Consider the following 57671-nt stretch of genomic DNA (forward strand, 5'->3'; position numbering starts at 1 on the left):
GCCCCCGGTCGTGCCAGACGAACGTCACGTCGGACAGGGCGATCACGTGACCGCCCGCCCGGATCGACTCGGAGGTCACCTGCACCGCGTCGTCCCGGTAATAGAGGGTCATCACTAAGCCTAACCACCGCCAGGCAACCTTCGCCTCGCTCGGACCTTGGCACTTGGCCTTCTTCGCAGAGGATCGGCCCTTGCTCACAGAGGATTCGACGGAGGCCGTCCGGCGGGTAGAGGTGACGTCGCGGCGGTCCTTTGGAGCTGAACCGTCTGCGATATCACGCGTCGCGTCGCGTTGCGGCGTTGCGGCGTTGCGGCGTTGCGGCCTTGCGGCCTTGCGGCCTTGCGGCCTTGCGGCCTTGCGGCCTTGCGGCCTTGCGGCCTTGCGGCACCGCAGGCTCCCCGGTCTGATTCGTTTGCGATATCAGCTCCATAGGCACTGCAGGAACGCTGCGCCCGCTGTGTCCGCGTCCGCTGTGTCTGCGTCCGCTGTGTCCGGCTGGCGAGCGCGGTCCCTGCGTGACGGCCGGCCCCGGTCAGGTCGGGACGTGAAGCGGAACCAGGGGCTAGCGGCGCGTGACGGGGTGGGCCGGCTGGCTGTGCTCTACCGCGCGCTGCACCGCCCGGTAGATCTGCCCGAAGCGCAGCGCGTCACCCGTGCGCAGCAGCCGCACCGGCTGACCCCGCCAACGGGCCCAGATCTCCAGTTGGCGGCTGCCCCGGGCGTACGAGCGGTCCAGGTGTTCGAAGAGGAAGTCGGCGACCGGCCCGACGGCCAACCCGACCAGCACCGACGCGCCGACGATCGCGATCGTCACGGTGGGTGAGCGGTGCAGCCAGACGGCTACGGCGATGCCGAGCACCGCCGCGACCAGCGGGCCGGCGAGCGCGGCGCCGATCGCACCCCGTCCCACCAGCACTCGCCAGGAACGGGTGCCCCGGCGGTGCCAGATCATGGTGATGTCGGCCAGCTTGTAGCTGCGACCGTCGACACTGACGGTGGTGGAGGTGACCTGCACCGACCTGTCGTCGTAATACGTGATCATGGCTGGACTCCCGCCCACGGGGCTGACACCACACTACTTACCCAAACGAGCCGGGTCGTAAGGTTGGCACGCGACTTCGACGAGGAAGTGAGGGCAGCGTGGGCGAGTTCGTTCGGCTGGAGACCACTGACGGCATCGGCACGATCCGGCTGGAGAGGCCGCCGATGAACGCGCTCAACACCCAGGTGCAGGAGGAGTTGCGCGCCGCCGCCACGGCGGCCACCGCCGATCCCGAGGTCCGCGCCGTCATCGTGTACGGCGGGGAGAAGGTCTTCGCCGCCGGCGCCGACATCAAGCAGATGGCCGAGATGTCCTACGTGGACATGGCCGACCGGGCGGCGAACCTGTCCAGCGCGCTCGGCGCGATCGCCCGGATCCCCAAGCCGGTGGTCGCCGCGATCACCGGTTACGCCCTCGGTGGCGGCTGTGAGCTGGCGTTGGCCTGTGACTGGCGGGTGGTCGCCGAGGACGCCAAGCTCGGCCAGCCGGAGATCAAGCTGGGCATCATCCCAGGTGCAGGCGGCACCCAGCGGCTGGCCCGCCTGGTCGGCCCGGCCCGCGCCAAGGACCTGATCATGTCGGGGCGGATGGTGGACGCCCAGGAGGCGCTGCGCATCGGCCTGGCCGACCGGGTCGCCCCGGCCGCCGAGGTGTACGACACGGCCGTCGCGTTGATCACTCCGTACCTGACCGGGCCGGTGCAGGCGCTGCGCGCGGCGAAGCTGGCGGTCGACGGCGGCCTGGACATGGACCTGAACTCGGGCCTGGCCTGGGAGAGTCAGCTCTTCGCGGCGTTGTTCGCCACCGACGACCGGCGCGAGGGCATGGCGGCCTTCGTCGAGAAGCGCAAGCCGGGCTTCACCGGCCGCTGATCCGTCGCTTCCCGGCCCGGTGGCCCTGACCTCGGCAACGTCCACTGGTCGGGGCCACGGTCGCACTGCCAAGTGACTGGCCGGTAACCTGTGATCCCGGCCACGGACGATGGGAGCGACATGACGGAGCGGATCGAGGGTCACGGCGGCGAGTTGGCGCTCGCGGCACTACGCGCGCACGGCGTACGGGAGATGTTCACGCTGTCCGGTGGGCATGTCTTCCCGCTCTACGACGCCGCGTACAAGACCGACTTCCCGATCTACGACGTCCGGCACGAGCAGTCCGCGGTCTTCGCCGCCGAGGCGGTGGCCAAGCTCCAGCGCCGCCCCGGCCTCGCCGTGCTCACCGCCGGGCCCGGTGTCACAAACGGCATCTCCGGCATGACCAGCGCGTTCTTCAACGCCTCGCCGGTGCTGGTGCTCGGCGGCCGCGCGCCCGCGTTCCGCTGGGGCTCGGGCAGCCTCCAGGAGATGGACCACCTGCCGCTGGTCAGTCCGGTCACCAAGCACGCCGAGACGGTGTTCAGCACCGACGACATCCCGCGGGCGGTGGGTGCGGCGCTGAACGCTGCGCTCACCCCGCACCGCGGCCCGGCCTTCCTCGACTTTCCGCTGGAGACGGTCTTCTCGGTCGCGGAGGCCGATCTGCCGACCGTGACGGGTGTCGACCCGATCGCGCCGGACCCGGAGGAGGTCGGCCGCGCGGCGATGCTCATCGCCGGGGCGCAGCGGCCGGTCATCATCGCCGGCTCCGACGTGTACGCGGGCGACGCGGTCGCCGCGTTGCGCGAGGCGGCCGAGGCGTTGCAGGTGCCGGTCTTCACCAACGGCATGGGTCGCGGCTCGCTCCCGCCGGAGCACCCGCTGGCGTTCGCGAAGGCCCGCCGGGCCGCGCTCTCCGGCGCCGACGTGGTCGTGGTCGTGGGCACCCCGCTGGACTTCCGGCTCAGCTTCGGTGACTTCGGCGACGCCAAGGTGGTGCACATCGTCGACGCCCCCAGCCAGCGGGCGACGCACGTGCAGCCCGCCGTCGCCCCCGCCGGTGACCTGCGCCTGATCCTGTCCGCGCTGGCCGATCACTCCGGCGACCGGGCCGACCACTCCGACTGGATCGCCGACCTGCGCGTCGCCGAGGACGCGGCGAAGGCTCGGGACGCCGCGGAGATGGCCGCCGAGACCGACCCGATCCGCCCGGCCCGGATCTACGGTGAGCTGCGTCGGGCGCTCGCCCCGGACGCGATCACCATCGGCGACGGCGGCGACTTCGTGTCGTACGCCGGGCGGTACCTGGAGCCGGCCCAGCCCGGCACGTGGCTGGACCCGGGCCCGTACGGCTGCCTGGGCACCGGCATGGGTTACGCGATGGGCGCCCGGGTCAGTCACCCGGACCGGCAGATCTGCGTGCTGATGGGCGACGGCGCGGCCGGCTTCTCGCTGATGGACGTCGAGTCGCTGGTCCGCCAGAAGCTGCCGGTGGTGATCGTCGTCGGCAACAACGGCATCTGGGGGCTGGAGAAGCACCCGATGCGGGCCATGTACGGCTACGACGTGGCCGCCGACCTCCAGCCGGAGCTGCGGTACGACACAGTTGTCAGCGCGCTCGGCGGAGCGGGGGAGACGGTCGCCAAGGCGGCCGACCTGGGCCCGGCGCTCCAGCGGGCGTTCGACTCCGGAGTGCCGTACCTGGTGAACGTGCTCACCGACCCGACCGACGCGTACCCCCGCTCGTCGAACCTGGCCTGAGTCGCACCCGCCGCCGCCGTCGCTCCTGCGCCGGCGGCGGCGGCGCGTTCACACCTCCGGTCGGTCACCCTCGCGCGGCGGCTCACCGTCGCGGCGGCGAAGGTCGTCCTCGCGTCGCCGCAGGTCTTCCTCCCAGCGTTGGAACAGCTCCTGGTCCTGCTGCTTGGCGCGTTCCTCGACGGAGCGCAGGAACTCCGGGTCGTCGTCGGGGGCCACCGGCCGAGGGCGCTGCCGCTCGCCACCGCCGGTGCCGCCCGGCCAGCCCTTGCGGACGCCGGGGGTGGGCTCCCGGCCGACGATGAACCAGGCGATCGAGCCGACCAGCGGGAAGAACAGGATGATCAGCACCCAGGCGATCCGGGGAAGGGCACGGATCTTGCCCTCCTCGGCGGAGAGACAGCTGATCAGCGCGCAGACGGCGAGGACAATCTGCACCAGGAAGAGGAGTACGCCAAGCCGGGCCATGCACCCATGATGACGCACCGGATCGCGTCACCCTAGTCCGCGCAGGACCAGCAGCACTCCCAGTAACGCCAGCACCACCGTGCCCACCGTGACCAGGGGCAGTGTCCGGCCGCCGGTGCGGGCCGGACCGGTGCCGGTGCCCCGGGGCCAGCAGAGCACCAGCAGGGCGCCCCACACCAGAATGGTGCCGCCGGCGATCAGCGCACCGGTCGGGTCGCCCGTCGACGCCAGCCGGACGGCGAGCGCTGTCACCACTGTCACCGTGAGCAGGGTGCGCCGCCAGGCCAGCCGGGTCCGCTCCGGTTGCAGCCCCGGGTCGCGTCCGGTGCTCACCGCCCGCCGACCGCCCGCATCAGGACGGCGACCACCAGCAGCAAAGCGCCGACGCCGAGGGTGAGCGCCAGGATGGCGGGGAACCGGGACGCGGGCAGCTCCTGACCGAGCCGGATGGCCCGCTCGGTACGCGCCCAGTGGTCCACAGCGCGGATCGCGACCGCCGCGCCGAGCAGCAGCAACGCCACAGCGATCACCTCCCGCAGGTGGCTCATCGGAAGGGGCGGCAGGAACTGCGCGGCGGCCAACCCGCCTCCGACCAGCGCCAACCCGGTGCGCAGCCAGGCGAGGAAGGTCCGTTCGTTGGCCAGGGAGAAGCGGTAGTCCGGTGTTTCACCGACCGAGCCCAGCTCCGCCGGGTCGAACCACCGCCTGATCGCCTCCCACACAGTGGGAGATTATCCGCTTCCCATCCCGCTTAGCCTGGGCCGGTGACTGATCTCGACGTACAGACGCTGCGGACCGCCTACGACAACCAGCTCCGCCCGGAGATTCCCGACCCGGTTCCGGCCGGGGTGACTGTGGAGCGGGACGGGCCGCTGGTCCGGATCTCCGGGCTCGATGCCGGTGGTTTCATCACCTACCGTGACCTTGGCGGGTTGACCGGCGACGCGCTGGACGAGCTGATCGCCCGGCAGGTGCGGTTGTGCCGTGAGCGGGGCGAGTCGGCGGAGTGGAAACTCAACGAGCACGACGAACCGGCGGACCTGGCGGACCGCCTGCGCGCGGCCGGCTTCGTGCCGGAGGACCGGGAGACCGTCGTGGTCGGCCCGGTCGCGCCGCTCGCCGCCGCGCTGCCCGTCGCCCCCGAGGGGGTACGCCTGCGTGAGGTGACCTCCCGGGAGGACCTGGAGCGGATCGCCGCCATGGAGGAGGAGGTCTGGCAGGAGGACCGCTCGCACCTGGTGTGGGGTCTGGCCAAGGAGATCGACGCCGACCCGCACTCGATCACAGTGGTGGTGGCCGAGGCGGACGCGACGGTGGTGAGCGCCGGCTGGGTGCGCTTTACTCCGAACACCGGCTTCGCCACCCTGTGGGGTGGGTCCACCCTGCCGCAGTGGCGTCGCAAGGGCATCTACCGGGCGCTGGTCACCTACCGGGCCCGGCTCGCCGACCAGCGGGGCCGGACGCTGTTGCAGGTCGACGCCTCGGAGGACAGCCGGCCGATCCTGGAGCGACTCGGCCTCGTCCCGATCACCACCACCACCCCGTACGTCTACACTCCGTGATCATGGAGCAGCGGTTGACGGACGAGGAGCGGCTGACCCTCAAGACCGGTGCCTTCGGCGCCGTCTTCCTGGTCTCCAACGCCGACCCCGGTGTCCTGGGGGTGATCCGGGAGAGCATCGCCGCGTCCGGCGCGCTGGCCGACGCCAGTGGCACGGTCAAGGAGGCGCTGACCACCGGCCCGCTGCCGCGACTTCCCCGGGACTCGCAGCTGGAGATCGAGTCGGTGGTGCTGCCGGCGCTGGGGCAGGCGGTGCGGATCCTGCGCGAGAAGTCCCCACGGGACGTGGACGCGTACCGCGAACTCGTGTTGGCCGCGGCGGACCAGGTGGCCCGCGCGCACGACGGGGTGGCGCCCGCCGAGGCGGCGGCCATCGACCAGATCCGGGTCGCGTTGACCGAGCCAACCTGACCGGCTGCGCGTCGGTGAGCTGTGTCACTCTGAGTGCTGCGGGAGCGCAACCTACTGGCAGGTAACATTGCGCCGTGGGCAACTGCACAACCGCCCGCGGTTGACCTGGCGTCGACCGACGCGCGACGCTGCGCCCCAGACCGGGCGAGCGAATCGCAACACCACACAGGAGGGTCGTCGAAGCGCGATGAACATCGTCGTACTCGTCAAGCAGGTGCCTGATTCGGGCGCGGACCGCAACCTGCGCAATGACGACAACACCGTCGACCGCGGTTCGGCGAACAACGTGATCAACGAGATGGACGAGTACGCCATCGAGGAGGCGCTGAAGATCAAGGAGGCGCACGGCGGCGAGGTCACCATCCTGACCATGGGTCCGGACCGGGCGACCGAGTCGATCCGCAAGGCGCTCTCCATGGGTCCGGACAAGGCCGTGCACGTGCTGGACGACGCCCTGCACGGCTCGTGCGCCGTCGCCACCTCGAAGGTGCTCGCCGCCGCTCTCGGTCAGCTCAATGCTGACCTGGTCATCTGCGGTGCCGAGTCCACCGACGGCCGGGTCCAGGTCATGCCGCACATGATCGCCGAGCGACTGGGCGTCGCGGCGCTCACCGGTGCCCGCAAGCTCACCGTCGACGGCGCGACGCTGACCGTCGAGCGGCAGACCGAGGAGGGCTACGAGGTGGTCACCGCCGCCACCCCGGCCGTGGTCTCCGTCTGGGACACCATCAACGAGCCGCGCTACCCCTCCTTCAAGGGCATCATGGCCGCCAAGAAGAAGCCGGTGCAGACGCTCTCGCTGGCCGACCTCGGGGTCGCGGCCGACGAGGTGGGCTTCGACGGCGCCACCAGTGCCGTCGTCGAGCACACCAAGCGCCCCCCGCGCTCCGGCGGCGCCAAGATCACTGATGAGGGCGAGGGCGGCGTCAAGCTGGTCGAGTTCCTCGCCACCGAGAAGTTCGTGTGAGAGGGGGGTCTGACATGTCCGAGGTTCTCGTCGTCGTCGAAGCCACCAAGGAATTCGGCGTCAAGAAGGTCACCCTGGAAATGCTCACCCTCGCGCGTGAGCTGGGCTCCCCGAGCGCGGTGGTGCTGGGCGGCGCCGGCGCCGCCGAGGCGCTGAGCGGCAAGCTGGGCGAGTACGGCGCGGAGAAGATCTACGCCGCCGAGGGTGACGAGATCGACGGCTACCTGGTGGCCCCCAAGGCGACAGTGCTGGCCGAGTTGGTCAAGCGGGTGCAGCCGGCCGCCGTGCTGCTGGCGTCGGCCCAGGAGGGCAAGGAGATCGCCGCCCGGCTCGCCGTCAAGCTCGACAACGGCATCCTGACCGACGTGGTCGGTTTGGACGCCGACGGCACCGCGACCCAGGTCGCCTTCGCCGGCTCCACCATCGTCAAGTCCAAGGTCACCAAGGGCCTGCCGTTGGTCACCGTCCGGCCCAACTCGGTCACCCCCGCCCCGGCGGCGGCCACCCCGGCGATCGAGCAGCTCAGCGTGTCGGTCACCGACACCGACAAGCTGGCCACTGTCGTCGAGCGGGTCGCCGAGCAGAAGGGCTCCCGCCCTGAGCTGACCGAGGCCGGCGTGGTCGTCTCCGGCGGTCGGGGCGTCGGCAACGCCGACAACTTCAAGCTGGTCGAGGAGCTGGCCGACCTGCTCGGCGGCGCCGTCGGCGCGTCCCGCGCGGCCGTCGACTCCGGCTTCTACCCACACCAGTTCCAGGTGGGCCAGACCGGTAAGACGGTCTCCCCGCAGCTCTACGTCGCCCTCGGCATCTCCGGTGCCATCCAGCACCGGGCCGGCATGCAGACCTCGAAGACCATCGTCGCGGTCAACAAGGACGGCGAGGCGCCGATCTTCGAGCTGGCCGACTTCGGGGTGGTGGGCGACCTGTTCAAGATCGTCCCGCAGGCCGCCGAGGAGATCCGCAAGCGCAAGTAAGCCAGCGATACGTCAGTGGCCGCCCGTGTGAACGGGCGGCCACTGCCGTGTGGGGAGCTGATCGGCGAGCCGGGGAGCTGAGCCGGCCCGCCGATCAGCCCGTCAGGGAGCCCCTCAGCAGGCTGTCGCCGGAGTGGCGGGTGTTGTTGTCGTACTGCTCGGCGGAGACGTCGACCACCGAGTAGCTCTTGAGGTCGACATTCGGGGGCAGGGGTAGCAGCGCGTCCGAGCCGCCACCCAGGGTGCCGACCGAGAACATCTCCATCGTCGTCGGATTGATGAGCCAGACCTCGTAGTACCCCGCGACGCTCGGGAGATTCGCCACATGCAGATGTAGTTGGCCGTCCTTCAAAACCCGGGCGTCACCCTTGGCCGTCGGCGGGGTCGCCCCGTACGCCGCCAGCGGCGCGCTCGCCACCACCACCGGCGTCGGGGTGGGCGTCGGATCGTCCGGTCGGAGCACCGAGACGGTGCCCACCACGCCGACCGCCGCGGCGGCGGCCGCGGTCACCGCGGTGGCCATCCAACCGGACCAGCCGCGACCCCGACGGGATCGCCGTGCCGGGTCCAGTCGGGTCACCGTCGACTCGGCCGCCGCGCCGAAGGTCTGCTCGGCCGTCGTGGTGTCGGCCTGCTCGGGCACCCGGCGTCGACGGGTATCGGTCAGCAACGGCCCGGCCTCCGCAGCCCTGACCTGGGCTTCGATGCCCTGCCAGACGTGCTCCGGCGGGTCGGGCAGGTCGGCCAGGCCCTGCGTCTCGGTGCCGAGCCCCGCCACCTGCTGAAGGCTCGCGACCTCCGCGCGGCAGAGCGCGCAGGTGCCGAGGTGGGTGCTCTCCCCGTTGTCCGCCTCGCTCTCACCGAGTGCCAGAAATACCAGCCGGTCGTGGTCCAGGTGCTGCACCGTCCACCTCCCATCTGCGCTTCAAGCTCGCCATACCGCGTCGGATGTGACTCTTCACGGTGCCCAACGGCACGCCCGTCACAGTGGCTATCTGCTGGTGTGTCAGGTCGTCGTAGAAGGCCAGCTCCAGCATCCGTCGCTGGTCGTCCGGGAGACGAGCCAGCTCGTCGGCGATCACCAACCGGTCCACCACGCGGTCCGGATCCGGCTGGGTCTGCGCCGGCTCGGGCAGTTGTCGGACCGTCTCCACCACCCGGGTCTCCCGGGCCGAGGCGCGCATCCGGTCGATCACCTTCCGCCGGCCGATGCCGAGCAACCAACCGATCAGCGACCCCTTGGCCGGGTCGAACGTGTCGCGACCCAGCCAGGCGGCGACGAACGTCGCCTGGGTGACGTCCTCGGCGTCGCTGCGGTTCGCCAGCATGGACGTGGCCAGATGGAGCACTGCACGACCGTAGCGGTCGTACGCCTCGCGGAGCGCCACGTCGTCACCGGCGCGGAACCTGCGGTCGAGGTCGTCCACCGGAGGGTCGGGTTCCTGTCGTAGCGCCGTCATCGGGCGGCTCGCCTTCGATGGGGCATGCCCGACTGTAGCTGCCACAGTCCCCGCCCCACTTCCCCGGTCGATGTCATCTCACCAGCTCTTCGTCTCCCGACCCCGTTCCGGATGCGGTCTGGGCCGGAAAGAAAAGTGCCTCCGGGGCGCATCCACCCGTCCGACAGCCGGCGTAACCCGTTCTGCAAGCCAGGCCTGACGAATCAGCACCAAATATCAGGAGGCAGACATGCAGTTCTCGTACTTCCGTCGGGTCGCCGCGGGCGGCGCGGTCGCCGCGCTGGCCTTCGCCGGTGTCGGCGCCCTCACCGCCGGCCCCGCGTACGCCGCCACGTCGAAGGTCTCCGTCGTGCACGGCATCCCGGACACCCCGGTCGACGTCTACGTCAACGGCAAGAAGACGCTGGACAACTTCAAGCCCGGCGACGTCGCCGGCCCGCTGAACCTGGAGGAGGGCGACTACGACATCGCGCTCACCAAGCCGGGCGAGCCGATCGGCAGCGCGATCCTGAAGGTCGACAACGCCGCGGTGCCGGGCGGTGCGAACGTCAGCATCGCGGCCCACCTCGACGCCGCCGGCCAGCCGAAGATCACTCCGTTCGTCAACGACGTCTCGAAGGTCGACGCCGGCAAGGCCCGGCTGATCGTCCGGCACACCGCCGCCGCCCCGGCGGTCGACGTCCGCGCCGGTGGCACCCCGGTCTTCGAGGACCTGACCAACCCGAACGAGGCCAAGGGCGACGTCGACGCGGGCGAGGTGAAGGCGGACGTGGTGCTGGCCGGCACCGACACCGTGGCCATCGGCCCGGCGGACCTCAACCTCAAGGAGGGCACCGCCACGATCGTCTACGCGATCGGCTCCGCCGAGGGCAAGACCCTCGACGTGGTGGCCCAGACCATCACCGGTCTGCACTCCGCCCCGGGCGGCGTGCCCAGCGGTGACGGCGGCCAGGCCGGCACGGGCGTGGACACCTGGTGGTACGTGCTCACCGGTGCCGGCGTACTCCTGCTGCTTGGTGGTGGGGTGCGGATGGCGACCGCGCGGACCGGCCGCAAGTGACGGTGCGCAATCGCGGCGCGCTGGCGGCCCTGGCCGCCGGCGTTGCCGCGCTCACCGCCGCCGCTCTGGTGGCGTGCGCCAACCAGCCGGCCGGGACGGTGGGGGCCGAGGAGGCGAGCACGCTGGCCAGCCCCGCACCGACGGCCGCCGGTGCCCCATCGGTGCCGGTGACCGCGGGTGAACTGCCCGCCGGCCCGAAGATCATCCCGCCGGTACGGCTGCTGATCCCGGAGATCGGCGTCACCGCCACAGTCAACGCGGTCGGCATCAACGAGCGGACCAACGAGTTCGAGGTGCCGCCGAGCGTCGACCAGATCGGCTGGTACCGCTACGGCCCCGGCCTGGAGACAGACGCCGGCTCGGTGGTCATCGCCGGTCACGTGGACAGCGCCAAGCAGGGCAAGGGGGCGTTCTTCCGGCTGCGTGAGCTGGACCAGGGCGACACGTTGACCGCTACCGGCAGCGACGGCGAGGCGCGGCGCTACCGGGTCGTCGCCCGGGAGGAGTACGCCAAGACCAAGATTCCGCTGGACCGGTACTTCGCCCGCGACGGCAAGCCGAGGCTGACCCTGATCACCTGTGGTGGGCCGTTCGACGCCAAGGCGCGCAAGTACCGCGACAACATCGTCGTCACCGCGGTGCCCGCCTGAGCGGGTCCCCGCGCATCGGGCCGGGGTGGAGTTCCACCCCGGCCTTTGCGCGCAGTCCCCTCCGGCATCCGGTCCCCAAGGTGTCGGCCGTACGCTGAACGGCGATGGCTTACCTGGATCACGCGGCGACGACTCCCATGCTCGATGAGGCACTGGAGGCGTACGTCGCCACCGCCCGCGAGGTCGGCAACGCGTCCTCCCTGCACGCGGCGGGCCGCCGTGCCCGCCGCCGGGTCGAAGAGTCACGCGAACGGGTGGCCGCGGTGCTGGGCGCCCGGCCCTCCGAGGTGATCTTCACCGGTGGTGGCACGGAGAGCGACAACCTCGCGGTCAAGGGCATCTTCTGGGCCCGCCGAGCGGCCCGGCCCGACCGCCGCCGGGTGGTCTCCAGCGCCGTCGAGCACCACGCGGTGCTGGACGCTGTCGACTGGCTGGCCCAGCACGAGGGCGCCGAGGTGGGCTGGCTGCCGGTGGACGCCGTCGGTCGGCTCGACCCGCAGGCCCTGCGCGCCGAGTTGGACGCGCATGCCGACCAGGTGGCAGTGGTCACCGCGATGTGGGCGAACAACGAGGTGGGCACCGTCCAGCCGGTGGCCGAGCTGGCCGCCGTCGCCGCCGAACACGGTGTGCCCTTCCACACCGACGCCATCCAGGCGGTCGGCCAGGTGCCCGTCGACTTCGGCGCCAGTGGGGTCGCCGCGCTGACCGTCACCGGGCACAAGTTGGGCGGCCCGACCGGGGTGGGCGCGCTGCTGCTCGCCCGGGACGTGCCGGCCACGCCGCTGCTGCACGGCGGTGGCCAGGAACGCGACATCCGCTCCGGCACCCTCGACACCGCCGGCATCGTCGCCTTCGCGGTCGCCGTGGAGACGGCCGTGAAGGGTCAGCAGGAGTACGCGGCCCGGGTGGCCGCGCTCCGCGACGACCTGATCGAGCGGGTCCGCCAGGCGGTGCCCGAGGTGATCTACAACGGTGACCCGACCGACCGGCTGCCCGGCAACGCGCACTTCTCCTTCCCCGGCTGCGAAGGCGACGCGCTGCTGCTCCTGCTCGACGCGCAGGGGATCGCCTGCTCGACCGGCTCCGCCTGCTCGGCCGGGGTGGCCCAGCCCTCGCACGTGCTGCTGGCGATGGGCGCCGACGACGATCGCGCCCGCTCATCGCTGCGCTTCACACTGGGCCACACCAGCACCCAGGCCGACATCGACGCCCTCATCGCGGCTCTCCCGGCAGCGGTCGACCGAGCCCGCCGAGCCGCCGCCCTCCGCACCCCCCGCTGACCCGGGCCCAGCCCCGCGATCTTGCACTTTCGGTTGGCTGTTCGCGCCTTGTGCGGCATATGTCGCCGCAGAAACTGCAAGATCGCGCCGGTGGGTGCGCGGGGCGGGGCCAGGGTTCGGGGGGTTTGCGGGGCTGGTGGATAGGGTTGTCGTGGGGACGGGGAAGGGGAGTGGGTCGGTGAGGGTTCTGGCGGCGATGTCGGGTGGGGTTGACTCGGCCGTGGCGGCGGCGCGGGCGGTGGCTGCCGGGCACGATGTGACGGGCGTTCACCTGGCGCTGGCCCGCAACCCACAGACCTATCGGACCGGGGCGCGCGGCTGCTGCACCCTGGAGGATTCCCGGGACGCCCGACGGGCGGCCGACGTGATCGGCATCCCGTTCTACGTGTGGGACATGGCCGACCGCTTCCACGAGGACGTGGTCGACGACTTCGTCGCCGAGTACGCCGCCGGTCGTACGCCGAATCCCTGCCTGCGCTGCAACGAGAAGATCAAGTTTGCGGCGGTGCTGGACCGGGCGGTGGCTCTGGGCTTCGACGCGGTGGTGACCGGGCACCACGCCCGCCTCGGCGCGGACGGGCTGCTGCGGCGCAGTGTCGACCTGGCCAAGGACCAGTCGTACGTGCTCGCCGTGCTCACCCGCGAGCAGCTCGACCGGTCGATCTTCCCGCTCGGTGACTCGACCAAGGCGCAGGTCCGCACCGAGGCCGCCGAGCGTGGCCTGGCCGTGGCCGACAAGCCGGACTCGCACGACATCTGCTTCATCGCCGACGGGGACACCCGCGGCTTCCTGGCCGGTCGGCTCGGTGAGGCGCCCGGCGACGTGGTGGACGCCTCCACCGGCGCTGTCGTCGGCAGTCACAGCGGTGCGTACGCGTACACGGTGGGGCAGCGTCGCGGGCTGCACCTGGACCGGCCCGCCCCGGACGGCCGGCCACGCTACGTGCTCTCCATCACGCCGAAGACCAACACGGTGACGGTCGGCCCAGCCGAGGCCCTGGACGTGTCCGACGTGCACGCCGTACGTCCGGTCTGGACCGGCGGCGTCCGTCCGGACGCCCCGGTCGAGTGCGAGGTGCAGTTGCGCGCGCACGGCGACGTGGTCCCGGCGACCGTCGCACTCGACGGTGACCGGCTGCACGCCGAGCTGCGCCGACCGGTTCGCGGCGTCGCCGCCGGTCAGGCAGTGGTGGCGTACCGACCGGACCCGGCCGGCGACGTGGTCCTCGGCTCCGCGACCATCACCGGCTGACCACACGGTCCGGGTGTCCGCGGGATAGCCTTCGCCCGTGACAGATCAGGCGTGGCCCTGGCCGGCCGGCGCGGCAACCGGAATTGGTTCGCTGCCCGGCACCGACATCGGCGAGGCTCAGCGGGTGGTCCTCGGTGAGCTTCCCGAGCTGCCCCACCTGCCCGAGTTGCCGGCCCGTGGCCCCGGAGCGGACATGATCGGCCGGTCCGCCGGGCTGCTCGTCGAGCTGCCGGTCGAGGTGTACGCGGGACGGTGGCGGGTCGCCCCACGCCCGGGCCGCGACCTGCGCCGGGCCCGTGACCTGATGGAACGCGACCTGGACCAGCTCGCCGAGCAGGCCGAGGGGTACGCCGGGCCGATCAAGGTGCAGGCCGCCGGCCCGCTCACGCTGGCCGCCTCCGTGGAGTTGCCGATCGGTGGCCGACTGCTGCGCGATCCCGGCGCGGTCCGCGACCTGACCGGCTCCCTCGCCGAAGGGCTGCGCGCGCACGTCGCGGCGGTCGCCCGCCGGCTGCCCCAGGCATCGGTGCTGCTGCAACTGGACGAGCCGTCACTGCCGACAGTGCTGGCCGGGCGGGTGCCGACCGAGAGCGGTCTGGGCGCGTACCGGGCGGTCGAGTCGGTGGACGCCGCCGCCCTGCTGCGCACCGTCGTCGAGGCGGTCGGCGTGCCGACGCTGGTGCACTGCTGCGCCCCGGACGTGCCGCTGGAGCTGATCCGCTCCACCGGCGCCGTCGCTGTCGCCCTCGACCTGGACCTGGTCACCAAGCTCGACCCGCTGGGCGAGGCGATCGACGCCGGCCTCGGGTTGCTGGCCGGGGCCGCGCCGACCCGGCCGCCGTCGGCCGGTGGCACGCCGACCTCCGCGCAGATCGCCGATCGGGTACGCCAGGTCTGGGACCGCCTCGGCTTCCCTCGTCGCCAACTCGCCGAGCAGGTGGTGATCACCCCGGCCTGCGGCCTCGCCGGCGCCACCCCGGAGTACGCGCGGGCGGTGCTCGCCGCGTGCCGGGACGCCGGGCGGCGCCTCGCCGAGGACTGAGGTTTCCTGTCGTACCCGGTGGGCAGGATGACGGTCATGATTGGACAGCTGCGTTCAGTGGTGATCGACTGCCCGGATCCGCGGGCGTTGGCGGCGTTCTACGCCGAGCTGCTCGGCGTACCGCTCGCCGAGGGCAACTCCGATGACGACTGGGTGGTGCTGGGCGGCCCACCCGGTCACCAGCCACGCCTTGCCTTCCAACAGGCGCTCAACCTGCGCCCACCGGCCTGGCCGGATCCCGAGCGCCCACAGCAGTTCCACCTCGACGTGACGGTGGACGACATCGAGGCCGCCGAGAAGGCGGCGCTGGCGCTGGGTGCTCGGCGGCTGCCAGGTGAGGGCGAGGGCTTCCGGGTCTACGCCGATCCGGCCGGCCACCCGTTCTGCCTCTGCTGGGACTGAGCGCGTCGTGGGTTGCGGCGGCCGGGCATCATGGCCGCCGTGATCCCCACCTCTGCGCTTCGCGCCTCCGGTTCGCTCTTCGGCCTCGCCTACGGTGACGCGCTGGGCAAGCCGACCGAGTTCCTGACCGTCGCCGAGATCGAGCGCCGGTACGGCCCGGCCGGTCCGCGTGAGCTGTCCGGCGAGCCGGCACTGGTCACCGACGACACCCAGATGGCGCTGGCGGTGGGTTGGGCGCTGCACGAGGCGCCGTCGTTCACGCCGGAGGCGGTGGAGCCACTGCTGCGGCGACGCTTCCTGGCCTGGGCGGTCAGCCCGGACAACAACCGTGCCCCGGGCATGACCTGCCTGCGCGCCTGCGGCGAGCTGAGCCGTGGGGTGCGCTGGCAGGAGGCGACGGTGGTCGGCTCGAAGGGCTGCGGGGCCAACATGCGGGTCACACCGGTCGGGTTGCTCGACGTGGACCTCGACACGCTCGCCGGGTTGGCCCAGTTGCAGGCCGGGCTGACCCACGGCCACCCGACCGGGCTGGCTGCCAGCGAACTCACCGCGTACGCGGTCTTCGCGCTGCGCACGGGCGCCTCGCTGCCCGACCTTCCCGCGGTGCTCACCGAGCGGGCACTGTCCCAGCGCCTGGTCTACTCCGAGCAGTGGCTGGGAGACCTCTGGCAGCGCGCCGGTTCCGCCTCTCCGCAGGAGTTCATCGCCCAGGGTTGGGACGAGTGTCTGGCGGTGCTGGGCCGACTGACCAACACCCTGGCGCAACCGGACGACGGTGGTGACCCGTGTCAGGCCACCGGGGAGGGCTGGGTGGCCGAGGAGGCGCTGGCCACCGCGCTGCTCTGCGCCGTACGGCACGCCGACGACCCGGTCGCGGCGCTGGCCCGCGGCGCGACCACCGCCGGCGACTCCGACTCGATCGCGGCCCTGGCCGGCGCGTTCGTGGGCGCGGCCGTCGGCATGACCGCCTGGCCGCGCGACTGGGCCAACCGCATCGAGTACGCGGACCAGCTGGCCACGCTCGGCGCGACCTGGGACTGACCCGGCTCGGCTCGGCCCCGGCTCGGCTCGGCTCGGCCCTGGCCCGCCCCTGGCTCGGCCCCGCCTGGTCGGCCTGGCCCGCCTGGCCCGCCTGGTCGGCTGGCCGGCCTGCCGGGGCCCGTCGAGATGATCAACTCGGGTTTCTGTAAATCGGGGTATCCCGGAACTCAGGACACCGCGACTTTCAGGAACCCGAGTTGATCATGAACGCCGCCCGTCGCGAGGATGGGGGAGGGCGCCCGGCCGCGAGGACGGGGAGGGATGGTCGGCGGGCGGACGCGAGGGGTGGTCAGGAGGTGGGGAGGTGGCGCAGGCTGCGCACTTTTCGCCACAGGTCGGCGTCGCAGCGGCCGGCGTGGTCGGCGAAGGCGGCCGAGCTGAGTCGGATCGGCTCGGTGAGGCTGAGGTAGCTGTCGTGCTCCGCGCCCGGGTCCCACTCCCGGGTGGGAATCCGCACGTGGTCGTCCCGGTCGCTCTTGTCCTGGCTGGTGATCTTCAGGACGTCGGCGCCCCGGGAGTCGGCGCGCAGCACCAGGCACGGGCGCACCTTCGACCCGCTGCCGTCGGCGTACGGCACGTCGGCCCACCAGATCTCACCGGGCGCCGGGGCGTCGCCGTGCCGGTCGGTGTCGCGCGAGCGGGGTTTGGTGGACGGCCGTTCGGCGCCACGGGGCCGCGGCGGGGTGGAACGGCGGCCACCGGTGCCGCCCCGACCCGGCCGGGTGCCCGGACGCCGGGTGGCCACCCGGTGCCGCCAACTGTTCCACGCCCAGCCGGCGGCGACGGCCAGCAGGATCGCCACCGCCCAGAGCAGTGCCTCGGGCATCCGTACCTCCGCGTCCCGGCGACCCGCCGGTCGCACCGTCCGGCGATCCTTGCACGCCGCCGCCCGTGCCGCCCGCCAACCACACCGCCGCCGCCCGTGCCGCCCGCCAGCCACACCGCGGCCGCCCCACCGCCGCGCCGCACGCACACCTCGACGCCGCCGTGCCCCCGGTGGCACTCGGCCGTCACCCTTGATCACTTGATGGTCAACAGCTGGATCGTCCCGTCGACGGCTACCGAGCATCACGTGATCACCGGATGCGGCTGAGGGCGAGGTCGCTTCGGGCGCGGGTGGGCGGCGGATTGTCCCACCGGCCCGATACGGTGCCGGAGTAGCGTGATCAGGGAGGTCGCAGGCGTGTCCGAAGGTGGCGGTGTGTCCGAGGAACAGATCGGTCAGCAGGTCAGCCCGGCGCAGGAGGCGGCGGCCGGGGCTGAGCCCACGCCGCAGGCCCGGGAACGGCACGCCGCGCTCAGTCAGGAGTTGACCGAGCACCAGTACCGCTACTACGTGCTGGACGCGCCGACCATCCCCGATGCCGACTTCGACAGGCAGTTGCGCGAGCTGGAGGCACTGGAGGAGGAGTTTCCGGCGCTGCGGACGCCCGACTCGCCGACCCAGCGGGTGGGTGGCACGTTCTCCACCGACTTCACCCCGGTCACCCATGCAGAACGGATGCTCTCGCTCGACAACGCCTTCGCCGACGAGGAGCTGGCGGCCTGGGCCGAGCGGGTCGAACGGGACGCGGGCGGCCCGGTGCCCTACCTGTGCGAGCTGAAGGTCGACGGGCTGGCGATCAACCTGACCTACGAGAACGGCCGGCTGGTCCGGGCCGCCACCCGAGGCGACGGGCGTACCGGTGAGGACGTCACGGCAAACGTGCGCAGCATTCGGGACGTGCCCAGCCAGCTCGTCGCGTCCGCCGAATTCCCGGACGTTCCCGAGCTGGTGGAGGTCCGGGGCGAGATCTACTTCCCGATCGCCGCGTTCGCCGATCTCAACGCGGGTCTGGTGGAGCAGGGCAAGGCGCCCTTCGCCAACCCTCGCAACGCCGCCGCCGGCAGCCTGCGACAGAAGGATCCACGGGTCACCGCCACCCGGCCGCTGCGCCTGGTGGTGCACGGCATCGGCGCCCGCCGCGGGTTCCAGCCCACGGCGCAGTCCGAGTCTTACGCGGCACTCAGGTCGTGGGGGTTGCCGACCAGCGACCGGTGGCGGGTCGTCCCGGACCTGGCCGGCGTGGCGGAGTTCATCGCCTACTACGCCGAGCACCGGCACGACGTCGAGCACGAGATCGACGGTGTGGTGGTCAAGGTCGACCCGGTCTCCATCCAGGGCCGGCTCGGGTCGACCAGTCGTGCCCCGCGCTGGGCGATCGCCTTCAAGTACCCGCCGGAGGAGGTCACCACCAAGCTGCTCGACATCGACGTGAACGTGGGGCGCACCGGCCGGGTGACCCCGTTCGCCGTGCTCGAACCGGTGCGCGTGGCCGGTTCCACTGTCGCACTCGCCACCCTGCACAACGCCCGCGAAGTGGAGCGCAAGGGGGTGCTGATCGGCGACACGGTGGTGCTGCGCAAGGCCGGAGATGTGATTCCCGAGGTGCTCGGCCCGGTGGTCGACCTACGACCCGCCGATGCCCGGCCGTTCGTCATGCCGACCAGTTGCCCGGCCTGCGGCACCCCGCTCGCGCCGTCAAAGGAGGGCGACGTGGACATCCGTTGCCCCAACACACGCAGCTGCCCGGCGCAGTTGCGGGAGCGGGTGTTCCACCTCGCCGGCCGGGGTGGGTTCGACATCGAGGTGCTCGGCTACAAGGGCGCGGCCGCCCTGCTCGACGCGGAGATCATCAGCGACGAGGGGGACCTCTTCCAGCTCGACGCCGAGCAGCTGTCCCGGTCCCCGTTCTTCGTCAACAAGGACGGCAGCCTGGGCAGCAACGCCACCAAGTTGCTGGACAATCTCGCGGTCGCCCGGGAACGGGACCTGTGGCGGGTGCTGGTGGCGCTCTCCATCCGGCACGTGGGCCCGACCGCGGCCCAGGCGCTCGCCCGGCACTTCCGCTCGGTGGACGCCATCGACGCGGCCACCGAGGAGGAGCTGTCCTCCGTCGACGGGGTCGGGCCGACCATCGCCGCCAGCATCCGGGAGTGGTTCGCTGTGGACTGGCACCGCGAGGTGGTCCGCAAGTGGGCCGAGGCCGGCGTACGGATGGCCGAGGAGGCGGTCGACGAGGGGCCGCGCCCGTTGGAGGGGTTGACAGTGGTGGTGACCGGCACCCTCGCCGGTTTCTCCCGCGACCAGGCCGCCGAGGCCGTGCAGAGCCGGGGCGGCAAGGTCAGCGGGTCGGTCTCCAAGAAGACGAGCTTCGTGGTGGTGGGGGACAACCCCGGGTCGAAGGCCGACAAGGCCGCCAGTCTCAAGGTGCCGGTGCTCGACGAGGACGGGTTCCGACTCCTGCTGGACGCCGGCCCGGACGCCGCCCGGGAGGTCGCTCAGCTGGGCGGCTGACTCCGCCGGCGGCCGGGCACGGCGACTGGCCGCGTATACCAACTTAATTACGACTACGACCGATTCGTGACTGTCATACCGGGAAACTGGGGGCCGAGGGCGTTTCATTGGGTCACGGCGCGCGCACCGGCACGCCGATGGTCGGTCGGGAGGTGTGGTGGAGGTCGCCGACCCACGCAACTCGCTTCCTGCGGGACGGGTCGCACCGTTCGCCGCCTTCATCGCCGGCATCCTGGCGGTCGCCGCGCTGACCGCCGCCGTTCCACTCGCGACGCTCCCCGGCGAGTTGTCCGAGTTGCCGGTGGCGTTCTGGACGATGGCCGCGCTCGCCGTGGTCTGCGACGCGCGCCCGTTCGTGCCGCCGGGGCGCCGGCAGACGTCGGCGGTGTTCCCGTCCACCTGCTTCACCTTCGCGATCCTGCTCGGCTGGGGTCTCGGCCCGGCGGTGGTGGTGCAGGCGGTGGGCGTCGTCGTCTCGGGTTGGCGGATGGGGCACGCGGCGTGGCGCACGGCGTTCAACGTCGGCCAGTACGCGTGTGCCCTCGCTGCCGCCTATGGCGTGATCCAGCTCGGCTCGGGCACGATCTTCTCCGGTGGGCGGTTGCACTGGACCGACGTGGCCGCCGTCGGCGGTGCCGCGCTGGCCTGGTTCGTCGTCAACTACGGGTTGGTCAGCTGGGCGGTGCGGCTGCGGTTCGGGGACCGCTGGTGGCCCACCGTCCGCCAGGGCCTCGGCTTCGAGTTGCTCTCCACCGGCTCGCTGCTGCTGCTCGCGCCGGTGCTGGTCGCGGCGGCGCGGGTCAGCGCCGCGCTGATCCCGCTGGTGCTGGTGCCGCTCTTCGCCGTCTACCGGATGGCGCGGTTGACAAACGAACAGCAGCACCTCGCCGCCGCCGACCCGCTGACCGGGCTGCCCAACCGCAAGGCCCTGCTGGCCGAGGTGGCCGAGCAGGTGCACCTGCATGCCGAGCGGACCGCCCGCGGTGAACCCGACGGGCAGCTCGCGCTGCTGCTGATCGACCTGGACCGGTTCAAGAACGTCAACGACGCCCTCGGGCACGCCGTGGGTGACCGGCTGCTGGTCGAGGTCAGCGCCCGGCTCACCGACATGCAGCCCCGACCACAGATGATCGCCCGGCTGGGCGGTGACGAGTTCGCCATCGTGATGACCGGGCTGACCGACGTCGGGCAGGCGCGGGAGTTGGCCGACCGGGTGGTTCAGGCGCTGGCCGAGCCGGTGCCGCTCGACGGGCTGCCGCTGGACGTGGGCGGGTCGATCGGGATCGCCCTCTTCCCGGAGCACGGCGAGGACTTCGCCACCCTGATGCGCCACGCCGACGTCGCGATGTACGACGCCAAGCACCGCAACGACACGGTGGCCGTGTACGCCCCGGAGTCCGACCACAACTCCGCTGAGCGACTCGGCCTCCTCGCCGACCTGCGCCGCGTACTGGAGGCCAGCCCTCCGGCCGAGGGGCCGTTCGACGCCGACGCGGAGTCGGCAGTTCAGGGCGAGGGTGCGGAGCCGGACGGGAACGGCCGGCACGGCGTGCCGAGCGACGCCGAGCGGACTGCCGACGTACCCCTTGTCGCGTCGGCGGAGGTGCGCGGCGGTGACGGTGCGGCGCTGCCCACCGGCGCCCCGGCCGGGGGTGCGCTGCCCACCGCGGCGTCGGACCGGTCCGCGCCAGCGGCGGACCCGGCGTCGGCGGTCGCCACAGCACGGCCGGGTGCTGCCCGGTGGTGGGCACGCCGTCGGCGCACCGACGCCGAGCTGGTGCACTCCGATGAGCTAATCAACCGGATCGCCACCGGCGCCGACCCGATCCGGGGCCGCAACGCCCGTGCCACTGTCGCCGGTACCCGTTCCGGCCCGGTCCGGGAGCGGCGCGCCGGGGGCGGGATCGGTCGGCGGTCCCCGAACGGGGGCGCGGCGGGCAAGGGGCGCAACGGGGGTCGGCGGGACGTCGGGCCGGGTACGCCAGGGCAGCCACTCGAATCGACCGGGTGGGCGCACGCGGACGATGAGCCGGCCGACGACGCCGGGGAAATCACCATGTACTACCAGCCGCAGATCGCCATCGCGACCGGCGAGGTGGTCGGCGTCGAGGCCCTGCTGCGGTGGCGGCACCCCCGGCGGGGCATGGTCGACCCGGAGGAACTCATCCGGGTCGCCGAGCAGAGCGCCGTGATGCGACTGCTCACCCGCCGTGTCGTCGACGACGTGGTGGAGCAGCTCGCCAAGTGGTCGGCGGCCGGCATCGGCCTGCGCGCGGCGCTCAACGTGAGCGTGCGCGACCTGCACACCGGCGAGATCGCCGACCAGATCGCCGACCGGCTGGCCCGCTACGGGGTGCCGGCCGAGCGGCTTCAGGTCGAGATCACCGAGGGCGCGTTGATGGCCGACCCGCGCCGGGTGCTGGCCACCATCTCCCGCCTGCACCGGATCGGGGTGGCCATCGCGCTGGACGACTTCGGCACCGGCTACTCCTCGCTCCAGCACCTGCGCCGCCTGCCGCTGTCAGAGGTGAAGGTGGACCGGTCGTTCGTCCTCGGCATGGCCGACGACGCCGACGACGCGGCGATCGTCCGGTCGATGATCGAGCTGGCCGGCGCGCTGGGGCTGCGGGTGGTGGCCGAGGGTGTGGAGGACGAACGGACCTGGCGGATGCTGCACGCCGCCGGCTGCGACGCCGCCCAGGGCTGGTTCTACGCCCGGCCGATGCCGGCCGAGGAGTTGGTCACCTGGCTGGCCCGGTACCGGCCGGTCCGCCCGACCGGCGGGCACCCGCAGCCGGATGTCGCTCGCCGCCCCACCCGCTGACCCGGCACGAGGGTCGCTGGAGGGGGAGTCGGGGACGCGGCACCGGAGCGGAACAATAGACTCGCTCCGGTCACCGCGTGTCACGCTCCACCTGTCGCGCGGCCGGCACACCGCCCGACCAGCAGGAATTCAGAAGGGGGCACGGATGGCCGCCATCTCCCGCGAGGAGGTCGCGCACCTGGCGCGCCTGTCGCGGCTCGCCGTCACCGAGGAGGAGCTGGACACGTTCGCCGGCCAGCTCGACGTGATCCTCCAGGCGGTCGCCCAGGTCGGCGAGGTCGCCGCCGCGGACATCCCGCCGACCTCGCACTCGGTGCCGCTGACCAACATCTTCCGCGAGGACGTCGTCACGCCGTGCCTGACCCCGGAGGAAGCGCTGTCGGGCGCGCCCGACGCCGAGGACCAGCGGTTCCGCGTACCGCGGATCCTGACCGAGGATGTGGCCTCATGAGCGATCTGATCAAGATGACCGCGACGGAGATCGCGGCCCTGGTCGCCGGGGGCGAGACCTCCGCCGTCGAGGTGACCCAGGCGCACCTGGATCGGATCGCCGCTGTCGACGACCGGGTGCACGCCTTCCTGCACGTCGACACCGAGGGCGCGCTCGCCGCGGCCCGCGCGGTGGACGAGCGCCGGGCCGCCGGCGAGGAGCTGGGCCCGCTCGCCGGTGTGCCGGTCGCGGTCAAGGACGTGCTCGCCACCCGGGGCGTACCGACCACCGTGGGGTCGAAGATCCTGGAGGGCTGGCGCCCGCCGTACGACGCGACGATCGTGCAGCGGCTGCGGGAGGCCGGCACGGTGATGCTCGGCAAGACCAACATGGACGAGTTCGCGATGGGCTCCTCCACCGAATACTCGGCGTACGGCCCGACGCACAACCCGTGGGACCTGAGCCGGATCCCGGGTGGTTCGGGTGGTGGCAGCGCCGCCGCGCTGGCCGCGTACGAGGCGCCGCTGGCCATCGGCTCGGACACCGGTGGCTCGATCCGCCAGCCCGGCGCGGTCACCGGCACCGTGGGCGCCAAGCCCACCTACGGCGGCACCTCCCGTTACGGGCTGGTGGCCTTCTCCTCGTCGCTCGACACCCCCGGCCCGTGTGCCCGTACGGTGCTCGACGCGGCAGTGCTGCACCAGGTGATCGGCGGGCACGACCCGCGCGACTCCACCTCGATCCCGCAGCCGGTGCCGGACGTGGTGGCGGCGGCGAAGCTCGGCGCTATCGGCGACCTGACCGGTGTGCGGCTCGGCATCGTGACCGAGTTCGTGGGCGAGGGCGCCGAGCCGGGCGTGATGGCCGCGTTCCGTGAGTCGGTGGACGCGCTGACCAAGATGGGTGCCGAGGTCGTCGAGGTGTCCTGCCCGACGTTCGCGTACGCCCTGCCGGCGTACTACCTGATCGCCCCGAGCGAGTGCTCCTCCAACCTGGCCCGGTTCGACGGCGTCCGGTTCGGCCTGCGGGTCGGCGACGACGGCAACCGGTCGCTGGAGGAGGTCATGTCGCTGACCAGGGAGGCCGGCTTCGGCCCGGAGGTCAAGCGCCGCATCATGATCGGCACGTACGCACTGTCGTCGGGTTACTACGACGCGTACTACGGGCAGGCGCAGAAGGTCCGGACGCTGATCACGCGGGACTTCAACGCCGCGTTCGAGCGGGTCGACGCGCTGATCTCGCCGACCACCCCGTCGGTGGCGTTCCCGATGGGTGCTCGGACCGCCGACCCGTACCAGATGTACCTGGCCGACCTCTACACGATCCCGACGAACCTGTACGGCGGGCCGGGCATCTCGGTGCCCTGTGGGCTCTCCGAGGGGCTGCCGGTCGGTCTGCAGGTGATGGCCCCGACGATGGCCGACGACCGGATGTACCGGGTCGCCGCCGCGTTGGAGTCCGCCGTCGGCACGTTCACCCCACCGGCGCTGTGAGGCAGGAGCCACGATGACGACGACACTGCCCGCGTACGACGAGGTCGTTGCGCGCTACGAACCGGTGATCGGCCTGGAGACCCACGTCGAGCTGGGCACGAACACCAAGATGTTCTGCGGTTGCCCGACCGACTTCGGCGGCGAGCCGAACACCCGGGTCTGCCCGGTGTGCCTGGGTCTGCCCGGTTCGCTGCCGGTGGCCAACAAGGCGGCCATCGAGGCGATCATCCGGATCGGCCTGGCGTTGAACTGCTCGATCGCCGAGTGGTGCCGGTTCGCCCGGAAGAACTACTTCTACCCGGACATGCCGAAGAACTTCCAGATCAGCCAGTACGACGAGCCGATCTGCGTCGACGGCTTCCTGGACGTCGAGGTGGGCGGCGAGACGGTACGGATCGAGATCGAGCGGGTGCACCTCGAGGAGGACACCGGCAAGACGCTGCACGTCGGTGGCGCCACCGGCCGCATCCACGGCGCGACGGAGTCGCTGGTCGACTACAACCGGGCCGGCATCCCGCTGGTCGAGATCGTCACCAAGCCGATCACGGGCACCGGTGCGCTCGCCCCCGACGTGGCCAAGGCGTACGTCGCCGAGCTGCGCGACGTGATCCGCACCCTCGGCGTCTCCGACGTGCGGATGGAGGAGGGTTCGCTGCGCTGTGACGTGAACACCTCGCTCAACCTGCCGGGCGCGGAGTGGGGCACCCGTACCGAGACGAAGAACGTCAACTCGCTGCGGTCGGTGGAGCGGGCGGTCCGCTCGGAGATGCTGCGGCAGGCGTCGGTGCTCGACGCGGGCGGCCGGATCACCCAGGAGACGCGCCACTTCCACGAGGACACCGGTGACACCACCCCGGGACGTTCGAAGGAGACGGCCACCGACTACCGGTACTTCCCCGAGCCGGATCTGGTGCCGATCGCCCCGGACCCGGCCTGGGTCGCCGAGCTGAAGGCCGCCCTGCCGGAGCTGCCCCGGGTGCACCGGCGTCGGCTCCAGGAGCAGTGGGGCCTGTCCGACCTGGACATGCAGTCGGTGCTGAACGCCGGCGCGGTCGAGCTGATCGAGGCCACCGTGGCCGCCGGCACCACTCCGGCCGCAGCTCGCAAGTGGTGGCTGGGTGAGCTGTCCCGCCGGGCCAACGAGAGTGGCGTGGAGCTGGCCGAGATCGGTGCCACCCCCGCCCAGGTCGCCGAGCTTCAGGGGCTTGTCGACGCCGGCAAGCTCAACGACAAGATGGCCCGCACGGTGCTGGAGGGCGTGGTCGACGGTGAGGGCTCGCCCACCGAGATCATGACCAACCGGGGCCTGGAGGTCGTGTCGGACACCGGCGCGCTCACCGCCGCCGTGGACGAGGCGATCGCCGCGAACCCCGGCATCGCCGACAAGATCCGCAGCGGCAAGGTCGCGGCGGTCGGCGCGCTGGTCGGCGCGGTCATGAAGACCACCCGTGGTCAGGCCGACGCGAAGACCCTGCGTGAGCTGATCCTGGAGCGCCTCGGCGTCCAGGGCTGAGACCCGCCCGGAGCAGGCCGCCGCCGCGACCCGGCGGCGGCCTTCCGCCACCCCTGTCGACTACGCGGCCACCCCGCACCCCTCGCGAGGGCGTCAACGGCGACGCCTGGATGGAGCCACAGTGACCGAGCACGACCTCGATGTCCTCGACGAGATCCAGCGGCGGGTGCTGTGGCTCGCCACCCGGATCGTGGACGCCGCCAACCATGACCGGGCCACCGGCGACGGTGTGAAGGTCGGCGGTCACCAGGCGTCCAGCGCCTCCCTGGTCACGGCGATGACCGCGCTCTGGTTCGCGCACCTGGACGCCGAGGACCGGGTCGCCGTGAAGCCGCACGCGTCCCCGGCGTTCCACGCCATCCAGTACCTGCTCGGCAACCTGGACCGCTCCTACCTGCCCCGGCTGCGGGCCCGTGGCGGCCTCCAGTCGTACCCGTCGCGCACCAAGGACCCGGACGCTGTGGACTTCTCCACCGGCTCGGTTGGCCTGGGCGCGGCGGCGCCGCTCTTCGCCGCCGCCACCCGGCGGTACGTCGACGCGCACTTCGGGGCCCGCCCGCACTCCCGGTTCGTGGCGTTGATCGGCGACGCCGAGCTGGACGAGGGCAACATCTGGGAGGCGGTGGCCGACCCGGCGACCACCGGGCTGGGCAACGTCATGTGGCTCGTCGACTTCAACCGCCAGTCGCTGGACCGGGTGGTCCCCGGCATCCGGATCAACCAGTGGCGGGGCCAGTTCGAGGCGGCCGGCTGGCACGTCGTGGAGGTCAAGTACGGCCGCCGGCTCGCCGAGGCGTACGCCCGGCCGGGCGGGGAGGCGCTGCGCGACTGGATCGACGCGATGCCGAACGAGCAGTACCAGTCGCTGTTCGGGCTGGTCGGGCCGGTGCTGCGCAAGCAGTTCCTGGACGGCGCTCCGGCCGGCATCGCCGAGCTGATCGCCGACGTCTCCGACGAGGAGCTCGGCCCGCTCGTCACCGACCTGGGCGGGCACGACCTTCAGGCGATGCTGGACGCGTACGCCCAGTGCGACGCGGTCACCGACCGGCCCAGCGTCGTCTTCGCGTACACAGTGAAGGGTTGGGGGTTGCCCATCGCCGGCAATCCGCGCAACCATTCCGCGCTGCTCAGCTCGGAGCAGGTCGACACGCTGCGCGCCGCGCAGGGGTTGACCGCCGAGACCGAGTGGGACCGCCTCGACCCGGCGTCACCCGCCGGGATCCAGGCCGGCGCCCGCCGGGAGGCGCTGTCCCGCGCGCCACGCGAGCGTGCGCTGGGGGTCACCGTCCCGGAAAGCACAGGAGTACGCGCCAACAAGCCGATCTCCACGCAGGAGGTCTTCGGTCGGGTGCTGGTGGACCTGGCGCGGGACCGGGAGGTGGGCCGCTACCTGGTCACCACCGCCCCGGACGTGGCCACCTCCACCAACCTCGCCGGGTTCATCAACAAGACCGGGGTGTTCGCCCCCACCGAGCAGCGTTCCTGGACCGAGGACCGGATGCTGCGCTGGACGGAGAGCCCCGCTGGGCAGCACATCGAGCTGGGCATCTCGGAGATGAACCTGTTCCTGCTGCTCGGCCAGCTCGGGCTGTCCTGGGATCTGTCCGGGCAGCCGCTGCTGCCGATCGGAACCGTCTACGACCCGTTCGTGCTGCGCGGCCTCGACGCGTTCCTGTACGGCACCTACTCCGGCTCCCGGTTCGTGGTGGCCGGCACCCCGTCGGGCATCACCCTCGCCCCGGAGGGCGGCGCCCACCAGTCCACGATCACCGCCTCGGTCGGCCTGGAGTTGCCCGGGGTGACCTTCATCGAGCCGGCGTACGCGGCCACCCTCGACTGGCTGCTCTGCGACGCGCTCGGTCAGATCGCCGGCGGGTCGGCCCCGGCCGCGACCGCCGCACCCGCCGAGGACGGCGCGTACTACTTCCGGTTGAGCACCCGACCGCTGGATCAGGCGCCGTTCGAGGCGGCCCGGGCGCGGCTCGGCGACGCGGTGCTGCGCCGGCAGGTCGTCGCCGGGGCGTACCGGCTGGTCGACGCGCACCAGGCGTACCCGCACCTGGTCGACGCCCCGGTGGTGCAGCTGGCCGCCTCCGGTGCCGTGCTGCCCGAGGTGCTCGCCGCCGCGGCGGAGTTGGCCGACGAGGGCATCGCCGCGCACGTGGTCGACGTGACCTCGCTGGACCGGCTCTACCGGGCCTGGCAGCGCACCCTTCGCCAGGGCGTACGGACGGCCACGGTGCCCAGCGTGCCGGGCGCGCTGCGGTCCGCGTTCGCCGATCGGGTGCCGGTGGTGACAGTGCACGACGCCGCGTCGCACGCGATGGCCTGGCTCGGTTCGGCGGTCGGCGCACCGGCGGTGCCGCTCGGCGTGGACGAGTTCGGCCAGTCCGGCAGCGTCGCCGAGCTGTACGAACTGCACGACCTGCTGCCCGGCAGCATCGTCAACGCCGCCCTGGCCGCCATCGCCCTCCGCTGACCCGTCGCCCGCCCGCCGGTCCGCCGGTCCGCCGGGCTGGCGGGCGTCGACGTCGGCTCAGCCCGTCGGCGTGGGCGTGGGCGTGGCGGGGACGCCGCCGCTCGGCGTGGGCGTGGGTGTGGCGGGGACGCCGGCGGCCGGGTTCTCCACCAGGCGTCGTTCCAGGTTGACCTGGGCCTGCCCGGTACCGCCGACGGTGATGGTGTCGTACGCCTGGAGCATCTTCTGCTGGTCGAAGTAGAGCACGCTCATCGACAGCGGGGTGGGCTTCTCACCCTCCAGGCCGCGCAGCCCGGCGCCGCCGGTGGAGCCCTCCACCATCAGCGTGGTGCGCTGCTGCCCGGGCGCCTGCGGCAGCTCGGAGACCTGCCGGGAGTGGGTGTGCCCGGCCAGCACCAGCGGGCAGGTGCCGGCGAGCGGCCCAGCCGACGCCGGGTCGTGCACGAGCGCGATGTTGACCGGTCGCGGTGAGCTGCGGACCGTCGCGGCGAGCTGGTTGCCGGCCCCGATCACCTGGTCGGCCACCTGCTGGGTCAACCCGCTGCCGGCCGGGGAGGTGTTCTTGTCCGGGGTGAAGCGCGGGTCGCCGATGCCGGCGATGGTCAGCCCGGCGACCGTCGTGGTCGTGTTGTTCAACACGATCGCGTTCGGCTGACGGGCCACCGCGGCGGCGGTCTTGCCGGAGTCGTGGTTGCCCCTGATGAAGACGTACGGCTTCTTCAGCAGGCCGATCGAGGCGACGAAGGAGGCTTCCGGTTCGCTGCCCCAGTCGGTGATGTCCCCGGTGTCGATCACCACGTCGATGCCGAACTGCTCCACGACCGTCCGGATCAGCTGCCAGCCGGTCGGGTTGAGGTGCATGTCGGAGACGTGCAGCACCCGGGTGGTGCCCGGGGTCGGCTCCAACAGCGGAAGCGCCGAGACGGTGGTGTAGAGCTGGCTGACGTTGCCGACCAGGCGCTGCAACTGCTCCGCGTACTTCGTGTAGTCGTTGGCGATCCGGCGGGCGTCACCGACGATGGCCGGCGCGTTGACCAGCAGCCCCTCGTAGCGCGGTTCCTCGATGGCCTGCGGACGAAGGGTCGCCGCCGCCGTGCCGAGGCTGCTGGCGGTGACCAGCAGCGCCAGCCCACCCGCCCAGGCGGTGCGCCGGACGTCGCGGAAGATCAGCCCGGCCAGGATCAACGTGACAAGCACCGACGCGCCGAGGGTACGCAGGCCGAGGCGCATCACCCCGGACCGGACGTCCTCCACGGCGCTCTGGCTGGCCCGGCTGATGCTGGCCGGATCATCGATCAGCGCCTCGGTGCGCCCCTGGTCGAGGGCGCCCAGCCGGACGGTGAGATGCGTCGGCCCGTCGTGGCTGTCGAGCAGCAGCGCACCGAGCGGCGGGATGTCGACGGTGGTGCCGCCGTCCCGGGCGGGGGAGATGCTGAGATTGGCCCGGAACGGGCCGATGTCGGTGCTCACCTGGCCACCGGCCAGCACCCCGAGCACCGCCCCCGTCAGGGCCACGGCGAGGACGGCGACGATCAGCCCGAGGCGGCGCAGCGGGCCGGCCGCGCCGACCCACCAACCCGTCGTCGGGCGCGGCTGATCGTCGCCGGTCACCGGGTCGTCCCGGTCATCGGCGTCGTCGTGCCCATCGTCGCGTTGCCCGTCCATGCTGAAAGTCTGACCTGCCCGTCGGAAGATCTTGGCAAACCTGAACGGATGGTGACGCAATCAGCTGCGTCCGCCGTCACCACCCGCGAAGACCACCCGCAGGAGCCGGTCATCGTCGCCCGCAGGGTCGCCCCGGCCGTCGTGGTTGGAGGTGCTGACCCAGAGCGACCCGTCCGGTGCCGCGGCCACCGCACGCAGCCGACCGTAGCGGTTGGTGAGCAGCTCACTGGGCTGACCGAGCAGGGTGCCGGTGTCGGTCAGCTCCATCACCCAGAGGCGCTTGCCGCGCAGACAGCCGGTGACCAGCAGCCGGTCCGTGGCGGCCAGACCGGAGCAGGACGCGTCCGACGTCGCCCACTGCGCGATCGGGTCGGTGAACCGCTTGTCGCCGGCCTGGCCCTCGACCTCCGGCCACCCGTAGTTGCCGCCCTTGGTGATCTGGTTGATCTCGTCCCAGGTGTTCTGGCCGAACTCGACGGCGTACATCCGCTTCGCGGCGTCCCAGGCGAGACCCTGGACGTTGCGGTGCCCCAGGGACCACACCGGGGAGTTGGGGTACGGATTGCCGGCGGCGGGCTTGCCGTCCGGGGTGATCCGGAGGATCTTGCCGCCGAGGCTCTTCACGTCCTGGGAGAGAGGGCGCTGACCGGCGTCGCCTGTGCTGACGTAGAGCTGCTTGTCCGGGCCGAAGCCCAGCCCACCACCGTTGTGCACATTGGCTTTGGGGATGCCGGTGAGGATCGGGGTGGGCTGCCCGCCGAGTTGCAGCCGGGCGACCCGGTTGTCCCGCTCGGCGGTGTAGTAGACGAACACCGTCCGGTCCCGGGCGTAGTCGGGGGAGACGGCGATGCCGAGCAGGCCACCCTCGCCCGCCGCCGCCACGTCGGGGATCGTCTGCACCGGGCGGACCCGCAGCCCGTCCGGCCCGGACTCGGGCCCGACCTGGAGGATCCGGCCGTTGTCCCGCTCGGTGACCAACGCACCGCCGTCCGGCAGGAAGGCGATCGCCCACGGCACCCGCAGACCCTTGGCGAGCACTGTCGCCACCGCCTGCTGGCCGGCACCGCCGGGGCTCGCCGACGCGGACGGGGTCGGCAGGTTGGGCGGTTCGCCGGCCGGGTCTGGCTCCGGCTCGCCGAAGCTGCAACCGGCGGTCAACAGCAGCGCCGCGCAGGACGCCGCGAGGGCCACCCGGAGGCGGTGGATGCGAGGGTACGGGGGACGGGCGTTCACCCGGCCCAGGGTAGCCCGCCGCGCGACCCGGCCGGGCCCGTCGAGATGCAACGGGTGCCGATTGACCCGCCCGGATGATCGCCAGTGGACCACTCACCGAGCCCGTACGGCCAGCAGCGCGGTGTCGTCCTCCCGGTGTCGGATCGAGGCGAGCAGCAGGTCGCACAGGTCGTCGAGGGGCAGCGTGTCGGTGCCGGTCAGCCGACCCACCAGCTCGGTTAACCCCTCGTCGATGGAGCGGTCCCGTCGTTCGATCAGCCCATCGGTGTAGAGCAGCAGGGTGTCGCCGGTGGCCAGGATGGTCGACTGACTGCTCCGGGGTGACGGGCGGGCCAGGCCGAGCAGCGGCTCCGGCGTCGCCTCCAGGGCCTCCACCGCCCCGCCGACCCGGACCACCAGGGCCGGCGGGTGCCCGGCGTTGGACCAGGTCACCTCGTGCACACCGGCGCGCTGCGGACAGATCCGTACCAGCGTCGCGGTGGCGGCGATCGGCAGCCGCAGGCCACGGATCGCGCCGTCCAGGTTGCTCATCAGTGACCCGACCGCGTCCGGTCGGCCGAAGGCGTTGCCCCGCACCAGGTTGCGCAGCTGGCCCATGGTCGCCGCCGCCTCGATGTCGTGCCCGGCCACGTCTCCGATCGCAGCGATCACGTCGCCGTCGGGCTGCACGAAGGCGTCGTACCAGTCACCGCCCACCTCGACCCGGTCGGCCGCCGGCTGGTAGCGGGCCGCCAACTCCAGCTCCGCCACCACCGGCAGCCGGGGCAGCATGCTGTGTTGCAGGACCTCTGCCACGTGCCGTTGCTCGCCGTACATCGAGCTGTTGCCGACGGCCTGGCCGGCCCGACGGCCGATGTCGACAGCGGTGAGCAGGTCCCGGTCGTCGAACTGCTGACGTTGGCCGCCGTTGACGAGGGTGATCGCCCCCAGCACCGTGCCGCCGACGCCCCGCACCGGCACGCTCAGGTAGGAGGCGATGCCCAGCCGGGCGGCGATCGTCGCCATCTCCGGGTGCGTGGTGCCCCTCGTCACGTCGGCCAGGGACGCCACGCTGCCGAGCCGGGGCTGGCCGGTCCGCAGGACCGCCCGGACCATCGACTCCGGGCTCAGCCCGGTGCGCAGCAGATCGCCGAAGCGGTCGACGTCCGCCGCGCGGGCCGGGTCCCGGTGCACCGAGACCACCTCGCGGGGCAGGCCGGTCGGCCCGATCAGGGTGAGCAGGCACCAGTCGGCGAGCAGCGGCACCATGGTGGCGGCGAGCCGACGCAGCGCGGTTCCCACGTCCAGGGTGCCGGCCAGCGTCTCACTCACCCCGGCCAGCAGTTCCAGCCGCCCGTGAGCCTGCACCACCCGCCGCCGGGCCTCCTGCGCGCCGTCGAGCGCGATCCGCAGCCGCAGCTCCGACGAGCAGGCGGCGGCCAGGTCGGCCAGGGTCCGCAGCTGCGCGGCCGTCCAGGCGCGGGGCTTGCTGTCGATGGCGCAGAGCGAACCGAGCACCCGGCCGGAGAGGTCGGTCAGCGGCATCCCGGCGTACGCGACCACGCCGAGGTCGTCGATGGCCAGGTTGTCCCGGACGCGGGGGTAGAGCCGGGCGTCCGGCAGCACCATCGGCACCTCGATGTCCACTACGTGCTGACAGAACGAGTGGCTCAGCGGGGTCTGCCGACGCTCCGACCAGGGCTCCGGCAACCCGACCGCGCCGGGGAAGAACTGCCGGTCGGCGGAGACCAGGGAGACCAGCGCGACCGGCACGTCCAGCAGGTCACTGACCAGCCGGGCGAACCGGTCCAACGCCTCGTCCGGGGCGGCGTCGAGCCCGGTGTCGGCGAGCGCGCGCAGCCGCTCCGGGTCGCCGAGCACCGAAGGTGGCGCGATGGGACGCCGGGGCGAGGCGGGGGAGCCGTCGGTCATCGTGCACCTGTCTGCCGGGCGGAGGCGGACGGCCCTCCGACCCTTCCTTATACCTCGCGCGGGTCCGGGTTGAACCTCGGTGTGCTGAGTCTCGCCCGCCCCGGCTCCACGCGCCATCCCCCGGCACGCCGGTTCACCGCCGTGCCTGCACCGGCAGCGGCGGCGGGGACTATCGTCGGCGGACGTGAAGGTATGGATTCCGCACCAGGCCGGCCTGAACCTCCTGGGTGATCTGCCCGCGGACGTGACAGTGGAGGTCTTCGAGCACACCGACCGGATGCCGTCCGAGGCGGCCGACGTCCGCTTCTGGGTGCCGCCGTTCCTGGGTGGCTCGGACGCGACGGCCGTGCTGCGGGAGCTGCCCGACCTGGCCGTGGTGCAGTTGCTCTCCGCCGGGGCGGACGCCTGGGCCGGCCGGACACCGCCGGCTGTGACGCTCTGCGATGCTCGGGGCGTGCACGACCCGTCCACCGCCGAGTGGGTGGTCACCGCGATCCTCACCCAGCTGCGGGCGTTCCCGGCGTTCGTCCGCGCGCAGGCCGAGCGGCGCTGGACGTTCGCGGAGAACACCCCGACCGACGAGCTGACCGGTAAGCGGGTGCTCATCATCGGCGCCGGCTCGATCGGCGCTGCGGTGCGCGACCGGCTCGCCCCGTTCGACGTCAGCTTCACCCTGGTCGCCAGGACGGCCCGCCCGGAGCAGGGGGTGCACGCCGTCGAGGAGCTACCCCGACTGCTGCCCGACGCGGACGTGGTGGTGGTGCTGGTGCCGCTCACCGACCAGACCCGTGGCCTGATCGACAAGGCGTTCCTGGCCGCGATGCCGGACGGGGCGCTGCTGGTCAACGCCGCCCGGGGCCCGGTGGCGCACACCGAGGCGCTCGTCGCCGAGCTGGGCACCGGTCGGATCTCGGCGGCGTTGGACGTCACCGACCCCGAGCCGCTGCCCGCTGACTCCCCGCTCTGGGTCATGCCGAACGTGCTGCTCACCCCGCACGTCGGCGGGTCGGTGCGCGGGTTGTTGCCACGGGCCTACCGGCTGGTGGGCGATCAGGTCCGCCGGTTCGCCGCCGGGCAACCGCTGATCAACACGGTGGTCGACGGCTACTGACCGGGGGTGTCCGCCGGAGCGTCCGGCAGCGGCTGGCCGGTCGCCGCGACCAGTTGGGGCAGATCCGCCCCACGGACGGCCGGCAGGACAACCTGGCGGCCGTCGTCGAGCCGGGCCACCGCGCGCCCGCGCTGGTCGGTGGTCAGCTCGAGGACCTGGTCCCACTCGATCCGACGCTGCCCGACCAGCGCCCGGATGCGCAGCTCCCGCGCGTCGGCGTCGGTGCCGGCCCGCCAGGCCCACACCGCGACGGCGAGCGGGACGAGCAGCACCGGCAGCAGGTAGTTCCGGGCGTTGGCCAGCGGCAGGGCGCCGACGAAGGCGATGATCGCGGCCACCAGGATGGCTTGGTTGTACCGGAAGCGGACCGTGTCGGGCTTACTCACCCTCCGATGATCCCACTCCGGGTTGTTTCGGCTCGCGGCGGGCGGTGCCGGCAGCGTGCGGTACGCCGTACAGTGACACAGGTCGTTGTCTCCCCTGAGTGACCGGCAAGTAACCAATTCGGCCGTCCATCGTTGCCAATCGTGGGTAGCGGACTCGCAACGTCCGATGTCCCGCACCGCCGCACCGCCCCCGTGCCCCCTCACGAAGGCGACCGCCGTGCTCCTCGCGTACCCGTTCCGCGTCCTCGTCCCCCGCCGTGCGGCACCGGAGGCCGCCACGTCCGTGGCGGTGGCGCTGCTCCTCCTCGCCGGTTCCGTCGACCTGGTCCCGCCCTCGGTGGTGATCGCGCTGGCCGCCGGCGCCGGCGCCACGCTCGCCGGGCTGCGACTGTCCCGGCTGGCCTCCCGACGCGGCACCGATCCGACACCGCGTGCGGCGGGGGTGCTACTCGACGCGGCGGTGGTGGCGGCGGGTCTCACCGCCGTCGTGCTGCCCCTGGCCGGCATCGGGCACACCCTCGCCGTGCTGATCGGGTCGCTGGTCGTGGCGGCCCTCTCGACGGCCGGTCTGTACCGGCTCCCCGGCCGGTCGCAGCCGGCGGCCCCGGTCCGGTTGCGGTGGCTGGTCGAGTCGACCGGCCCGGCCCTCGGTCTGGCCCTCGCCGGCTGGTTGCTGCTGCCCTCCGACGGCCTGCCGGTCAGGGCTCGGCTGGTCGCCGCGTTGACGCTCGGCGGGTTGAGCATGGCCGCGTTGAACGCGTTCGCGGGGCCACGTCGGCGCTCGGGTGCGTCGCTCTGCCGGGGCGGCGTCCTGCTCACAGTGGGCGGGCTGGTGCTGCTGGCCACGTTGCCGTCCGCGCCGGCTGGCCGGGTGGCCCTGCTGGCCGTACCACCGCTGGTGTTCGGGATGTTGCTCGTCGCGGTCGGCGCGGCGGATGCGGCGGACGACGGGGAGTCGGTGGAGCCGGTGGCTGCGGCCTGGCCCCGGTCGGTGCTCCCCGCGGCGGTGCTGCTGCTGGCATCGGGTCTGCACCTGGGAGCCGGCCGCTCGCCGGATCGGACGAGCGTGCTGTTGGCCCTGGCGGCAGTGCCGCCCCTGGTGCTGCGCGAGCTGCTGCGCGCCGGTGACGGGTCCACGTCCGTTCGGCGGGCCGCTCATCGGCGACCGGCCGGCCGTTCGCTGCGGCACCGCCGTGCGGCCCCGGTCCGCTGGCCGGGCACGCCGGAGCCGCCGCCCGAGCGGGCCCTCGGCGTCCCGGAGGGCGCGGCGCCCGCGCTGGGTGCCGGCGCGACGTGGTCGCCTGACCACAGTTCCGCGTGGTCGGGGCTCAACCGGCGACCCGCGGCGGCGAGCCCCGGTGACCGGGCCAGCCTGCTGGACGCCCTGGCCGCGATCGGCGACGTTCCGGCGCCGGCCGGCGCGCTGCTGCTGGTGGATTTGCACGGCACCGAGGGGTTCGGCCCGACGGCCCGGGAGGACGTGCTGGCCGAGGCGGTGCACCGCGCTCGCGCGGTCATCGCCCCCGACGATCTGGTCACCGGGTGCACGGGTACCGGCTTCGCGGTGGTCACCGCCGCCGGGCCGGTGCTGGCGTACGCGCTGGGCACCCGACTGTTGAGCGCGCTCAGTCCGCCCTACCGGCTGGCCGGTGCGATGCTGCGCGTGCAGACGAGCATCGGGTTGGCCGAGGTGAGCGGCGCCGGGCCGGCGGACGTGCTCCGGCAGGCCGAGCTGGCGAGACGACGGGCCGTGCAGCTGGGCCGGGACAGGGTGGAGTGGTACGACGCGTTCCTGGAGGAACAGCTGGTGCGCCGGCTCGACCTGGAGCGCGAGCTGCCCGGTGCGGTGGCGCGCGGCGAGCTGGACCTCGTCTACCAGCCGGTGGTCGACCTGGCCGACGGGCAGCCGGTGGGCGCGGAGGCGCTGCTGCGGTGGCGCAGCCCGGTGCTCGGCACTGTGCTCCCGGCCGAGTTGCTGCCGGTCGCCGAGGACCTGGACCTGGTCGGCGAGTTGGAGTGGTGGGTGCTGGACCGGGCCTGCCGGCAGTTGTCCGACTGGTCGGTGGGTGTCCGGGAGCTGTGGATGGCGGTCAACGTCACCACCCGGGAGCTGACCACTCCCGACTTCGTCCAGCGGCTCGCGGCCGTGCTGGCCGCGTACGGGGTGCCACCGGAGCGGCTGGTGGTGGAGGTGAGCGAGCCGAGGGTCGCCGGTGATCTGTCGACGGTGGTGGCTCGGCTGGCCGGGCTCCGGTCGCTGGGCGTACGCACCGCGTTGGACGACTTCCGGGCCGAGCACGCCTCGCTGGCCCAGCTTCGCCGTCTGCCGATCGACCTGCTCAAGGTGGGCCCGGAGTTGGTGGGCGCACGGCCGGACGGGCAACCGCCGCTGATCGACGTGGTGGTCAACGTGGGCGAGCGGCTGGGCGTTGAGATCGTCGCCGAGGAGTTGGAGTCGTCGACCCAGGTCGAGGGGGCGCGCCGGGGTGGCTGCCGGTACGGGCAGGGGTTCGCGCTGGCCCGGCCGGCGACGGCCGAGCGGGTCGAGGCGTACTTCGAGGAGTTTCCCTCAGCATCTCGCTGAACCGGTTCATCTCCCCCGGGGCGGTGCGGTGCTGCCGCGCGGCGTGAGGTGAGGCGTCTCGTCCTGCACCCGCCCGGCCGGTTGCCCGGCGACGACGGCGAGCAGTTGCCTGGCGGCGTGCGCGCCGTACGCCGGGATGTCCCGGCCCAGCGCGGTCAGCGGCGGGTGCACCAGCCGGCACAGCGGCGAGTCGTCCCAGGCCACGATGGACAGATCGCCGGGCACGGTCAGGCCCATCTCCTGGGCGACGGAGAGCCCGGCGATGGCCATCACGTCGTTGTCGTAGATGACCGCTGTGGGCCGGCCAGCCGAACTGAGCAACCGGCGGGTGGCCCGGCCGCCCTCCTCGCCGGTGTAGTCGGACCAGACGGTGACCGCGTCGACCAGGCCGAGCCGCTGGCAGACCGCCGCGAAGGCGTCGGTGCGGATCTCGGTGTGCCGTAGGTCGGGCAGGCCGGCGACCCGCGCGATCCGCCGATGCCCGAGCGCGGCCAGGTACTCCACCGTCTCGGTCAGCGCGGCGGCGTCGTCGGACCAGACACTCGCCAGCTCACCGGTGCCGCCGGGGCCACCGATCACCACCGCCGGCAGTTGCAGCTGTTCGAGTGCCGGGATGCGACGGTCGTCGGTGCGCAGGTCGCAGACGAGCACCCCGTCCACCCGTCGTTCGCCCCACCAGCGCCGGTAGACAGCGATCTCGGCGTCCGGGTCGGCCACCACCTGGAGGGTCAGCGCATACGAGCGGGCGGAGAGCTCGGCCTCGACGCCACTGATCAGCGCCATGAAGAACGGCTCGACGCCAAGGGTTCGCGCCGGTCGGCACAGGGCCAGGCCGATCGCCCCGGCGGTGGCGGCCGAGAGGGCGCGGGCGGCGCTGCTGCGGCTGAAACCGATCTCCGTGGCGATGGCCAGGATGCGCTGCCGGGTGGCCTCGGAGACGCCGGGCTGCCCGTTCAGCGCGTACGACACGGCGCCCTTGGACACCCCGGCGCGTCGGGCGACGTCGGCGATGGTCGGCCGCTTCACCGGCGTGCTCCTTCGCTCTCTGGCCGTTGACAGCCCGGATTCCGGACCGTACCGTAGCTCAGCTTATCCGGTTCAGTACGGCATCTTTCGATGCGGGAAGGTGCGGTGAAATCGTGAGCCGACAGGCACTCTACGACGGTTGGACAGTGCGAGCGGCCCCCGGAGCACAGGTGCCCGAGGAGGTCGCCGGCCGGTCCGCACCGGCGACAGTGCCGGGCTGCGTGCACACCGATCTGCTCGACGCCGGGTTGATCCCCGACCCCTACCTCGACGACAACGAGCGGGCGGTGGCCTGGATCGGGCGCACCGACTGGGTCTACCAGTCCACCTTCGTCCACCGGGCGGGCGACGACGAGCGCGTCGACCTGGTCTGCGCCGGCCTGGACACCGTCGCCACGCTCACAGTCAACGGTGTGGAGGTCGGCCGCACCGCGAACATGCACCGCGGCTACCGGTTCGACGTCCGACCGCTGCTGCGCGACGGGGACAACGACCTGGTGGTCACGTTCGACTCCGCGTACCGCTACGCCGAGGCGCAGCAGGAACGGCTCGGCGACCGGCCGAACGCCTACCCGGAGCCGTTCCACTTCATCCGCAAGATGGCCTGCAACTTCGGCTGGGACTGGGGGCCGACCCTGGTCACCGCCGGCATCTGGCAGGAGATCAGCCTGCACGCCTGGTCGACCGCCCGACTGGCCACCGTCCGTCCACTGGTCACCATGGACGGTCGCGACGGCCGGGTCGAGGTGCACGTCGAGGTCGAGCGGGTCGCGGACGTCCCGCTGACCGTCCGCGCCGCCGTGGCCGGCGTCCGCGCCGAGGTGGTCGTCCCGGCCGGGCAACGCACGGCCGTGCTGACCCTCACCGTCCGCGAACCCGCGCTGTGGTGGCCCCGGGGGTACGGCGAGCAGGCCCGCCACCCGATCGAGGTGACTCTGCACGCACCGGACGGCGACACGCTGGACAGCTGGTCGCACCGGATCGGCTTCCGCTCGGTGCGGCTGGACACCACACCCGACGAGCACGGCACCCCGTTCGCGTTGTCGGTCAACGACGTCCCGGTCTTCGTCCGCGGGGTCAACTGGATCCCGGACGACGTGTTCCCCACCCGGATCACCCGGGCCCGGCTGGCCGAGCGCTTCGACCAGGCTGTCGCGGCCAACGTCAACCTGCTGCGGGTCTGGGGCGGCGGTCGGTACGAGTCGGCGGACTTCTACGACCTGGCCGACGAGCGCGGTCTCCTCGTCCAGCAGGACTTCCTGTTCGCCTGCGCCGCGTACCCGGAGGAGGAACCGTTCGGCACCGAGGTGGCAGCCGAGGCCGCCGAGCAGGTGACCCGGCTCGCGCCGTACCCGTCGCTGGTGCTCTGGACCGGCAACAACGAGAACATCTGGGGCTGGCACGACTGGGACTGGCAGCAGGCCCTCGCCGGGCGCACCTGGGGGCGCGGCTACTACCTCGACGTGCTGCCCCGGATCGTCGGCGAGCTGGACCCGACCCGCCCGTACTGGCCGGGCAGCCCCTGGTCGGGCACGGAGTCGATCCACCCCAATGACCCGGCGCACGGCACCACCCACATCTGGGACGTGTGGAACACCGACGACTACACCAGGTACCGGGAGTACGTGCCGCGCTTCGTGGCCGAGTTCGGCTACCAGGCCCCACCGGCGTACGCCACGCTGCGCCGGGCGTTGAGCGACGAACCCCTGGCCCACGACTCACCGGGCATGGCGCACCACCAGAAGGCGGCCGGCGGTGACGCCAAGCTCCAGCGGGGCCTCGACGCGCACCTGCCCGCCCCGGCGGACTTCGACGACTGGCACTACCTGACGCAGCTCAACCAGGCCCGGGCGATCCAGCTCGGCGTGGAACACTTCCGCTCCCACCGGGACGTCTGCGCGGGCACCATCGTCTGGCAGCTCAACGACTGCTGGCCGGTGACCTCCTGGTCGGCAGTCGACGGCGACGGCCGCCGCAAACCCCTGTGGTACGCGCTGCGCCACGCCTACGCCGACCGGCTGCTCACCGTGCAACCCCGCGACGGCGGCCTGGCCCTGGTCGCGGTCAACGAGACTGCCGAGGCATGGACCGCGACGGCAGCGGTCACCCGGTTCACGCTCACCGGGGAGCCGAGGGCGAAGACCTCGGTCGACCTCGACGTCCCGGCGTACTCCTCGGTGGTGCTGGCGCTGCCGACGGACCTGGCACGGTCGGAGGATGCCCGGCGCGAGGTGCTGGTCGCGGAGGCCGGTGGCACCGCGGAGCGCGCCCTGTGGTTCTTCGCCGAGGACCGGGAGGTGGACTGGCCGGCGGCGGCCTGGGACGCGACGGTCGAGCCGGTCGACGGCGGGCAGCGGGTCCGGGTCACGGCCCGCACGGTGCTGCGCGACCTGACGCTCTTCCCGGACCGCCTCGATGCCTCGGCGGAGGTGGACAAAGCCCTGGTCACCCTCCTGCCGGGCGAGTCGGCGACCTTCACCGTGCGCGCCGACGCCGCGCTGGACCCGGCGGCGCTGACCAGCCGTCCGGTGCTGCGCTGCGTCAACGACATCTGAGCGGGCGGGCCCTTTCGCCACACCCTTGTCGGCGGAGGGGCCCTCATTGACGACGTGCGGACCACTGCGCCGACCCGGCCAATGATTGAAGACTTCTTCAAGTGCTAAAGTCTTCGCATCGATCGGAAGAGGTGCTCATGTCGGTCCCGCTGTACCAGGCGAAGGCGGAACTCTTCCGCACCCTCGGGCACCCGGTGCGCATCCGGGTCCTCGAACTGCTCCAGGACGGCCCGAAGCCGGTCCGCGACCTGCTCGCCGTCATCGAGGTCGAGGCCTCCAACCTCTCCCAGCAACTCGCAGTGCTGCGCCGCGCCGGAATGGTCACCTCACACCGTGACGGTCCCCTCGTCATGTACGCGCTCAGCACCCCGGACGTGGCCGACCTGCTGGCCGCCGGGCGCCGGATCCTCGGCGCGGTCCTCACCGACCGGGACGGCCTCCTCGGGGAGCTGCGCGCCACCGGCGCGGACAGGTGAGCGCCGCCATCCCGGTGGTCCGAGAGCGGCTCCTCGGGCTGCTGCCCGGCCGGGCCGACTGGGCGGCGGTCCACCGCTCACCGCGCCGGGACCTGCTGGCCGGACTCACCGTGGCGGTGGTGGCGCTGCCGTTGGCCCTGGCGTTCGGCGTCACCTCCGGGCTGGGCGCCCAGGCCGGGTTGATCACTGCCGTGATCGCCGGTGCGGTGGCCGCTGTCTTCGGAGGCTCCAACCTCCAGGTCTCCGGGCCGACCGGGGCGATGACCGTGGTGCTGGTGCCGGTGGTGCAGCAGTTCGGAGCCACCGGCGTGCTCATGGTCGGGGCGATGGCCGGCGTGGTGCTGATCGCGCTCGCCGTGGCCCGCCTGGGCCGGTACGTCCGCTACCTGCCCACCCCGGTGCTGGAGGGTTTCACCGCCGGCATCGCCGTGGTCATCGCGCTGCAACAGGTGCCCGCCGCTCTCGGCGTCAGCGACGCGCACGGGGAGAAGGTCTGGGCCGTCGCCTTCGACGCGGTCGCTCGTTTCGTCGTACACCCGCGGCCGGCCGCGCTCGCGGTGGCCCTCGCCGTCGCGGCACTGATGCTGCTGGGTGCCCGGTGGCGACCCGGCCTGCCGTTCTCGCTGCTCGGCGTGGGGGCCGCCACCGTCCTCGCCGAGGTCATCCCGGTCGACCTGGTCCGGATCGGCGCGCTGCCGCAGGGTCTGCCCGCGCCCTCGCTCAGCTTCCTCGACCTCGGCGCACTGGGTGTGCTGCTTCCCAGCGCCCTCGCCGTCGCCGCGCTCGCCGCCCTGGAGAGCCTGCTCTCCGCCACCGTCGCCGATGGCATGACCGTCGGCGAGCGGCACGACCCGGACCGGGAGCTGTTCGGTCAGGGGATGGCCAACCTCGCCGCCCCCCTCTTCGGCGGCATCCCAGCGACCGCCGCCATCGCCCGGACCGCTGTCAACGTCCGCGCCGGGGCGGCGTCGAAGTTGGCTGCCCTCACCCACGCCGTCGCCCTCGCGGCGATCGTGCTGGCCGCCGCGCCGTTGGTCGGCCGGATCCCGCTCGCCGCCCTGGCCGGGGTGCTGCTGGCCACCACCGTCCGCATGGTGGAGGCCGGCTCGCTGTGGGCGCTGGCCAGGGCCACCCGGGGTGACGCGGTCGTTCTGGTGCTCACCTTCGCCGTCACCGTGATCTGGGACCTCGTCACCGCCGTCGCGGTCGGCGTCGGCGTCGCCGTGCTGCTCGCCCTGCGCGCGGTGGCCCGCAGCGCCCGGCTGGAACAGGTGCCCCTCGACCCAGGCGAACACAGCGCCGAGGAGTACGCGCTGCTCACCGAACACATCGTCGCGTACCGGCTGGACGGGCCGCTCTTCTTCGCTGCGGCCCACACCTTCCTGCTCGAACTCTCCGAGGTCACCGACGTCCGGGTCGTCATCCTGCGGATGTCCCGGGTGACCACCATGGACGCCACCGGTGCGCATGTCCTCGGCGATGCGATCCGGCGGCTACGCGGACGCGGGATCACCGTCCTGCTCTCCGGCATCACCCCCGCCCACGACCAGGTGCTGGCCACACTCGGAGTCGCTGACGACCTACGCCGCGAGGGGCTGGTCTTCCAGGACACCCCGGCCGCGATCCGGTACGCCCGCGGGACCGCGCTTCCCGTGGCAGGCAGCCCATCTGACCGGCCGTAACGGTCGGGAGGCGCGTGACACGAGCGGTGGGCCTGAAGGTGACTCCTCCAGGTCCACCGCTCGTCAGAACGCGCTGCCGGTCAGGCGCGGGCGGCGGCGAGCACCTGGCCGACCAGGGCGCCCGAGGTGCCCGAACGCTCGTACTCGGGTCGGTTCAGGCTGCCACCCATCAGCGGCGCCGGGTTGCGGTGCACGGCCGGGCTGTCCGAGCTGACCAGGGCCGCGAAGTGGTACTCGTCGGCACCGGTCGCCTCGACGATCCGGGCGATGTTGCGCGGGGTGATGCCACCGCCCGGCATGATGACAATCCGGCCGGCGGCCCGGCGCACCAGGTCGGCGATGAGCGGAGCGCCCTCCAGCACGCTGACCTCCTGACCCGAGGTGAGCACCCGGTGCACACCCAGCTCGACCAGCTGCTCCAGCGCCGCGTGCGGGTCCCGGGTCATGTCGAACGCCCGGTGGAAGGTGATGCTGGCGTCGCCCGCGGCGGCGATCAGCCGGCGGGTGGTCGGCACGTCGACGTCACCCTCGGCGGTCAACGCGCCGATCACGATGCCCTGCGCGCCGGCCGCCACCGCGGCCCGCACGTCCCGCTCCATGGCCTCGATCTCGAACGGCGAGTAGATGAAGTCGCCGGCCCGGGGACGGACGATCACGTGTACCCGGATCCGGCTGACCGCGCGCACTGTCGTCTCGATGGTGCCCAGGCTGGGGGTCAGCCCGCCGTCGAAGAGAGCGGAGCACAACTCCACCCGGTCGGCGCCGGCCTCCTCGGCGGCGACCGCTCCCTCGACGCTGTCGATGCAGATCTCGAATGTGTTCATGATTCTTCCTTTTCCGTGCGAGGCGATGCCGCTTCGGTCCGAGACGATGCTGTGGTCCAGTCGATGACGGCCGTGACGGCACCAACTGGTACGCCGCCGCCGAGCACCGGCACCTGGCGCAGCGCGTCGGCCCCACCCACCGGTACGCCCACGGCGTCGAGGGCGGCGAGGGCGATGGCGGTGGTGGCTCGGGGCGAACCGTCGATCGCCTTCACCGCCACCGCGTGACCGTCCGGTGCGGCCACCGCGAGCACGCCCTCGGCCCCGCCCTTGGCGAGGAAGCCGGGGAGGGCCCGCATCAGGTCGGTGTTCGGGTGCCCGTTCCAGCCGCCGACGTACTCCGGGTGCTGGCGCATGGCCTGCGCGACCAGCGCCTCGTCGCTGCCGGCGGGCGCGGTGACCAACGCCTGGAAGGTGCGGGCCAGGCCGGTCAGCGACAAGCCGAACAACGGCGCCCCGCAGCCGTCGACCGCGTGGTGCGCGATCGGCGTGCCGGCCAGCCGGGCGACGGCGGCGGCGGTTTCCCGCTGGAGCGGGTGGTCGGGGTCGAGGTAGTCGTGGGTGCTCCAGGACCGGGCGACGCAGGCGACGAGCATCGCGGCGTGCTTGCCGGAGCAGTTCATCCGGATCCGGTCGCGCTGTCCGCCGGCGCGGATCAGCCGGTCCCGGGTCGGTTCGTCCTCCGGCCAGTCCACCGGGCAGCCGAGCGCGTCCTCGGTCAGGCCGGCCCCGGCCAGCATCGCCCGAACCACCTCGACGTGCCGGTCGTCGCCGGTGTGGCTGCCGGCGGCGAGGGCCAGCGCCGGGCCGGTCAGTTCGTCGCCGGCCGCGATCCGGCAGGCCAGTGCCTGCACCGGCTTGAGGGTGGACCGGGGCAGCACCGGCTCGTCGGGTACGCCGGCGGCGAGGGCGACAGTCCCGTCCGGGGCGAGCACCACGACGCTGCCGTAGTGCCGGCTCTCGACGAAGCCGTTGCGCACGACCCGGGCCAGTTCGGCGTAGCGGAAGATGGTCACCGGGGGGTGTTCCCTTCGAGGAGTGGCGGGGGCAGTTCGGCGGTCCGCCGTCCGCGCCGGCCTCCGAAGCGGCCGTTGCGGGCCTGGAGTACGCGGGCGAACTTCGACAGCGAGGCGTTGACCACCAGGTAGATCAGCGCCACCACCAGGAACGTCTGGATCAGCAGGTGGGTGTACGAGGAGAGCACCTGCCCGCTGTAGAGCAGCTCGGTGTAGCTGACCACGAAGCCGAGCGAGGTGTCCTTGAGTAGCCCGACCAGCTGGCTGACCAGGGACGGGGCGAGTTGCAGCAGTGCCTGCGGCAGGACCACCAGTGCCATCACCTGCCCGCGGCGCAGCCCGACCGCGAGGCCGGCCTCGGTCTGCCCGCGGTCCAGCGCCAGGATGCCGGACCGGAAGATCTCCGCGAACGCCGCCGAGTTGGAGACCACCAGCGGCACCACGAGCTTCCAGAACAGCGGGAAGTTCAGCCCGTACTGCGGCAGCGCGAACAGCGTCACGTAGATCAGCAGCAGGGTGGGGACGGTCCGGAAGATCTCCACGTACGCGCCGGCCAGCCAGCGCAGCGGGCGGTGCGTCGACAGCCGGCCGAGCGCCAAAAGCAGCCCGAGCGCGGCGCTGAGCACCGCGGTCGCGGCGGCGGCGCGCACCGTTGCCCAGAGGCCGTTGAGCAGGTACCGCCAGATGGGCCAGGTGGTGAACGGTTCCCACCGGGCGGCGGCCAACTCGCCGTGGCTGGCGAACTGGTAGACGGCCGCGACCAGGGCGCCGACCAGGAGGACGGCACCCAGCACGGTGGCGATCCGGATCCGCCGCTGGGCGCGAGGGCCGGGCTCGTCGAAGAGGATCTGTTGCGTCTTGTTCATCGGACGATCGCCAGCCTTCGTTCGAGCAGGCCGGTGACCTGACCGATGATCAGCGCCAGCAGCATGTAGGCGAGGCCCGCGCCGGTGAACACGGCGATCGGTTGAGCCTCGACCAGGTTCACGGTGTTGGCTGCCTGGGTCAGCTCGACCACGCCGACGGCGGCGGCCAGCGAGGTGTTCATCAGCAGCGCGATGCAGATGTTGCCGATCGGCTGGATCACCGCCCGGAGTCCCTGCGGCAGGATCACGTGCCGCAGGGACTGGCCGAAGGTGAGCCCGATGGCTCGGGCTGCCTCAGCCTGGCCCACACCGACAGTGTTGATCCCGGCGCGGATCGCCTCGGCCAGGTATGCCCCCTCGTACACCGCGATGACGATCGCGGCGGAGGTGAACAGCGGGAACGTGATGCCGATGGTCGGCAGCGCGAACACGAAGAGCACCAGTAGCGCCAGCAGGGGAAGGTTCTGGAACACCTCCACGTACGCGGTGCCGATGGCGCGCAGCAGCGGGACGGGGGCGATGCGCAGGGTGGCCACGACGATGCCCAGCAGCATCGCCCCGACGGTGGTCACGACGGTCAGTTCGACCGTCGTGACCAGGCCGTGGCCAAGCTCGCTCAGGTGGGCGGTGAGGGCTTCCATCGGTACGAGAGGCTGCTCAGGAGCCGTCGGCGGAACCGAGGGCGGGCGGGGTGGGCGCCCCACCCTCCACCACCGAGCCGAGGGTGCCTTCCCAGACCTTCGCCCACGTGCCGTCGGCCTGGATCTTCTTCAGCCAGTTGTTGACGAACTCCTTGAACTGCGCGTCCTCCTTGTTGAGGCCGATGCCGTAGGCCTCGGTGGTGAACGGCTCGCCCACCACCTTCATCCCCGGGTTCGCCTTGGCGCCCGAGGCGAGCAGCGTGAAGTCCTGCACGTACGCGTCGCCGCGCTTCTGCAGCAGCGCCTGCAACGCCTGCGGGTCGGTGCCGAAGGCGATCTGCTTCGAGCCGGGCGCGGCGGAGGGCAGCGCGGTGACGGCGGGGGTGTTCGCCCCGACGATCACGGTCTTGCCGGCGAGGTCCTTGACGCTCTTGATCGAGGTGTCGTCCTTGCGGACCCCGACGGCGAGGCCGGAGGTGAGGTACGGCCCGGCGAAGGCGACCTGGGTGGCCCGCTGCGGGGTGATCGTGTACGTCTGGAAGACCGCGTCCACCGACTTGGCCTGGAGCATGGCCTCCCGGGTCTGGGTGCCGATGGTCGTCGTCTTCACCTCGGGCTTGCCGATGATGTACTTCGCCAGCAACTTCGCCATGTCGGCGTCGAAGCCCTCGATGGTGCCGCTGACCGGGTTCTGCTGGGCCAGCAGCGGCGCGTCCAGGGATCCGCCGATGTTCAGGTAGCCGCGCTTGCGGATCGCCTCCATCGTCGAACCGGCCGGGATGTCCGCGTCGGTGGCCACCGGAGCGGCGTCGTACACCGACTGGGCGACCACACCGTCGCCGCCCAGGCCGGGGTTGCCGGGCAGCGTCGGAGCGCTGCCGCCGCTGTCACCGCCGCAGCCGGCGGCGGCGAGGGCCACCGCCACCGCGGTGGCGGTGAGGGCGAGCGACCGCCGCCCGGTGAAGCTCATCTTGAGGATTGACATGACACCCTCCCGTTGGGGGCTAGTGCTGGAGGATCTTGGATAGGAAGTCGCGGGCCCGCTCGGTGCGCGGAGCTGCGAAGAAGTCGTCGGGTGCGCCGGATTCGACGATCCGGCCGTCGTCCATGAAGACCACCCGGTCGGCTGCGCGACGGGCGAAGCCCATCTCGTGGGTCACCACGATCATGGTCATCCCCTCGGCGGCAAGAGAGACCATCACGTCGAGCACCTCGTTGACCATTTCCGGGTCGAGGGCCGAGGTCGGCTCGTCGAAGAGCAGCACCTTCGGTTGCATCGCCAGGGCCCGGGCGATCGCGGCCCGCTGCTGCTGCCCGCCGGAGAGTTGGGCCGGGTGGTGGTCCGCCTTGTCGGCGATACCGACGCGCTCCAGCAGGGCCATCGCCTGCTGCCGCGCCTCGGGTCGAGGGATCCGGCGGACCCGGGTGGGGCCGAGGGTGATGTTGTCCAGCACCGTCTTGTGGCCGAAGAGGTTGAAGGACTGGAAGACCATGCCGACATCGGCGCGCAGCCGGGCCAGCGCGCGGCCCTCGGAGGGCAGCGGCTCACCGTCGATCTCGATGCTGCCCTCCCCGGCGGTCTCCAGCCGGTTGAGGCAGCGGCACAGTGTCGACTTGCCGGAGCCGGAGGGCCCCACCACGACGACCACCTCGCCGGCGGCCACCGTGAGGTCGATGTCCTTGAGCACGTGCAGCGGACCGAACCACTTGTTCAGGCCGCGTACCGACACCATCGGTCGGTTCGCACCCGTCGTCTCCGGTGCCACCAGACGGCCTCACTTCCTTCGACCACAAAACTAAGTCAGCTTCATATCGAACCAACAGCGCCATCTAAAGGTAGCCAGCAAACTAAGTCAACCGGTTGCTTGAACAAACTCCGGGTGCTAAGAAGCTGACGTGACGATTGACGACGCGCCACGCGATGCCCTCCGGGGCGGCCCCCGGGAGCTACTGCGCTGGGTGGCCACCGGTGCGGCCGTCAGTCGGGCCGACCTGTCCCGCCTCTCCGGGCTCTCCCCGTCGACGGTCTCCCAGCGGGTCGAGGCGTTGATCAGCCAGGGGCTGCTGGAGGAAGCCGGCGCCGGGCAGTCCCGGGGTGGGCGGCGACCCCGCCAACTCGCCGTGCCCACCGGCGGCGCCGTGGTCGGCGCCATCGACCTCGGCGCGCACCACGCCCGCGTCGGTGCACTGGATCTCTCCGGACGGGTGGTCCAGGCCCGCACCCTGCCGGTCCGCATCGAGGACGGCCCGGAGGTGGTGCTCGGCGCGCTACTCAACGAGGTCGCCACGCTGGTGGACGGCGATCCGGCGGCCTCACGCGGCGGCTCGGCCACAGGTGCGCTCCGCGGTGTCGGCATCGGGATCCCCGGTCCGGTCCAGCACTCCACCGGGCGGATCGTCAGCCCGTCGCGGATGCCCGGCTGGAACGGCTTCGACGTCGCCGCGTTCTGCGCCGGCCGTGTCGACGTGCCGGTCATCGTGGACAACGACGCCAACCTGATGGCGCTCGGCGCGCACCGCACCGCCCATTCCGAGTTGGACCACGCCGTCTACATCAAGGCTGGCACCGGAATCGGCTCCGGTGTGATCTCCAGTGGACGGTTGCACCGGGGCGCGCAGGGATCGGCCGGGGACATCAGCCACTGCCGGGTGGTGGCCGATCCCGCGCCACCCTGCACCTGTGGCAACGCCGGTTGCCTGGAGGCGGTGGCCAGCGGCGCCGCACTGGTCACCGCGCTCCGGGAGCAGGGGGTGCCGGTCTCCGACCTGACCGGCGTGATCCGCCTGATCGACGACGGTGACCGGCAGGCCACCGCCCTCGCCCGGCAGGCCGGCCGCGCCGTCGGCGAGATCCTGGCCGTGGTGGTCAACTTCTTCAACCCGCAGGTGGTGGCCATCGGTGGTCGGCTCGCCGACTGCGAGCCGCTGCTGGCCAGCATGCGGGCCACCCTCTACGAGCGATGCCTCCCGCTGGCCACCCAGACCCTGCTCATCGAACGGGTCGCCGCCGGCCAGGACCTCGGCATCACCGGTGCCGCCCACCTGGTGATCGACCACGTCGTAGCGGCCACCTGACCTCGCTCAAAGCAACTGCGGCGCTCACCTAGGGTGACCCATTTCTGTGTTGAATGCCGGATCTATGCGCTCTTGCGCGTGCGCCGGCACCGATCATCCTGACAGTTTCCTTACAGGCAGTCACGTAGCCTTCCGGTGTTCCTCACTCACCCGTGACTGCTCCTGGAGGTTCCGACGTGCGGATCAACGGACGGCTGCTCGTGCCGATCTCGTTGGCAGCGGTGCTGACGACCGCCGCCTGTGGCCTGTCCACACCGGCGGCCGGGCAGGCCGAAGTCCCACGCTCCGGCCCGAGTACGCAGAGTTCAGCGCCGAGCCCCGGCGACACGCCGACCTCCAGCCCGACTCCGGAGATCCCGACCGACGCGCAGATCCCCACCAGGGCCGCCGGCACCTTCACCACCGCCACCGGCAACGGTCGCGTGATCGGCAAGGGCAAGAAGCGGGTGCGCTACAGCGTCTCGGTGGAGAAGGGCATCGCCTGGGGTGACATCCCCGCCTGGAAGCCGGACCGGTTCGCCGCGAGCATCGAGCAGGTGTTGGCCGCACCGAACGGATGGGCCACGTCCGCACAGCACCCGGTCACCAACGCCGCGGTGAACCTGACCCGGGCGTCGTGGTCCTTCCAGCGGGTCGGCACCTCGAAGGTGGACGTCGACGTGCGGCTCGCGACACCGAGGACAGTGGACCGACTCTGCGGCGCGAGCGGCGTCGACACCGAGGGTGTCTACTCCTGCAAGTACGGCAAGACCATTATGATCAACCTGCGGCGGTGGCTCCAGGGCTCACCGGGATACCCGGTCAGCATCGACGAGTACCACGCCGGCGTGATCAATCACGAGTTCGGTCACTTCCTCGGCTTCGCCCACATGAAGTGTGGCGGTCGCGGCAAGCCGGCCCCGGTCATGATGACCCAGACGATGGGCCTGGGCGGCTGCGTGCCCAACGTCAGCCCGTTCGTCGGCAACGGGCAGTTCGTCAGCGGACCGTGGGCACCGTCCTGACCGCACGGATCTGTGGTGACCGCGAACCGGCGAGCGGCTCGGCATGCGCACCGGCGGTACCGGAACGGAACGGGCGGGCCCGGCATGACGCCGAGCCCGCCCAACACGAAACTGATCAGTTGCTGGCGGTCAGGCCCTGCAGGCCTTCGAGCATCTCGGCGAAGTCGGTGGTCTCCGCCGGCGGCGGCGTCTCGATGGTCACCGCCTTGTCGTAGTCGGTGTAGTCGATCACCATGTCGCCCAACTTGCCCATGAACAGGCCGGCCCGACGCGGACGGTACTGCTCGTCGACCCACAGGTCGATCTTCAGCTCCTTGATGCCCTGCGTGGCCAGCGCCTGCTCGGTGGCGTCCCGGCGCATGGCGTCGATCTGCTTGAGATAGGTCGCCACCGGAGTGGTGACGGTGTAGTGGACCGTCGGTACGCCATTCACCGTCTCCTGGCCGACTACCGTCGTGCCGTCGATGGCGAGCAGCGTCTTGACCTGCTTGACCGGGTCGGCGTTCTCGAACTGCTTGGTGAAGTCCGTGCCTGCCATCTCGCTCAGGCCGGTCAGGTCCATCTTCATCCAGCGCTTCCCACCCGTACCCGCGCGGTTTTCCGCTGGAATCTCGGTGAAGATCACGGCACCGATCATCCGGACGGTCGTGGCACCCTTGCTGTTGGTCATCTTCATCTCGGCCTTGAGCGGGTCGCCCAGGTCCAGGAGACCCTGCATCGAGATCTTCTCGCCGGCCATCGTGCCCGTCATCGTCACGGTCACCGAGTCGGTCTTGTCGGTGGCCTCGACCGCCTTCAGCAGCGAACCCTTGAGATCACTGGTCAGCAGCTCCAGGACGCTGGGCGGCTTCGGCGCCTCGGACGCGCCGGACGTCACGCCGCAGGCGGAGACAGCGACCGCGGTGAGCGCCGAAACCGCCACCAGAGCCGGCTTCTTCCAAAATGACACGTACACGCCTTCCCCCGTAAGAATCTGGGGCGATCCCCAGTAGACCGACGACACGCTAGCCCACACGGTCGATGCGGGGGCACCGCGTTTTCGCCGATCCACCCCGCACCGACATCACAGATATCGGTGCGGGTGGGGCCGGGTGCTTACTCCGGGACGCGACGGTAGGCGCCGTCGCTGGCCGAGGTGGCCATCGAGGCGTACGCACGCAGCGCCGCCGACACGGGCCGCTGCCGATCGGTCGGCGTGTACGGCTTGTCGCGCTTCTCCTCGGCCACCCGGCGAGCCTCCAGCTCCTCGGCTGGCACGTTCAGCTCGATCGACCGGCCCGGGATGTCGATGACGACCTCGTCGCCGTCGCGGACCAGGGCGATCAGCCCGCCGGAGGCCGCCTCGGGGGAGACGTGCCCGATGGAGAGCCCGGAGGTGCCGCCGGAGAAGCGGCCGTCGGTGAGCAGCGCGCAGGACCGGCCCAGCCCACGTCCCTTGAGGAACGAGGTGGGGTAGAGCATCTCCTGCATGCCGGGGCCGCCCTTGGGGCCCTCGTACCGGATGACCACGACGTCCCCGGCGACCACCTGCTTGGCGAGGATCGCTGTCACCGCGTCGTCCTGCGACTCGTAGACCTTCGCCGGGCCACGGAAGGTCAGGCAGTCGTCGGGCACGCCGGCGGTCTTCACCACGCTGCCCTCGGGTGCCAGGTTGCCGTGCAGGATGGCCAGCCCACCGTCGGCGGAGTAGGCGTGCTCGCGGTCCCGGATGCAGCCGCCGGCCGCGTCGGTGTCCAGCGACGACCACCTGTTGGTGGTGGAGAACGGCTCGGTGGTGCGCACCCCGCCGGGGGCGGCGTGGAACAACTCGACGGCCGTCGGGGTGGGGGAGCCACCGCGCACGTCCCAGTCGGTCAGCCACTGCGCGAGGGAGGGGGAGTGCACGGCCCACACGTCCCTGTTGAGCTGCCCGGCCCGGTCCAGTTCGCCGAGGATCGCCGGGATGCCGCCGGCCCGGTGCACGTCCTCCATGTGGTAGTTCGGCGAGTTCGGCGCGACCTTGGCCAGGCACGGCACCCGGCGGGAGATCGCGTCGATGTCGCTGACGCCGAAGTCCATCTCCGCCTCGCGGGCGGCGGCGAGCAGGTGCAGCACCGTGTTGGTGGAGCCGCCCATCGCCACGTCCAGGGCGACGGCGTTCTCGAAGGCGGCCTTGGAGGCGACAGTGCGCGGCAGCACCGAGTCGTCGTCGCCGTCGTACCACCGCTTGGAGATCTCCACGACGGTCCGGCCGGCCTCGACGAAGAGCGACCGGCGGGCGGCGTGGGTGGCCAGCGTCGAACCGTTGCCGGGCAGCGCGAGCCCGATCGCCTCGGTGAGGCAGTTCATCGAGTTGGCGGTGAACATGCCGGAGCAGGAGCCGCAGGTCGGGCAGGCGGAGCGTTCGATCTCACCGAGCTGCTCGTCGGTGACCGCCTCGTTCGAGGAGGCGATCATCGCGTCGATCAGGTCGATCTTGCTGTGCACGACGCCCTCGATCGCCATCGTCTTGCCGGCCTCCATCGGGCCGCCGGAGACGAAGACGGTCGGGATGTTGAGCCGCAACGCGGCCAGCAGCATCCCGGGGGTGATCTTGTCGCAGTTGGAGATGCAGACCAGGGCGTCCGCGCAGTGCGCGTTGACCATGTATTCGACCGCGTCGGCGATCAGCTCACGGCTGGGCAGCGAGTAGAGCATGCCGCCGTGGCCCATCGCGATGCCGTCGTCGACCGCGATGGTGTTGAACTCCCGGCCCACCCCACCGGCCTCGGCGACCGCGTCGGCGACCAGGCCACCCATGTCCTTGAGGTGTACGTGACCAGGCACGAACTGGGTGAAACTGTTGGCGATGGCGACGATCGGCTTGCCGAAATCGTCGTCGGTCATCCCGGTGGCCCGCCAGAGGGCCCGGGCGCCGGCCATCGTCCGACCGTGTGTGGAGGTCCTCGACCGCAGCTCAGGCATGCATACCAGCATGACACCACCGGCGCGTCGGCCCACCCGGGTATCTGCCGTGTCCCAACAGATGCACACTCAGCCCCCCATGACGTGCGCGCATCCGGCACTCTTGGAGGCGTGCATTTTCCACCGGGCCTGGTCGCTGTCGCGGCGCTCAGCGGGCTCGTCGCCGCGGTGGCCGCCGTGCTGCTGACCGCCGTCGCCCGGCGGCGGACGATGCCGCGTCGACCGGCGCACGTGCTGCTCGCGGCGGCCGCCGGTGTTGCAGTGCTCAGCCTCCTGGCCGGGGTGGTCGCCGCGCTCAGTGCGACCGACCACTGGGCCCACGAGCAGGGGCAGCGCACCGGTTGGGCGACAGCGGTGGCGATCGGCACGGCGGTGAGCGGGCTGGCCTTCGCCGCTGGTCTGCTCCGGCTGCCCGGGGTGGCCGCCACCGCGGCCGGAACGGCCCGGCTCGCACTGGACGGGCTGGTGATGGCGGCGGCGCTGTGGTTCGTCGGTTGGGTGCTCTTCTCCGAGCCCACCCGGTTGCTCGGTGCCGCCACCCCGATGGCCTGTCCGGCGATCCTGCTGGCCACTGTGAGCGCCGCGCTCGGTGCCGGGCTCGTCGTGATCGTCGTCTTCCGGGCGGCCAGGCCACGTCGAAGGCTCGCCGCGCTGGGCGCCGGCATCAGCGCGGTGACCTGCGGCGGTCTGGGTCTCAGCGCCGGGCTCTGCCAGGCCGGGCCGACAATGGCGCTGACCGGCGCGGCGGTGCTCGCCGCCGGTCTGCTGACCGTCGCGCTCGCTGTGTACCGGGCCGACCGGCCGGGGCAGATCGACCTGGACCTGGTCGGTAGCGACGGCGAGTACGCGATCGCCCCGATGCTGGCGATGGCCGCCTCGGCGATGTACCACCTCGTCCAGGACGGCCGGTTCACCGCGGCGGGCATCGTGGCCGGCAGCGTGGAGGGCTTCGCCCTGGTGGCGCGGCAGTACCTCACCCTTCGCGACGTCCGGGGGTACGCGGGGCGCCTGGCCGAGCGGGAGGCGCACTTCCGGGAGCTGGCGCACACCGATCCGCTGACGTCGTTGGCCAACCGGCGCGGGCTGCTCCGGGCGCTGCACCGCAACGCCGCCGACCACAACCCGTGTGTGCTGCTCGGCCTGGATCTGGACGGCTTCAAGAACGTCAACGACATGCGGGGCCACGACGTGGGCGACGCCGTGCTGGCCGAGGTGGGCCGGCGGCTGCGTGGCAACCTGCGCCCCGGCGACGTGGCCGCCCGGCTGGGTGGCGACGAGTTCGCCGTACTCATGCAGGGCCGGCCGGTCGAGGCGGACCGGGTCGCCGAACGGCTCCTCGGGGTGCTCAACCGGCCCTACGACCAGCCGGAGGGGCCGGTCTTCCTGTCGGTGAGCATCGGGGTGGCCGACTGGGCCGACGAGCCGGACGTGGAGCTGCTGCTGCGCCACGCCGACCTGGCGTTGCGCTACGCCAAGCAGCGGGGCAAGAACCGGATCGAGCGGTACGACGCCGCGTACGACCAACTGCTGCGTCGGCGTACGACGGTGGAGCACGAGCTACGCGGGGCCATCGACCGCGACGAGCTGCGGTTGGCGTTCCAGCCGGTGGCGTCGTTGCCGTCGGTGCGGCCGGTCGGCGCCGAGGCGCTGCTCCGTTGGCACCATCCCGAGCTGGGCAACGTGCGCCCGGACGAGTTCATCCCGCTCGCCGAGGAGTGCGGCATGATCGCCCCGCTCGGTGCCTGGGTGCTGCATCAGGCCTGCTACCAGCTCTCCCGGTGGCTGGCGGACGGGCACGACGTCTGGGTGTCGGTCAACGTCTCCCCGCGCGAGCTGCACGCCCCGGAGTACGTGGTCCAGGTCGCCGAGGCGCTGCGCGCCCACCACGTGCCGCCGCAGCGGCTGGTGCTGGAGGTCACCGAGCACGCCGTCGCCACCGACCTGGACGAGCTGATCCGCCGGCTCACCGCGCTGCGGTTGACCGGTGTCCGGATCGCGCTGGACGACTTCGGGGCCGGCTACTCGTCGCTGGGGCAGCTGCGCCGGTTGCCGATCGACATCCTCAAGATCGACCACAGCCTGGTCGCCGAGCACGAGCCGGTCCGCCCGGTCGGCCAGGACGGCCCGGCGTTCGCCCCGATGGTCGACATCGTCATGCGCCTGGGCCACCAGTTGGGGCTGGAGGTGATCGCCGAGGGGGTGACCACCCCGACCGAGTTGGCCGCGGTGGTGGCCGCCGGTTGCCGCTTCGGCCAGGGCGCGCTCTTCGGCTGGGGGGTGCCGGCCGAGCACCTGGAGGCGATGCTGGAGGCGGCCACATCCCCGGGTGCGCGTCCCGCTCCGGTGCCCGCGCCACGCCGTGCTCCAGGCGGGTCCGGGCAGCCCACCCCGCCTGCCGATGGCGCGTCGCCGGCCGACGCGCCGACCTCCGTTAACCAACATGTGGGATCAGTTGACTCATCGCGTGAGATGCGTCAGGCTTAGCCGCATGTCGTCGTACCGGTCGCTGCGAGTACTTACCTGAGCGCACTCTCCCTCACCGAGAGTGCGCTGGCCCCGTGCATCTGCACGAGGGCCGTTTTTATTGCCATCGGAACCTGGCGAGGCGGGCCCCGCCCGCGTCGCATCGCTTGACTAGCCACCAGCCACTCCAGCCGAAGGCCAGAACCGCCATGACGAGACCAACGCCAGAGACCCTCGCCCACACCGCCCGCCGGGCCCGCGCGGCCGCCGACCCGACCCTCGACGTCGACCAGGCCGCCACGCGCACGGCCACCCCGGCCGTCCCGGCGGTACGGCCCGCCGCCGCGACCCCGATCTCCGGAGCCGGCTCGCTCGTGCGGTCCCTTGAGGCGCTCGAGGTCGACGTCGTCTTCGGCATTCCGGGTGGCGCGATCCTGCCGGCGTACGACCCGCTCTACGACTCGACGGTCCGGCACATCCTGGTGCGGCACGAGCAGGGCGCGGGGCACGCGGCGACCGGCTACGCGCAGGCCACCGGCAAGGTCGGCGTCTGCATCGCCACCTCCGGCCCGGGCGCTACGAACCTGGTCACCCCGATCGCGGACGCGTACATGGACTCGGTGGCGATGGTGGCGATCACCGGGCAGGTGGCCAGCCCGTTGATCGGCACCGACGGCTTCCAGGAAGCGGACATCCAGGGCATCACCCTGCCGATCACCAAGCACAACTTCCTCGTGCAGAACGCCGAGGAGATCCCCCGGGTGCTGGCCGAGGCGTTCCACCTGGCCAGCAGCGGGCGACCCGGCCCGGTGCTGGTCGACATCCCCAAGGACGTGCTCCAGGCGCCGACCACCTTCTCCTGGCCGCCCACCCTGGACCTGCCCGGCTACCGGCCCACCCTGCACCCGCACGGCAAGCAGATCCGGGAGGCGGCGCGGCTGATGGCCGCAGCTCGACGGCCGGTGCTCTACGTGGGCGGCGGGGTGCTCAAGGCCGGTGCCACCGACGGGCTGCGCCGGTTGGCCGAGCTGACCGGCATCCCGGTCGTCACCACGCTGATGGCGCTCGGCGCGTTCCCCGACTCGCACCAGCAGCACCTCGGGATGCCCGGCATGCACGGCACTGTCGCCGCGGTCTACGGGCTGCAGAAGGCGGATCTGATCATCGCGTTGGGTGCCCGGTTCGATGACCGCGTCACCGGCAAACTGGACTCGTTCGCCCCGGACGCGACTGTGGTGCACGCGGACATCGACCCCGCCGAGATCGGCAAGAACCGGCACGTGGACGTGCCGATCGTCGGCGACGCCAAGCACGTCATCGACGAGCTGATCGCCGCGGTGACCGTCGAGCGGTCGGCGGGGCACACCGCCGACCTCGGTGACTGGTGGACGCAGCTCGACGACCTGCGCAACCGTTACCCGCTGGGTTACGACGAGCCGGTCGACGGGACCCTGTCCCCGCAGTACGTGATCAAGCGGCTGGGCGAGATCGTCGGCCCGGACGCGATCTTCGTGGCCGGGGTGGGCCAGCACCAGATGTGGGCGTCGCAGTTCATCTCCTACGAGAAGCCGTACACCTGGTTGAATTCCGGCGGCCTCGGCACGATGGGTTACGCGGTGCCGGCGGCGATGGGCGCCAAGGTCGGCAAGCCGGACACGGTGGTCTGGGCGGTGGACGGGGACGGCTGCTTCCAGATGACCAACCAGGAGTTGGCCACCTGCGCGTTGGAGGGCATCCCGGTCAAGATCGCCGTCATCAACAACGGCAATCTCGGCATGGTCCGGCAGTGGCAGACGCTCTTCTACAACGAGCGCTACTCCAACACCGAGCTGGGCACCCACAAGCACCGCATCCCCGACTTCGTCAAGCTCGCCGAGGCCCTGGGCTGTGTCGGGCTGCGGTGCGAGAGCG

General features: G+C 72.1%; 49 protein-coding genes (2 of these 49 cut by a window edge). 28 read left to right on the forward strand and 21 right to left on the reverse strand.

Going from position 1 to position 57671, the window contains the following annotated elements; translation table 11 throughout:
- Together GUI43_RS13170 and GUI43_RS13175 are read right to left on the reverse strand one after the other, a co-directional pair.
- Positions 1 to 112 carry the 5' portion of a DUF6232 family protein gene (locus tag GUI43_RS13170; protein WP_091393319.1) on the reverse strand. It extends 371 nt beyond the left edge of the window, so only the first 112 of its 483 coding nucleotides appear in the window; it begins with the start codon at positions 110 to 112; the stop codon falls past the left edge of the window.
- A 451-nt stretch (positions 113 to 563) separates the two neighbouring features.
- Positions 564 to 1043, reverse strand: a complete 480-nt coding sequence (locus GUI43_RS13175; protein WP_112582116.1) for a DUF6232 family protein — start codon at positions 1041 to 1043, stop codon at positions 564 to 566.
- 98 nt (positions 1044 to 1141) lie between these two features.
- Between GUI43_RS13175 and GUI43_RS13180 the strand changes: the two genes are divergently transcribed.
- Both GUI43_RS13180 and GUI43_RS13185 read left to right on the forward strand, forming a co-directional pair.
- The gene (locus GUI43_RS13180) at positions 1142 to 1915 is read left to right on the forward strand and encodes an enoyl-CoA hydratase/isomerase family protein (protein ID WP_112604422.1); all 774 of its coding nucleotides are present in this window, start codon (positions 1142 to 1144) and stop codon (positions 1913 to 1915) included.
- A 120-nt stretch (positions 1916 to 2035) separates the two neighbouring features.
- The gene (locus GUI43_RS13185; RefSeq protein WP_112582113.1) at positions 2036 to 3658 is read left to right on the forward strand and encodes an acetolactate synthase; all 1623 of its coding nucleotides are present in this window, start codon (positions 2036 to 2038) and stop codon (positions 3656 to 3658) included.
- A 48-nt stretch (positions 3659 to 3706) separates the two neighbouring features.
- Here the strand turns inward: GUI43_RS13185 and GUI43_RS13190 are convergent, their stop codons facing one another.
- From GUI43_RS13190 to GUI43_RS13200, 3 genes are read right to left on the reverse strand one after another with little or no spacing between them, the layout of a single operon-like run.
- A complete protein-coding gene (locus tag GUI43_RS13190) occupies positions 3707 to 4123 on the reverse strand; it encodes a PLD nuclease N-terminal domain-containing protein (RefSeq protein ID WP_112604420.1) in 417 nt (138 codons plus the stop codon).
- Positions 4124 to 4150: 27 nt separating this feature from the next.
- A complete protein-coding gene (locus tag GUI43_RS13195; protein WP_112604418.1) occupies positions 4151 to 4456 on the reverse strand; it encodes a DUF202 domain-containing protein in 306 nt (101 codons plus the stop codon).
- On the reverse strand, positions 4453 to 4845 hold the full coding sequence (locus GUI43_RS13200; protein WP_112582108.1) for a YidH family protein: 393 nt from the start codon (positions 4843 to 4845) through the stop codon (positions 4453 to 4455). The genes GUI43_RS13195 and GUI43_RS13200 overlap by 4 nt, the downstream gene beginning before the upstream one ends.
- A 42-nt stretch (positions 4846 to 4887) precedes the next feature.
- Here GUI43_RS13200 and GUI43_RS13205 point away from each other — a divergent pair, with 42 nt between their 5' ends.
- The 4 genes from GUI43_RS13205 to GUI43_RS13220 all read left to right on the forward strand — a co-directional run bounded on the left by GUI43_RS13205 (position 4888) and on the right by GUI43_RS13220 (position 8036).
- Complete coding sequence (locus tag GUI43_RS13205) at positions 4888 to 5685, forward strand: GNAT family N-acetyltransferase (RefSeq protein WP_112698905.1); 798 nt, start codon at positions 4888 to 4890, stop codon at positions 5683 to 5685.
- The gene (locus GUI43_RS13210; protein WP_112582105.1) at positions 5682 to 6095 is read left to right on the forward strand and encodes a hypothetical protein; all 414 of its coding nucleotides are present in this window, start codon (positions 5682 to 5684) and stop codon (positions 6093 to 6095) included. The genes GUI43_RS13205 and GUI43_RS13210 overlap by 4 nt, the downstream gene beginning before the upstream one ends.
- 187 nt (positions 6096 to 6282) lie before the next feature.
- Entirely contained in the window at positions 6283 to 7062 is a 780-nt protein-coding gene (locus GUI43_RS13215) for an electron transfer flavoprotein subunit beta/FixA family protein (RefSeq protein WP_112582103.1), read from the forward strand.
- A gap of 14 nt (positions 7063 to 7076) precedes the next feature.
- Positions 7077 to 8036 carry an electron transfer flavoprotein subunit alpha/FixB family protein gene (locus GUI43_RS13220; protein ID WP_112582101.1) on the forward strand — a complete coding sequence of 320 codons (960 nt, stop codon included), beginning with the start codon at positions 7077 to 7079 and terminating at the stop codon, positions 8034 to 8036.
- Between the two features lie 94 nt (positions 8037 to 8130).
- Here GUI43_RS13220 and GUI43_RS13225 read toward each other — a convergent pair whose 3' ends face one another.
- Together GUI43_RS13225 and GUI43_RS13230 are read right to left on the reverse strand one after the other, a co-directional pair.
- Positions 8131 to 8940: an anti-sigma factor gene (locus GUI43_RS13225; protein WP_112582099.1), complete on the reverse strand. Its 810-nt coding sequence runs from the start codon at positions 8938 to 8940 to the stop codon at positions 8131 to 8133.
- Positions 8894 to 9496: an RNA polymerase sigma factor gene (locus GUI43_RS13230; protein WP_112582098.1), complete on the reverse strand. Its 603-nt coding sequence runs from the start codon at positions 9494 to 9496 to the stop codon at positions 8894 to 8896. Before GUI43_RS13230 ends, GUI43_RS13225 begins: the two co-directional genes overlap by 47 nt.
- A gap of 229 nt (positions 9497 to 9725) precedes the next feature.
- Between GUI43_RS13230 and GUI43_RS13235 the strand changes: the two genes are divergently transcribed.
- The 7 genes from GUI43_RS13235 (at position 9726) to GUI43_RS13265 (ending at position 16223) form a co-directional block, all read left to right on the forward strand.
- Positions 9726 to 10556 carry a DUF4397 domain-containing protein gene (locus tag GUI43_RS13235; protein ID WP_112604411.1) on the forward strand — a complete coding sequence of 277 codons (831 nt, stop codon included), beginning with the start codon at positions 9726 to 9728 and terminating at the stop codon, positions 10554 to 10556.
- Positions 10553 to 11206: a class F sortase gene (locus tag GUI43_RS13240; RefSeq protein WP_112698906.1), complete on the forward strand. Its 654-nt coding sequence runs from the start codon at positions 10553 to 10555 to the stop codon at positions 11204 to 11206. The genes GUI43_RS13235 and GUI43_RS13240 overlap by 4 nt, the downstream gene beginning before the upstream one ends.
- Positions 11207 to 11310: 104 nt before the next feature.
- Positions 11311 to 12486, forward strand: a complete 1176-nt coding sequence (locus tag GUI43_RS13245; protein ID WP_112582093.1) for a cysteine desulfurase family protein — start codon at positions 11311 to 11313, stop codon at positions 12484 to 12486.
- Positions 12487 to 12664: 178 nt separating this feature from the next.
- Positions 12665 to 13738 carry a tRNA 2-thiouridine(34) synthase MnmA gene (mnmA, locus tag GUI43_RS13250; protein ID WP_181518644.1) on the forward strand — a complete coding sequence of 358 codons (1074 nt, stop codon included), beginning with the start codon at positions 12665 to 12667 and terminating at the stop codon, positions 13736 to 13738.
- Between the two features lie 37 nt (positions 13739 to 13775).
- Positions 13776 to 14780, forward strand: coding sequence for a methionine synthase (locus GUI43_RS13255; protein ID WP_112582090.1), 1005 nt, complete (start codon positions 13776 to 13778; stop codon positions 14778 to 14780).
- A gap of 36 nt (positions 14781 to 14816) precedes the next feature.
- Positions 14817 to 15182, forward strand: a complete 366-nt coding sequence (locus GUI43_RS13260) for a VOC family protein (RefSeq protein ID WP_181518643.1) — start codon at positions 14817 to 14819, stop codon at positions 15180 to 15182.
- A 30-nt stretch (positions 15183 to 15212) separates the two neighbouring features.
- On the forward strand, positions 15213 to 16223 hold the full coding sequence (locus GUI43_RS13265; protein ID WP_170158722.1) for an ADP-ribosylglycohydrolase family protein: 1011 nt from the start codon (positions 15213 to 15215) through the stop codon (positions 16221 to 16223).
- A 289-nt stretch (positions 16224 to 16512) separates the two neighbouring features.
- Here GUI43_RS13265 and GUI43_RS13270 read toward each other — a convergent pair whose 3' ends face one another.
- Entirely contained in the window at positions 16513 to 17049 is a 537-nt protein-coding gene (locus GUI43_RS13270; RefSeq protein WP_112698907.1) for a type II toxin-antitoxin system PemK/MazF family toxin, read from the reverse strand.
- A 375-nt stretch (positions 17050 to 17424) separates the two neighbouring features.
- On the opposite strand from GUI43_RS13270, the gene ligA reads away from it, so the two are divergent.
- The 6 genes from ligA (at position 17425) to GUI43_RS13300 (ending at position 28299) form a co-directional block, all read left to right on the forward strand.
- Complete coding sequence (gene ligA / locus GUI43_RS13275; protein ID WP_112698908.1) at positions 17425 to 19560, forward strand: NAD-dependent DNA ligase LigA; 2136 nt, start codon at positions 17425 to 17427, stop codon at positions 19558 to 19560.
- 157 nt (positions 19561 to 19717) lie between these two features.
- On the forward strand, positions 19718 to 22384 hold the full coding sequence (locus GUI43_RS13280; RefSeq protein ID WP_112698922.1) for a putative bifunctional diguanylate cyclase/phosphodiesterase: 2667 nt from the start codon (positions 19718 to 19720) through the stop codon (positions 22382 to 22384).
- 145 nt (positions 22385 to 22529) lie between these two features.
- Positions 22530 to 22835: an Asp-tRNA(Asn)/Glu-tRNA(Gln) amidotransferase subunit GatC gene (gene gatC, locus GUI43_RS13285; RefSeq protein ID WP_091393256.1), complete on the forward strand. Its 306-nt coding sequence runs from the start codon at positions 22530 to 22532 to the stop codon at positions 22833 to 22835.
- Positions 22832 to 24307 (forward strand): Asp-tRNA(Asn)/Glu-tRNA(Gln) amidotransferase subunit GatA, encoded by a 1476-nt coding sequence (gene gatA / locus GUI43_RS13290; RefSeq protein WP_112698909.1) that lies wholly within the window; start codon positions 22832 to 22834, stop codon positions 24305 to 24307. Before gatC ends, gatA begins: the two co-directional genes overlap by 4 nt.
- 13 nt (positions 24308 to 24320) lie before the next feature.
- The gene (gene gatB, locus GUI43_RS13295; protein ID WP_112698910.1) at positions 24321 to 25820 is read left to right on the forward strand and encodes an Asp-tRNA(Asn)/Glu-tRNA(Gln) amidotransferase subunit GatB; all 1500 of its coding nucleotides are present in this window, start codon (positions 24321 to 24323) and stop codon (positions 25818 to 25820) included.
- Between the two features lie 121 nt (positions 25821 to 25941).
- The gene (locus GUI43_RS13300; RefSeq protein ID WP_112604405.1) at positions 25942 to 28299 is read left to right on the forward strand and encodes a thiamine pyrophosphate-binding protein; all 2358 of its coding nucleotides are present in this window, start codon (positions 25942 to 25944) and stop codon (positions 28297 to 28299) included.
- A gap of 57 nt (positions 28300 to 28356) precedes the next feature.
- Here GUI43_RS13300 and GUI43_RS13305 read toward each other — a convergent pair whose 3' ends face one another.
- From GUI43_RS13305 to GUI43_RS13315, 3 genes are all read right to left on the reverse strand, one after another.
- Positions 28357 to 29964 carry a metallophosphoesterase gene (locus GUI43_RS13305; protein WP_112604403.1) on the reverse strand — a complete coding sequence of 536 codons (1608 nt, stop codon included), beginning with the start codon at positions 29962 to 29964 and terminating at the stop codon, positions 28357 to 28359.
- 60 nt (positions 29965 to 30024) lie between these two features.
- Positions 30025 to 31197 carry a PQQ-dependent sugar dehydrogenase gene (locus GUI43_RS13310; RefSeq protein WP_112582486.1) on the reverse strand — a complete coding sequence of 391 codons (1173 nt, stop codon included), beginning with the start codon at positions 31195 to 31197 and terminating at the stop codon, positions 30025 to 30027.
- Positions 31198 to 31290: 93 nt separating this feature from the next.
- Positions 31291 to 33108, reverse strand: a complete 1818-nt coding sequence (locus GUI43_RS13315; RefSeq protein ID WP_112604401.1) for a SpoIIE family protein phosphatase — start codon at positions 33106 to 33108, stop codon at positions 31291 to 31293.
- A 184-nt stretch (positions 33109 to 33292) separates the two neighbouring features.
- Here GUI43_RS13315 and GUI43_RS13320 point away from each other — a divergent pair, with 184 nt between their 5' ends.
- Positions 33293 to 34219, forward strand: a complete 927-nt coding sequence (locus tag GUI43_RS13320) for a 2-hydroxyacid dehydrogenase (protein ID WP_112604399.1) — start codon at positions 33293 to 33295, stop codon at positions 34217 to 34219.
- On the opposite strand, the gene GUI43_RS13325 is transcribed toward GUI43_RS13320, so the two are convergent.
- Positions 34213 to 34605, reverse strand: a complete 393-nt coding sequence (locus GUI43_RS13325; RefSeq protein ID WP_112698911.1) for a PH domain-containing protein — start codon at positions 34603 to 34605, stop codon at positions 34213 to 34215. The two genes, GUI43_RS13320 and GUI43_RS13325, sit on opposite strands and share 7 nt — an antisense overlap.
- 217 nt (positions 34606 to 34822) lie before the next feature.
- Here GUI43_RS13325 and GUI43_RS13330 point away from each other — a divergent pair, with 217 nt between their 5' ends.
- Positions 34823 to 37189 carry an EAL domain-containing protein gene (locus tag GUI43_RS13330; RefSeq protein ID WP_112698923.1) on the forward strand — a complete coding sequence of 789 codons (2367 nt, stop codon included), beginning with the start codon at positions 34823 to 34825 and terminating at the stop codon, positions 37187 to 37189.
- 6 nt (positions 37190 to 37195) lie between these two features.
- On the opposite strand, the gene GUI43_RS13335 is transcribed toward GUI43_RS13330, so the two are convergent.
- Positions 37196 to 38215: a LacI family DNA-binding transcriptional regulator gene (locus GUI43_RS13335; protein ID WP_112582074.1), complete on the reverse strand. Its 1020-nt coding sequence runs from the start codon at positions 38213 to 38215 to the stop codon at positions 37196 to 37198.
- Positions 38216 to 38328: 113 nt separating this feature from the next.
- Between GUI43_RS13335 and GUI43_RS13340 the strand changes: the two genes are divergently transcribed.
- The 3 genes from GUI43_RS13340 to GUI43_RS13350 all read left to right on the forward strand — a co-directional run bounded on the left by GUI43_RS13340 (position 38329) and on the right by GUI43_RS13350 (position 42928).
- A complete protein-coding gene (locus GUI43_RS13340; protein ID WP_112604397.1) occupies positions 38329 to 40770 on the forward strand; it encodes a glycoside hydrolase family 2 protein in 2442 nt (813 codons plus the stop codon).
- Between the two features lie 137 nt (positions 40771 to 40907).
- Entirely contained in the window at positions 40908 to 41246 is a 339-nt protein-coding gene (locus GUI43_RS13345; protein ID WP_112604395.1) for an ArsR/SmtB family transcription factor, read from the forward strand.
- Positions 41243 to 42928, forward strand: coding sequence for a SulP family inorganic anion transporter (locus GUI43_RS13350; protein ID WP_112604393.1), 1686 nt, complete (start codon positions 41243 to 41245; stop codon positions 42926 to 42928). Before GUI43_RS13345 ends, GUI43_RS13350 begins: the two co-directional genes overlap by 4 nt.
- A gap of 80 nt (positions 42929 to 43008) precedes the next feature.
- Here GUI43_RS13350 and GUI43_RS13355 read toward each other — a convergent pair whose 3' ends face one another.
- The 6 genes from GUI43_RS13355 to GUI43_RS13380 are packed head-to-tail and all read right to left on the reverse strand — an operon-like array spanning position 43009 to position 48008.
- A complete protein-coding gene (locus GUI43_RS13355) occupies positions 43009 to 43752 on the reverse strand; it encodes a copper homeostasis protein CutC (protein WP_112604391.1) in 744 nt (247 codons plus the stop codon).
- The gene (locus tag GUI43_RS13360) at positions 43749 to 44768 is read right to left on the reverse strand and encodes an asparaginase (protein ID WP_112582067.1); all 1020 of its coding nucleotides are present in this window, start codon (positions 44766 to 44768) and stop codon (positions 43749 to 43751) included. The genes GUI43_RS13355 and GUI43_RS13360 overlap by 4 nt, the downstream gene beginning before the upstream one ends.
- Positions 44765 to 45634 (reverse strand): amino acid ABC transporter permease, encoded by an 870-nt coding sequence (locus GUI43_RS13365; RefSeq protein ID WP_112604387.1) that lies wholly within the window; start codon positions 45632 to 45634, stop codon positions 44765 to 44767. Before GUI43_RS13365 ends, GUI43_RS13360 begins: the two co-directional genes overlap by 4 nt.
- Positions 45631 to 46275: an amino acid ABC transporter permease gene (locus GUI43_RS13370; RefSeq protein ID WP_112582064.1), complete on the reverse strand. Its 645-nt coding sequence runs from the start codon at positions 46273 to 46275 to the stop codon at positions 45631 to 45633. The genes GUI43_RS13365 and GUI43_RS13370 overlap by 4 nt, the downstream gene beginning before the upstream one ends.
- Positions 46276 to 46291: 16 nt before the next feature.
- Positions 46292 to 47260 carry a glutamate ABC transporter substrate-binding protein gene (locus GUI43_RS13375; protein ID WP_208646673.1) on the reverse strand — a complete coding sequence of 323 codons (969 nt, stop codon included), beginning with the start codon at positions 47258 to 47260 and terminating at the stop codon, positions 46292 to 46294.
- A gap of 19 nt (positions 47261 to 47279) precedes the next feature.
- On the reverse strand, positions 47280 to 48008 hold the full coding sequence (locus GUI43_RS13380) for an amino acid ABC transporter ATP-binding protein (RefSeq protein WP_112582483.1): 729 nt from the start codon (positions 48006 to 48008) through the stop codon (positions 47280 to 47282).
- Positions 48009 to 48171: 163 nt separating this feature from the next.
- Here GUI43_RS13380 and GUI43_RS13385 point away from each other — a divergent pair, with 163 nt between their 5' ends.
- Together GUI43_RS13385 and GUI43_RS13390 are read left to right on the forward strand one after the other, a co-directional pair.
- Positions 48172 to 49350 carry an ROK family transcriptional regulator gene (locus GUI43_RS13385; protein WP_211326683.1) on the forward strand — a complete coding sequence of 393 codons (1179 nt, stop codon included), beginning with the start codon at positions 48172 to 48174 and terminating at the stop codon, positions 49348 to 49350.
- Positions 49351 to 49526: 176 nt separating this feature from the next.
- Positions 49527 to 50354 (forward strand): DUF3152 domain-containing protein, encoded by an 828-nt coding sequence (locus GUI43_RS13390; protein WP_170158724.1) that lies wholly within the window; start codon positions 49527 to 49529, stop codon positions 50352 to 50354.
- A gap of 115 nt (positions 50355 to 50469) precedes the next feature.
- Here GUI43_RS13390 and GUI43_RS13395 read toward each other — a convergent pair whose 3' ends face one another.
- Positions 50470 to 51357, reverse strand: a complete 888-nt coding sequence (locus GUI43_RS13395) for an SCO4651 family lipoprotein (RefSeq protein ID WP_249037736.1) — start codon at positions 51355 to 51357, stop codon at positions 50470 to 50472.
- A gap of 92 nt (positions 51358 to 51449) precedes the next feature.
- Complete coding sequence (gene ilvD / locus GUI43_RS13400) at positions 51450 to 53297, reverse strand: dihydroxy-acid dehydratase (protein WP_112582480.1); 1848 nt, start codon at positions 53295 to 53297, stop codon at positions 51450 to 51452.
- A 111-nt stretch (positions 53298 to 53408) separates the two neighbouring features.
- On the opposite strand from ilvD, the gene GUI43_RS13405 reads away from it, so the two are divergent.
- Both GUI43_RS13405 and GUI43_RS13410 read left to right on the forward strand, forming a co-directional pair.
- Positions 53409 to 55781: a putative bifunctional diguanylate cyclase/phosphodiesterase gene (locus tag GUI43_RS13405; protein ID WP_112582060.1), complete on the forward strand. Its 2373-nt coding sequence runs from the start codon at positions 53409 to 53411 to the stop codon at positions 55779 to 55781.
- Positions 55782 to 55969: 188 nt separating this feature from the next.
- A protein-coding gene (locus tag GUI43_RS13410; protein ID WP_112582059.1) for an acetolactate synthase large subunit crosses the window boundary here: on the forward strand, positions 55970 to 57671 show its 5' portion. Its footprint extends 179 nt past the window's final position; 1702 of the gene's 1881 nt are visible here — the first part of the coding sequence; its start codon is at positions 55970 to 55972; its stop codon lies off the right edge, out of view.

Source organism: Micromonospora noduli (assembly GCF_003264365.1).
Classification (GTDB): Bacteria; Actinomycetota; Actinomycetes; order Mycobacteriales; family Micromonosporaceae; genus Micromonospora; species Micromonospora noduli.

Coding starts and splice junctions, on each gene's coding strand:
- GUI43_RS13265 (WP_170158722.1), top strand. CDS start 15,213: ATGGCCGCCGTGATCCCCACCTCTGCGCTTCGCGCCTCCGGTTCGCTC.
- GUI43_RS13185 (WP_112582113.1), top strand. CDS start 2,036: ATGACGGAGCGGATCGAGGGTCACGGCGGCGAGTTGGCGCTCGCGGCA.
- GUI43_RS13380 (WP_112582483.1), bottom strand. CDS start 48,008: ATGGTGTCGGTACGCGGCCTGAACAAGTGGTTCGGTCCGCTGCACGTG.
- GUI43_RS13375 (WP_208646673.1), bottom strand. CDS start 47,260: ATGTCAATCCTCAAGATGAGCTTCACCGGGCGGCGGTCGCTCGCCCTC.
- GUI43_RS13215 (WP_112582103.1), top strand. CDS start 6,283: ATGAACATCGTCGTACTCGTCAAGCAGGTGCCTGATTCGGGCGCGGAC.
- GUI43_RS13315 (WP_112604401.1), bottom strand. CDS start 33,108: ATGACCGACGGCTCCCCCGCCTCGCCCCGGCGTCCCATCGCGCCACCT.
- GUI43_RS13190 (WP_112604420.1), bottom strand. CDS start 4,123: ATGGCCCGGCTTGGCGTACTCCTCTTCCTGGTGCAGATTGTCCTCGCC.
- gatA (WP_112698909.1), top strand. CDS start 22,832: ATGAGCGATCTGATCAAGATGACCGCGACGGAGATCGCGGCCCTGGTC.
- GUI43_RS13220 (WP_112582101.1), top strand. CDS start 7,077: ATGTCCGAGGTTCTCGTCGTCGTCGAAGCCACCAAGGAATTCGGCGTC.
- ilvD (WP_112582480.1), bottom strand. CDS start 53,297: ATGCCTGAGCTGCGGTCGAGGACCTCCACACACGGTCGGACGATGGCC.
- GUI43_RS13175 (WP_112582116.1), bottom strand. CDS start 1,043: ATGATCACGTATTACGACGACAGGTCGGTGCAGGTCACCTCCACCACC.
- GUI43_RS13370 (WP_112582064.1), bottom strand. CDS start 46,275: ATGGAAGCCCTCACCGCCCACCTGAGCGAGCTTGGCCACGGCCTGGTC.
- GUI43_RS13270 (WP_112698907.1), bottom strand. CDS start 17,049: ATGCCCGAGGCACTGCTCTGGGCGGTGGCGATCCTGCTGGCCGTCGCC.
- GUI43_RS13260 (WP_181518643.1), top strand. CDS start 14,817: ATGATTGGACAGCTGCGTTCAGTGGTGATCGACTGCCCGGATCCGCGG.
- gatC (WP_091393256.1), top strand. CDS start 22,530: ATGGCCGCCATCTCCCGCGAGGAGGTCGCGCACCTGGCGCGCCTGTCG.
- GUI43_RS13355 (WP_112604391.1), bottom strand. CDS start 43,752: ATGAACACATTCGAGATCTGCATCGACAGCGTCGAGGGAGCGGTCGCC.
- GUI43_RS13235 (WP_112604411.1), top strand. CDS start 9,726: ATGCAGTTCTCGTACTTCCGTCGGGTCGCCGCGGGCGGCGCGGTCGCC.
- GUI43_RS13365 (WP_112604387.1), bottom strand. CDS start 45,634: ATGAACAAGACGCAACAGATCCTCTTCGACGAGCCCGGCCCTCGCGCC.
- GUI43_RS13245 (WP_112582093.1), top strand. CDS start 11,311: ATGGCTTACCTGGATCACGCGGCGACGACTCCCATGCTCGATGAGGCA.
- GUI43_RS13305 (WP_112604403.1), bottom strand. CDS start 29,964: ATGGACGGGCAACGCGACGATGGGCACGACGACGCCGATGACCGGGAC.
- gatB (WP_112698910.1), top strand. CDS start 24,321: ATGACGACGACACTGCCCGCGTACGACGAGGTCGTTGCGCGCTACGAA.
- GUI43_RS13230 (WP_112582098.1), bottom strand. CDS start 9,496: ATGACGGCGCTACGACAGGAACCCGACCCTCCGGTGGACGACCTCGAC.
- GUI43_RS13345 (WP_112604395.1), top strand. CDS start 40,908: ATGTCGGTCCCGCTGTACCAGGCGAAGGCGGAACTCTTCCGCACCCTC.